Source organism: Vibrio sp. 2017_1457_13 (assembly GCF_030851525.1).
Taxonomy (GTDB): domain Bacteria; phylum Pseudomonadota; class Gammaproteobacteria; order Enterobacterales; family Vibrionaceae; genus Vibrio; species Vibrio metschnikovii.
Genome location: NZ_VHTA01000013.1, coordinates 1 through 57,671, shown reverse-complemented (window position 1 = coordinate 57,671; position 57,671 = coordinate 1). Strand labels below are relative to the sequence as shown.

Annotated in this window: 51 protein-coding genes and 10 tRNA genes (1 of these 61 running past the window's edge); 48 read left to right on the top strand and 13 right to left on the bottom strand. The window is 44.4% G+C overall.

Annotated elements, in window-relative coordinates:
• Both rpoB and rpoC read left to right on the top strand, forming a co-directional pair.
• Positions 1-939, top strand: partial view of a DNA-directed RNA polymerase subunit beta gene (rpoB, locus tag FKN88_RS16105; protein ID WP_115152679.1) — the final stretch only. The gene continues 3,090 nt to the left of window position 1, outside the view; the window shows 939 of its 4,029 coding nt (coding positions 3,091-4,029); the start codon falls outside the window, past its left edge; the stop codon is at positions 937-939.
• 100 nt (positions 940-1,039) lie between these two features.
• Entirely contained in the window at positions 1,040-5,242 is a 4,203-nt protein-coding gene (gene rpoC, locus FKN88_RS16100; RefSeq protein WP_158137721.1) for a DNA-directed RNA polymerase subunit beta', read from the top strand.
• A 121-nt stretch (positions 5,243-5,363) separates the two neighbouring features.
• Here the strand turns inward: rpoC and rsd are convergent, their stop codons facing one another.
• Positions 5,364-5,852 (bottom strand): sigma D regulator, encoded by a 489-nt coding sequence (gene rsd / locus FKN88_RS16095; protein WP_161438969.1) that lies wholly within the window; start codon positions 5,850-5,852, stop codon positions 5,364-5,366.
• 182 nt (positions 5,853-6,034) lie between these two features.
• Here rsd and nudC point away from each other — a divergent pair, with 182 nt between their 5' ends.
• The 4 genes from nudC to FKN88_RS16075 all read left to right on the top strand — a co-directional run bounded on the left by nudC (position 6,035) and on the right by FKN88_RS16075 (position 10,042).
• Positions 6,035-6,835 carry an NAD(+) diphosphatase gene (gene nudC, locus FKN88_RS16090; RefSeq protein ID WP_306687678.1) on the top strand — a complete coding sequence of 267 codons (801 nt, stop codon included), beginning with the start codon at positions 6,035-6,037 and terminating at the stop codon, positions 6,833-6,835.
• 262 nt (positions 6,836-7,097) lie between these two features.
• Positions 7,098-8,162 (top strand): uroporphyrinogen decarboxylase, encoded by a 1,065-nt coding sequence (gene hemE / locus FKN88_RS16085; protein WP_154169359.1) that lies wholly within the window; start codon positions 7,098-7,100, stop codon positions 8,160-8,162.
• Between the two features lie 117 nt (positions 8,163-8,279).
• A complete protein-coding gene (locus tag FKN88_RS16080; RefSeq protein WP_158137725.1) occupies positions 8,280-8,930 on the top strand; it encodes a TetR/AcrR family transcriptional regulator in 651 nt (216 codons plus the stop codon).
• Positions 8,931-9,082: 152 nt separating this feature from the next.
• On the top strand, positions 9,083-10,042 hold the full coding sequence (locus FKN88_RS16075) for a DHH family phosphoesterase (RefSeq protein ID WP_158144352.1): 960 nt from the start codon (positions 9,083-9,085) through the stop codon (positions 10,040-10,042).
• Positions 10,043-10,067: 25 nt separating this feature from the next.
• Here the strand turns inward: FKN88_RS16075 and FKN88_RS16070 are convergent, their stop codons facing one another.
• From FKN88_RS16070 to rsgA, 6 genes are all read right to left on the bottom strand, one after another.
• Positions 10,068-11,192, bottom strand: a complete 1,125-nt coding sequence (locus FKN88_RS16070; protein WP_154169355.1) for a murein hydrolase activator EnvC — start codon at positions 11,190-11,192, stop codon at positions 10,068-10,070.
• A gap of 131 nt (positions 11,193-11,323) precedes the next feature.
• The gene (locus FKN88_RS16065; protein ID WP_306687677.1) at positions 11,324-12,550 is read right to left on the bottom strand and encodes a DEAD/DEAH box helicase; all 1,227 of its coding nucleotides are present in this window, start codon (positions 12,548-12,550) and stop codon (positions 11,324-11,326) included.
• Between the two features lie 182 nt (positions 12,551-12,732).
• Positions 12,733-14,265, bottom strand: a complete 1,533-nt coding sequence (gpmM, locus tag FKN88_RS16060; RefSeq protein ID WP_306687676.1) for a 2,3-bisphosphoglycerate-independent phosphoglycerate mutase — start codon at positions 14,263-14,265, stop codon at positions 12,733-12,735.
• A 186-nt stretch (positions 14,266-14,451) separates the two neighbouring features.
• On the bottom strand, positions 14,452-15,867 hold the full coding sequence (locus tag FKN88_RS16055) for a DASS family sodium-coupled anion symporter (protein WP_158137733.1): 1,416 nt from the start codon (positions 15,865-15,867) through the stop codon (positions 14,452-14,454).
• Between the two features lie 204 nt (positions 15,868-16,071).
• Positions 16,072-16,929, bottom strand: a complete 858-nt coding sequence (asd, locus tag FKN88_RS16050) for an archaetidylserine decarboxylase (protein WP_187985437.1) — start codon at positions 16,927-16,929, stop codon at positions 16,072-16,074.
• A 94-nt stretch (positions 16,930-17,023) separates the two neighbouring features.
• Positions 17,024-18,088 carry a small ribosomal subunit biogenesis GTPase RsgA gene (rsgA, locus tag FKN88_RS16045; protein ID WP_306687675.1) on the bottom strand — a complete coding sequence of 355 codons (1,065 nt, stop codon included), beginning with the start codon at positions 18,086-18,088 and terminating at the stop codon, positions 17,024-17,026.
• 140 nt (positions 18,089-18,228) lie between these two features.
• Here rsgA and orn point away from each other — a divergent pair, with 140 nt between their 5' ends.
• From orn to FKN88_RS15990, 11 genes are all read left to right on the top strand, one after another.
• Positions 18,229-18,774 (top strand): oligoribonuclease, encoded by a 546-nt coding sequence (orn, locus tag FKN88_RS16040; protein ID WP_154169347.1) that lies wholly within the window; start codon positions 18,229-18,231, stop codon positions 18,772-18,774.
• Positions 18,775-18,988: 214 nt separating this feature from the next.
• Positions 18,989-19,064, top strand: a tRNA-Gly gene (locus FKN88_RS16035).
• Positions 19,065-19,142: 78 nt separating this feature from the next.
• Positions 19,143-19,219 (top strand) — tRNA-Met (locus tag FKN88_RS16030).
• 34 nt (positions 19,220-19,253) lie between these two features.
• Positions 19,254-19,329, top strand: a tRNA-Gly gene (locus tag FKN88_RS16025).
• A 33-nt stretch (positions 19,330-19,362) separates the two neighbouring features.
• Positions 19,363-19,453: transfer RNA gene (locus FKN88_RS16020), tRNA-Ser, on the top strand.
• 41 nt (positions 19,454-19,494) lie between these two features.
• Positions 19,495-19,571, top strand: a tRNA-Met gene (locus tag FKN88_RS16015).
• Between the two features lie 34 nt (positions 19,572-19,605).
• Positions 19,606-19,681, top strand: a tRNA-Gly gene (locus FKN88_RS16010).
• Positions 19,682-19,714: 33 nt separating this feature from the next.
• Positions 19,715-19,805: transfer RNA gene (locus FKN88_RS16005), tRNA-Ser, on the top strand.
• A 41-nt stretch (positions 19,806-19,846) separates the two neighbouring features.
• Positions 19,847-19,923 (top strand) — tRNA-Met (locus tag FKN88_RS16000).
• Positions 19,924-19,957: 34 nt separating this feature from the next.
• Positions 19,958-20,033 (top strand) — tRNA-Gly (locus FKN88_RS15995).
• A gap of 164 nt (positions 20,034-20,197) precedes the next feature.
• Positions 20,198-20,274 (top strand) — tRNA-Met (locus FKN88_RS15990).
• A 563-nt stretch (positions 20,275-20,837) separates the two neighbouring features.
• On the opposite strand, the gene queG is transcribed toward FKN88_RS15990, so the two are convergent.
• A complete protein-coding gene (gene queG, locus FKN88_RS15985) occupies positions 20,838-21,950 on the bottom strand; it encodes a tRNA epoxyqueuosine(34) reductase QueG (RefSeq protein WP_154169345.1) in 1,113 nt (370 codons plus the stop codon).
• 218 nt (positions 21,951-22,168) lie between these two features.
• Here queG and tsaE point away from each other — a divergent pair, with 218 nt between their 5' ends.
• From tsaE to FKN88_RS15940, 9 genes are all read left to right on the top strand, one after another.
• Positions 22,169-22,633 carry a tRNA (adenosine(37)-N6)-threonylcarbamoyltransferase complex ATPase subunit type 1 TsaE gene (tsaE, locus tag FKN88_RS15980; protein ID WP_154169342.1) on the top strand — a complete coding sequence of 155 codons (465 nt, stop codon included), beginning with the start codon at positions 22,169-22,171 and terminating at the stop codon, positions 22,631-22,633.
• Entirely contained in the window at positions 22,627-24,354 is a 1,728-nt protein-coding gene (locus tag FKN88_RS15975) for a LysM peptidoglycan-binding domain-containing protein (protein WP_186461197.1), read from the top strand. Before tsaE ends, FKN88_RS15975 begins: the two co-directional genes overlap by 7 nt.
• Positions 24,355-24,366: 12 nt before the next feature.
• Positions 24,367-26,280 carry a DNA mismatch repair endonuclease MutL gene (gene mutL, locus FKN88_RS15970; RefSeq protein WP_306687674.1) on the top strand — a complete coding sequence of 638 codons (1,914 nt, stop codon included), beginning with the start codon at positions 24,367-24,369 and terminating at the stop codon, positions 26,278-26,280.
• Complete coding sequence (gene miaA / locus FKN88_RS15965) at positions 26,280-27,212, top strand: tRNA (adenosine(37)-N6)-dimethylallyltransferase MiaA (RefSeq protein WP_306687673.1); 933 nt, start codon at positions 26,280-26,282, stop codon at positions 27,210-27,212. Before mutL ends, miaA begins: the two co-directional genes overlap by 1 nt.
• A 192-nt stretch (positions 27,213-27,404) precedes the next feature.
• Positions 27,405-27,668, top strand: coding sequence for an RNA chaperone Hfq (hfq, locus tag FKN88_RS15960; protein WP_154169334.1), 264 nt, complete (start codon positions 27,405-27,407; stop codon positions 27,666-27,668).
• A gap of 41 nt (positions 27,669-27,709) precedes the next feature.
• Positions 27,710-28,999 (top strand): ribosome rescue GTPase HflX, encoded by a 1,290-nt coding sequence (gene hflX, locus FKN88_RS15955; RefSeq protein WP_158137738.1) that lies wholly within the window; start codon positions 27,710-27,712, stop codon positions 28,997-28,999.
• A 45-nt stretch (positions 29,000-29,044) separates the two neighbouring features.
• Complete coding sequence (gene hflK, locus FKN88_RS15950) at positions 29,045-30,229, top strand: FtsH protease activity modulator HflK (protein ID WP_154169332.1); 1,185 nt, start codon at positions 29,045-29,047, stop codon at positions 30,227-30,229.
• A gap of 2 nt (positions 30,230-30,231) precedes the next feature.
• Complete coding sequence (gene hflC / locus FKN88_RS15945) at positions 30,232-31,212, top strand: protease modulator HflC (protein ID WP_158137742.1); 981 nt, start codon at positions 30,232-30,234, stop codon at positions 31,210-31,212.
• A 91-nt stretch (positions 31,213-31,303) separates the two neighbouring features.
• The gene (locus FKN88_RS15940; protein ID WP_158137743.1) at positions 31,304-31,492 is read left to right on the top strand and encodes a DUF2065 domain-containing protein; all 189 of its coding nucleotides are present in this window, start codon (positions 31,304-31,306) and stop codon (positions 31,490-31,492) included.
• 28 nt (positions 31,493-31,520) lie between these two features.
• Here FKN88_RS15940 and FKN88_RS15935 read toward each other — a convergent pair whose 3' ends face one another.
• Positions 31,521-31,754, bottom strand: a complete 234-nt coding sequence (locus tag FKN88_RS15935; RefSeq protein WP_161426322.1) for a SlyX family protein — start codon at positions 31,752-31,754, stop codon at positions 31,521-31,523.
• A complete protein-coding gene (locus FKN88_RS15930) occupies positions 31,751-32,731 on the bottom strand; it encodes a WD40 repeat domain-containing protein (protein WP_158139003.1) in 981 nt (326 codons plus the stop codon). The genes FKN88_RS15935 and FKN88_RS15930 overlap by 4 nt, the downstream gene beginning before the upstream one ends.
• Before the next feature lie 140 nt (positions 32,732-32,871).
• Between FKN88_RS15930 and fkpA the strand changes: the two genes are divergently transcribed.
• The 12 genes from fkpA (at position 32,872) to rplI (ending at position 41,935) form a co-directional block, all read left to right on the top strand.
• Positions 32,872-33,636: an FKBP-type peptidyl-prolyl cis-trans isomerase gene (gene fkpA / locus FKN88_RS15925; protein ID WP_154169330.1), complete on the top strand. Its 765-nt coding sequence runs from the start codon at positions 32,872-32,874 to the stop codon at positions 33,634-33,636.
• 261 nt (positions 33,637-33,897) lie between these two features.
• Positions 33,898-34,614 carry a transcriptional regulator gene (locus tag FKN88_RS15920; RefSeq protein WP_040905838.1) on the top strand — a complete coding sequence of 239 codons (717 nt, stop codon included), beginning with the start codon at positions 33,898-33,900 and terminating at the stop codon, positions 34,612-34,614.
• 2 nt (positions 34,615-34,616) lie between these two features.
• Positions 34,617-35,024, top strand: a complete 408-nt coding sequence (tusD, locus tag FKN88_RS15915) for a sulfurtransferase complex subunit TusD (RefSeq protein WP_217516075.1) — start codon at positions 34,617-34,619, stop codon at positions 35,022-35,024.
• Entirely contained in the window at positions 35,021-35,377 is a 357-nt protein-coding gene (gene tusC, locus FKN88_RS15910; RefSeq protein ID WP_161438028.1) for a sulfurtransferase complex subunit TusC, read from the top strand. Before tusD ends, tusC begins: the two co-directional genes overlap by 4 nt.
• 17 nt (positions 35,378-35,394) lie before the next feature.
• Positions 35,395-35,673 (top strand): sulfurtransferase complex subunit TusB, encoded by a 279-nt coding sequence (gene tusB / locus FKN88_RS15905; protein ID WP_004397618.1) that lies wholly within the window; start codon positions 35,395-35,397, stop codon positions 35,671-35,673.
• Positions 35,674-35,852: 179 nt separating this feature from the next.
• Positions 35,853-36,227: a 30S ribosomal protein S12 gene (gene rpsL / locus FKN88_RS15900; protein WP_004397617.1), complete on the top strand. Its 375-nt coding sequence runs from the start codon at positions 35,853-35,855 to the stop codon at positions 36,225-36,227.
• 100 nt (positions 36,228-36,327) lie between these two features.
• Complete coding sequence (gene rpsG / locus FKN88_RS15895; protein WP_004397616.1) at positions 36,328-36,798, top strand: 30S ribosomal protein S7; 471 nt, start codon at positions 36,328-36,330, stop codon at positions 36,796-36,798.
• Between the two features lie 75 nt (positions 36,799-36,873).
• The gene (gene fusA, locus FKN88_RS15890) at positions 36,874-38,970 is read left to right on the top strand and encodes an elongation factor G (RefSeq protein WP_004397615.1); all 2,097 of its coding nucleotides are present in this window, start codon (positions 36,874-36,876) and stop codon (positions 38,968-38,970) included.
• A gap of 122 nt (positions 38,971-39,092) precedes the next feature.
• Positions 39,093-40,277 carry an elongation factor Tu gene (tuf, locus tag FKN88_RS15885; RefSeq protein WP_004397651.1) on the top strand — a complete coding sequence of 395 codons (1,185 nt, stop codon included), beginning with the start codon at positions 39,093-39,095 and terminating at the stop codon, positions 40,275-40,277.
• Between the two features lie 289 nt (positions 40,278-40,566).
• Entirely contained in the window at positions 40,567-40,935 is a 369-nt protein-coding gene (gene rpsF / locus FKN88_RS15880; RefSeq protein WP_004396135.1) for a 30S ribosomal protein S6, read from the top strand.
• A gap of 289 nt (positions 40,936-41,224) precedes the next feature.
• On the top strand, positions 41,225-41,452 hold the full coding sequence (gene rpsR, locus FKN88_RS15875; protein WP_000090472.1) for a 30S ribosomal protein S18: 228 nt from the start codon (positions 41,225-41,227) through the stop codon (positions 41,450-41,452).
• A 33-nt stretch (positions 41,453-41,485) separates the two neighbouring features.
• Positions 41,486-41,935, top strand: a complete 450-nt coding sequence (rplI, locus tag FKN88_RS15870; protein WP_004396134.1) for a 50S ribosomal protein L9 — start codon at positions 41,486-41,488, stop codon at positions 41,933-41,935.
• A gap of 118 nt (positions 41,936-42,053) precedes the next feature.
• Here the strand turns inward: rplI and FKN88_RS15865 are convergent, their stop codons facing one another.
• Positions 42,054-42,818 carry a YdiY family protein gene (locus FKN88_RS15865; protein ID WP_154169322.1) on the bottom strand — a complete coding sequence of 255 codons (765 nt, stop codon included), beginning with the start codon at positions 42,816-42,818 and terminating at the stop codon, positions 42,054-42,056.
• A 173-nt stretch (positions 42,819-42,991) separates the two neighbouring features.
• Here FKN88_RS15865 and FKN88_RS15860 point away from each other — a divergent pair, with 173 nt between their 5' ends.
• The 3 genes from FKN88_RS15860 to pgi all read left to right on the top strand — a co-directional run bounded on the left by FKN88_RS15860 (position 42,992) and on the right by pgi (position 47,370).
• A complete protein-coding gene (locus FKN88_RS15860) occupies positions 42,992-44,398 on the top strand; it encodes a replicative DNA helicase (protein ID WP_158137745.1) in 1,407 nt (468 codons plus the stop codon).
• Between the two features lie 4 nt (positions 44,399-44,402).
• Complete coding sequence (alr, locus tag FKN88_RS15855; RefSeq protein WP_306687672.1) at positions 44,403-45,500, top strand: alanine racemase; 1,098 nt, start codon at positions 44,403-44,405, stop codon at positions 45,498-45,500.
• 217 nt (positions 45,501-45,717) lie between these two features.
• A complete protein-coding gene (gene pgi, locus FKN88_RS15850) occupies positions 45,718-47,370 on the top strand; it encodes a glucose-6-phosphate isomerase (protein WP_158137748.1) in 1,653 nt (550 codons plus the stop codon).
• 142 nt (positions 47,371-47,512) lie between these two features.
• On the opposite strand, the gene FKN88_RS15845 is transcribed toward pgi, so the two are convergent.
• On the bottom strand, positions 47,513-47,974 hold the full coding sequence (locus FKN88_RS15845) for a chemotaxis protein CheX (protein ID WP_004396129.1): 462 nt from the start codon (positions 47,972-47,974) through the stop codon (positions 47,513-47,515).
• 16 nt (positions 47,975-47,990) lie between these two features.
• Positions 47,991-48,449, bottom strand: coding sequence for a zinc uptake transcriptional repressor Zur (gene zur / locus FKN88_RS15840; RefSeq protein ID WP_040904941.1), 459 nt, complete (start codon positions 48,447-48,449; stop codon positions 47,991-47,993).
• 509 nt (positions 48,450-48,958) lie between these two features.
• Between zur and FKN88_RS15835 the strand changes: the two genes are divergently transcribed.
• The 7 genes from FKN88_RS15835 to FKN88_RS15805 all read left to right on the top strand — a co-directional run bounded on the left by FKN88_RS15835 (position 48,959) and on the right by FKN88_RS15805 (position 57,251).
• Positions 48,959-50,470 (top strand): AbgT family transporter, encoded by a 1,512-nt coding sequence (locus FKN88_RS15835; RefSeq protein ID WP_203342030.1) that lies wholly within the window; start codon positions 48,959-48,961, stop codon positions 50,468-50,470.
• A gap of 241 nt (positions 50,471-50,711) precedes the next feature.
• A complete protein-coding gene (gene dusA / locus FKN88_RS15830) occupies positions 50,712-51,719 on the top strand; it encodes a tRNA dihydrouridine(20/20a) synthase DusA (protein ID WP_154169310.1) in 1,008 nt (335 codons plus the stop codon).
• 75 nt (positions 51,720-51,794) lie between these two features.
• Positions 51,795-52,457, top strand: a complete 663-nt coding sequence (locus FKN88_RS15825) for a TIGR04219 family outer membrane beta-barrel protein (RefSeq protein ID WP_154169308.1) — start codon at positions 51,795-51,797, stop codon at positions 52,455-52,457.
• 111 nt (positions 52,458-52,568) lie between these two features.
• Complete coding sequence (locus FKN88_RS15820; RefSeq protein ID WP_040904939.1) at positions 52,569-52,805, top strand: hypothetical protein; 237 nt, start codon at positions 52,569-52,571, stop codon at positions 52,803-52,805.
• Between the two features lie 90 nt (positions 52,806-52,895).
• Complete coding sequence (locus FKN88_RS15815; protein WP_306687671.1) at positions 52,896-54,746, top strand: assimilatory sulfite reductase (NADPH) flavoprotein subunit; 1,851 nt, start codon at positions 52,896-52,898, stop codon at positions 54,744-54,746.
• The gene (gene cysI / locus FKN88_RS15810; protein WP_154169306.1) at positions 54,746-56,482 is read left to right on the top strand and encodes an assimilatory sulfite reductase (NADPH) hemoprotein subunit; all 1,737 of its coding nucleotides are present in this window, start codon (positions 54,746-54,748) and stop codon (positions 56,480-56,482) included. Before FKN88_RS15815 ends, cysI begins: the two co-directional genes overlap by 1 nt.
• Positions 56,475-57,251 carry a phosphoadenylyl-sulfate reductase gene (locus tag FKN88_RS15805; protein WP_154169304.1) on the top strand — a complete coding sequence of 259 codons (777 nt, stop codon included), beginning with the start codon at positions 56,475-56,477 and terminating at the stop codon, positions 57,249-57,251. The genes cysI and FKN88_RS15805 overlap by 8 nt, the downstream gene beginning before the upstream one ends.
• Positions 57,252-57,671: the final 420 nt, after the last annotated feature.

Sequence of the window (57,671 nt, the reverse complement as noted above, 5' to 3'; positions counted from 1 at the left end):
ACTAAACGTCGCAAGATCACTCAAGGTGATGACTTAGCACCTGGCGTTCTTAAGATCGTAAAAGTTTACTTAGCGGTTAAGCGTCGCATCCAGCCGGGTGATAAGATGGCGGGTCGTCATGGTAACAAAGGTGTTATCTCGAAGATCAACCCTGTGGAAGACATGCCGTATGATGAGAATGGTCAGCCAGTCGATATCGTACTGAACCCACTAGGTGTACCATCGCGGATGAACATCGGTCAGATCTTAGAAGTTCACTTAGGTCTCGCGGCCAAAGGTATCGGCGATAAGATCAACCAGATGATCAAGGAACAACAAGAGCTAGCGAAGCTGCGTGAGTTCCTACAAAAGGTTTACGACCTCGGCGAGACTCGTCAGTCGGTTGACATCGCGGCTTTATCTGATGATGAAGTGCGTACTTTAGCCAATAACCTACGCAATGGCTTAACGGTTGCGACTCCAGTCTTTGATGGTGCGAATGAAGCGTCTATTAAAGAGATGTTGCAATTGGCCGACCTGCCGACTTCTGGACAGTTAACTCTGTTTGATGGTCGTACGGGAGATGCCTTTGAGCGTCCGGTTACGGTTGGTTATATGTACATGCTGAAATTGAACCACTTAGTGGATGATAAGATGCATGCCCGTTCAACGGGTTCTTATAGCTTGGTTACTCAGCAACCTCTGGGTGGTAAAGCACAGTTCGGTGGTCAGCGTTTTGGTGAGATGGAAGTGTGGGCACTAGAAGCCTATGGTGCCGCTTACACGTTACAAGAAATGCTTACCGTTAAGTCTGATGACGTTAACGGCCGTACGAAGATGTATAAGAACATTGTAGACGGTAACCACGCGATGGAACCTGGTATGCCTGAATCGTTCAACGTATTGTTGAAAGAGATTCGCTCGCTAGGTATCAACATCGAGCTAGAAGACGAAGAGTAAACCTTAAGGTTCCCCTTTGGGGGACCTAACTGGTTTTCTGGTAGGAAGGCGCTCGCTACATTAAGCAGCGGGCCCTTTTAACTCCTTACAGGAGCTGATTGTGAAAGACTTATTAAACTTTCTAAAAGCACAGCATAAGACCGAAGAATTTGATGCAATCAAAATCGGTCTATCTTCTCCAGATATGATCCGTTCATGGTCATTTGGTGAAGTGAAAAAACCTGAGACCATCAACTATCGTACGTTCAAACCTGAGCGTGATGGTCTTTTCTGTGCGCGTATTTTTGGTCCGGTAAAAGACTACGAGTGTCTTTGTGGCAAATATAAGCGTCTGAAACACCGTGGTGTGATTTGTGAGAAGTGTGGCGTTGAAGTAACCCAGACTAAAGTTCGTCGTGACCGTATGGGCCACATCGAGCTGGCTTCACCTGTCGCACACATTTGGTTCTTAAAATCACTACCGTCTCGTATCGGTTTGCTGATGGATATGCCATTACGTGATATCGAACGTGTTCTTTACTTCGAAATGTACGTGGTGACTGAGCCAGGCATGACTGATCTTGAAAGAGGACAAATGCTCACAGAAGAAGAGTATTTGGATCGTCTTGAAGAGTGGGGTGATGAATTTACCGCTAAGATGGGCGCAGAGGCAATTAAAGATCTTTTGTCTTCAATGGATCTACAGGTTGAAACTGAGCAAATGCGTGAAGAGTTAGAAACGACTAACTCTGAAACCAAGCGTAAGAAATTGACCAAACGTTTGAAATTGGTTGAAGCGTTCCTCTCTTCAGGTAACAAGCCTGAATGGATGATCCTGACAGTCTTGCCAGTACTGCCGCCAGATCTTCGCCCTCTCGTTCCACTAGATGGCGGACGTTTTGCTACGTCGGATCTGAATGATCTGTATCGTCGCGTGATCAACCGTAACAACCGTTTGAAGCGTCTACTTGAGCTTGCTGCACCAGATATCATCGTACGTAACGAAAAACGTATGTTACAAGAGTCGGTGGATGCACTATTAGATAACGGTCGTCGTGGTCGTGCTATTACTGGTTCTAACAAGCGTCCTCTGAAATCTCTTGCTGATATGATCAAGGGTAAACAAGGTCGTTTCCGTCAGAACCTACTGGGTAAACGTGTAGACTACTCTGGCCGTTCGGTTATTACCGTTGGTCCATACTTACGTCTACATCAGTGTGGTCTTCCTAAGAAGATGGCACTTGAACTATTTAAGCCATTTATCTATAGCAAACTTGAAACTCGTGGCCTAGCAACGACGATTAAAGCGGCTAAAAAGATGGTTGAGCGTGAAGAAGCCGTCGTTTGGGATATCTTGGATGAAGTGATCCGTGAACACCCAGTGCTACTCAACCGTGCACCAACACTGCACCGTTTGGGTATTCAAGCGTTTGAGCCAGTTCTTATTGAAGGTAAAGCGATTCAGTTGCATCCACTCGTGTGTGCGGCGTATAACGCGGACTTCGATGGTGACCAAATGGCGGTACACGTGCCTCTAACTCTAGAAGCACAGCTTGAAGCGCGTACACTGATGATGTCGACGAACAACATTCTGTCGCCAGCATCGGGCGATCCGATCATCGTTCCTTCTCAGGACGTTGTATTGGGTCTGTATTACATGACTCGTGAAAAGATCAATGCGAAAGGTGAAGGTATGTACCTTGCTGGCCCTGAAGAGGCTGAAAAGGCATATCGCACTAAGAACGCGGAACTCCATGCGCGAGTTAAAGTACGTATTACCGAAACGGTGGTTGATGAAGATGGTCACAGCACTACTAACACCCAATTGGTCGATACAACGATTGGTCGTGCCATGTTGTGGCAGATCGTACCGACAGGCTTGCCTTATAGCATCGTCAACCAAAAGTTAGGTAAAAAGCAAATTTCTAACTTGCTCAACGAGGCGTATCGTAAGCTTGGTCTGAAAGACACGGTTATTTTTGCTGACCAAATCATGTACACCGGTTTTGCTTATGCGGCATTGTCTGGCGTATCGGTAGGTATCGATGACATGGTTGTTCCTGCGGCTAAATACACGGAAATTGCTGATGCAGAAGAAGAAGTGCGCGAAATTCAAGAGCAGTTCCAATCTGGTCTAGTGACAGCCGGTGAGCGCTATAACAAAGTGATCGATATTTGGGCATCAACCAATGATCGCGTTGCGAAAGCAATGATGGAAAACCTCTCTTCTGAGTTAGTCATTAACCGTGATGGTGTGGAAGAGCGTCAAGAGTCTTTCAACAGCATTTACATGATGGCCGACTCAGGCGCACGTGGTTCTGCGGCTCAGATTCGTCAGTTAGCGGGTATGCGTGGTCTGATGGCTCGTCCAGATGGTTCGATCATTGAAACGCCAATCACCGCAAACTTTAAAGAAGGTCTGAACGTACTTCAGTACTTTATCTCAACCCACGGTGCGCGTAAGGGTCTAGCCGATACCGCATTGAAAACGGCAAACTCAGGTTATCTGACTCGTCGTTTGGTTGACGTAGCACAGGACGTAGTGGTTACTGAACACGACTGTGGCACCCATGAAGGCGTTGATATGATGCCTCATATCGAGGGTGGTGACGTTAAAGTTGCTCTGACTGAGTTAGCGCTTGGACGTGTTGTTGCAGAAGATATTATTAAGCCTGGTACTGAAGAAGTCTTGATTCCACGTAATACCTTACTGGATGAAAAATGGTGTCAGATCATTAATGATAACTCGGTTGACCGTATCCGCGTTCGTTCTGTCGTAACCTGTGATGCTGACTTTGGTTGTTGTGCATTGTGTTATGGCCGTGACTTGGCTCGTGGTCACTTGGTTAACCAAGGTGAAGCCGTCGGCGTTATTGCGGCTCAATCTATCGGTGAGCCAGGTACACAGTTAACGATGCGTACTTTCCACATCGGTGGTGCTGCATCAACAGCCGCTGCAGAGAACAGTATTCAAGCGAAGAATAAAGGTTCTGTGAAGCTGCATAACGCTAAATTCGTAATCAACAAAGATCGTAAACTGGTGATCACTTCGCGTGCATCAGAGATGACGATTATTGATGAATTTGGTCGTACCAAAGAGAAGCACAAACTGCCTTACGGTTCGTTATTAAGCAAAGCCGATGGCGATGCTGTTGACGCCGGTGAAGTTATTGCTAACTGGGAAGCGCACACACTACCTATCATCACTGAAGTGGCTGGTCGTATCCAGTTCGTGGATATGATTGATGGTGTAACCGTTTCTCGTCAAACTGATGATCTAACGGGTCTGTCTTCAAGTGAAGTTACCGATGCCGCCGCTCGTCCAGCCGCAGGTAAAGATATGCGTCCTGCGATTAAACTGGTTGATGCGAAAGGTAAAGATGTATTGATTCCTGGTACTGATATGCCAGCGCAATATTTCTTACCTGGTAAGGCGATTGTGAACATCGAAGATGGCGCAGAAGTGAACATCGGTGACACGTTAGCACGTATTCCACAAAAATCTGGCGGTAACCGAGATATCACCGGTGGTCTACCACGCGTAGCTGACTTGTTTGAAGCGCGTAAGCCGAAAGAGCCTGCGATTCTTGCTGAGCATACGGGTACTGTTTCATTCGGTAAAGAGACTAAAGGTAAGCGTCGTCTACTGATCACTCGCGATAGCGGTGATGTGTATGAAGAGATGATTCCTAAGCATCGTCAGCTCAACGTGTTTGAAGGTGAGCGCATTGAACGTGGTGATGTCATTGCTGATGGCCCAGAGTCACCGCATGATATTCTGCGTCTACGTGGTATCCACGCCGTGACTTCATACATTGCTAACGAAGTTCAGGAAGTTTACCGTCTGCAAGGCGTTAAGATAAACGATAAGCATATTGAAACGATTGTTCGTCAGATGCTACGTAAGTGTACCATCACCCATTCAGGTGATTCGGAATTCTTACCTGGTGAGCAAATTGAGTACGCTCAAGTTAAGATTGCTAACCGTTTATTGGAAGCTGATGGTAAAGAACCTGCTCGTTTCGAACGCGAACTATTAGGTATTACCAAAGCCTCTCTGGCAACCGAATCGTTTATTTCAGCAGCGTCGTTCCAAGAAACAACGCGCGTACTGACTGAAGCAGCGGTATCGGGTAAACGTGATGATTTACGTGGTCTGAAAGAGAACGTAATCGTTGGTCGTTTGATCCCTGCCGGTACCGGTTTTGCGTATCACCAAGATCGCCAAGCGAAGCGTCTAGCTCAAAAAGAAGGTACGTCAGCGGAACAAGCGACGGACAATCTTGCTGCGCTATTGAATGCTGGCTTTTCATCGGACGAGTAATCGTATCGCATGATCAAAAAAGGCACCTTCGGGTGCCTTTTTTTAACTCATTTTTCAGGTCAATTATGTTGCGCTGCTTTCACTCAATTTACTTAGATGAAAAGCGAAAGCTCACGCTTGCTTATGCGCCTGGTGGGATAGCAAGGCTGTCTGCTATTAATTGAATCAGGTAATCTTCAGACGCAAACCGCGACTCAAGCACTTCACCAACCACCGATAAATCATTATCGAGATTATCTAAATCATCGTCATCAGCCACAGTGGCATAGTTATCCGCAAAATCCAATAAGGCATCATTGGTTTGGACGATTTTTCCATAGGTTTGGTTGATTTCATCTGTTGCTTTAAAACCAGTCGCTTGCCATTTTTGCATGACCATATCATAAATTTTAAAATGGCCTTCGGAGATATAATCAACCAGCTCTTGGCTAAAGCGGTGCAACGCTTTAGGCGCTGGTAACTCATTCAGTGAGGATTCGGGAGTTAAAGGCTGTAGTGCTGCAAGCTTGCAGTACTCAACGATCAGGTGTTGACGGTTATCCAACCAGTGATCGATAACTTCACTGGATCCGCCCCACTGCTCTTGTGTTTTCTTTAATTTATTTAGCATGACCATGCCCTCATGATCTCATCATCTTATTGATGATTTTCCTTGCACACCCATTGTAGTGTTGTACTACAACCTGTTGTCCTAACGAGAATTTATAGGTTTGAAAATCAAATGACTACAAACTCTGGTATGAATTTAGATTGCCAGTAAAATGGTTGAACTGCAAGCAATCAGGAGTGAGTATGTTAGAAAACAGTGACGCAAAAGCCGCTTATTGGTGTGTTGTTTCAGGAAGTGAGATCTGGACCATTGATGGGAGCATCCCTTTTGGTTGTGCGCAGCAATGGCGATTACCGATTGAGTATGCGGTATTGATTGGTGAGCATAACCAAGCCCCTGTTTATTGGATAAATGCTCAAGAGATCGCTGATGAGTTACCAATGGTGAATTTGCGGACGTTATTATCGATGGATTCAGCGCTATTTTTGCTCGCCAGCAAAGCGGTTCAATATGGGCATATGAGTCAAACTCAGCGTTTTTGTTCACAATGTGGTGGGCGTAATCGTCTCAATCATCATCAGTTAGCGATGCAATGTCAGGAATGTCGCACTTTACATTATCCGCGTATTTTTCCGTGCATTATTGTCGCGGTTCGCAAAGATGAGCAGATTTTACTTGCTCAGCACCCTCGTCATCGCGGTGGGATGTATACGGTGATTGCCGGTTTTTTAGAGGTGGGAGAAACCCTTGAGCAATGCGTCGCGCGTGAAGTACAAGAAGAAACGGGGATTATTATCGACAATATTCGCTATGTGGCCAGTCAACCTTGGGCGTTTCCTTCCAGTATGATGATGGGTTTTTTAGCCGATTATGCGGGAGGTGAGTTAAACCCCGATTATTCAGAACTGACCGATGCGCAGTGGTTTAGTGAACCTCATTTACCTGATCTTGCTCCACACGGAACGATAGCTCGAGCTTTAATTGAACAGACCTTGACCGACATCCGAGTCAAGAATGATAAGATCGACAGTCATTCTTTTTAAAGGAAACAGGCATAAAAAAACCCTCCGCAAGGGAGGGGGTAAGTAAGATGTCGTTATGAGATGCTAGACATTCAATGCCTAGCTATTATTATCGTTTTCGCTAGCGAATAAATTTGTAACAGTTAATGCTTTTGCACGCAATTTAAGCATTGATTTAAAAGTTAATAACTTGATCTCGGTTGCAAAGCACTCTGCGATGCTTGGTCAATCAATGTTAGAATGAGCGATTGATTACCGCTTGATAGAAAAATGGGAATAAGCCATGACTGAATTAAAAAATGACCGCTATTTGCGTGCATTACTCAAGCAACCTGTCGATTGCACGCCAGTATGGATGATGCGTCAAGCGGGGCGCTATCTACCAGAATACCGAGCGACACGTGCACAAGCGGGCGATTTTATGTCGTTATGCAAAAATGCCGAGCTGGCTTCTGAAGTCACCTTACAGCCGCTGCGCCGTTTTTCACTCGATGCTGCCATTTTGTTTTCCGATATCTTAACCATTCCTGATGCCATGGGTTTAGGCTTGTATTTTGAAGCCGGTGAAGGGCCAAAGTTCGAGCGCCCCATCACTTGTAAAGCGGATGTGGATAAAATTGGTTTACCTGATCCAGAAGGCGAGCTGCAATATGTGATGAATGCTGTACGCCAAATTCGTAAAGATCTGCAAGGCGAAGTACCTTTGATTGGTTTTTCTGGCAGCCCTTGGACGTTGGCAACCTATATGGTCGAAGGCGGAAGTTCAAAAGCGTTCACCAAAATCAAAAAGATGATGTATGCCGAACCTGCTTTATTGCATCGGTTACTCGATAAATTGGCAAATAGTGTCATTGAGTATTTGAATGCACAGATTAAAGCTGGAGCGCAATCAGTGATGGTCTTCGATACTTGGGGAGGCGTATTAACGCCAAGAGATTATCAGTCGTTTTCGCTGCATTACATGCATAAAATTGTTGATGGATTGATCCGTGAGCACGAAGGAAGACGAGTCCCTGTTACATTATTTACCAAAAATGGTGGTATGTGGCTTGAGTCGATTGCGGCGACGGGATGTGATGCGATTGGACTCGATTGGACCATCAATATTGCTGATGCTAAAGCACGAGTGGGTGATAAAGTTGCGCTGCAAGGCAATATGGATCCTTCCATGCTTTATGCTAGCCCTCAGCGAATTCGTCAAGAGGTAGCAAGTATTCTTGAGGGTTTTGGTACCGGTAGTGGTCATGTGTTTAACTTAGGCCATGGTATCCATTTAGACGTTCCACCAGAGAATGCTGGAGTGTTTGTCGATGCGGTTCATCAACTTTCGACCCCTTATCACCGATAAAAAGGTTCAGTATTGAGCCCGCTTTCCTTTGAATAGCGAAGAGGTGGGCCTATCTGCCTCTTTATCTTGTTTGGTATATACTGAGATAAATTCACCACTAAAGATTATGGTTCGACAATGAAAACCCGAGAGCGAATAATTCATGCCGCATTAGCCTTGTTTAATGAACATGGTGAAAGACCGATCACCACCAACCATATTGCGGCTCATATCGACATTAGCCCCGGTAATCTCTATTATCATTTTCGTAATAAACAAGAGATCGTGCGTGAAATTTTTGCTTGGTACTCGGCTGAACTTATCGAGCGTTTTAGCCCTTGGCAGGGCCAATATGAGAGTTTAACGCTGCTGAAACATTATTTGGATTCTATTTTTAATTTGATGTGGAAATATCGATTTTTCTACGCCAATTTACCGGAGATTTTGCAACGCGATCCTGAGCTTCATCAATCGTATATTCAAGTTCAAGATAAGCTCCAAGTGAACTTGATTAATATTATGCAAGTGTTTATCGATATGCAGCTGCTGGTGATTGATGATCAAGAGATGAAAAAGCTAGTGACAACGCTGCATTTGATCGCTTCAAGCTGGTTGGCGTATCAGTCTGCGATGTCGGCTAACGCGTCCATTACCGAGCGTGTTATTCATCAGGGGATGCTACAAATCATCTCAGTGATGAAACCTAATGCTACCCCCCAAGGTTTAGAACAATTACAATTATTAGAAGAAGGTGTCAGAGCCATGCACGCCAGCACCATCAATGGTTAGAGTGCGTTGACTTTTCAATGGTTACCATATGGTTGCGGCTGTTATAGCGATGCTGAGTAATAAGTTTGGAGATATAACGTTTTTATCTTACTCATCATAGGCCGATTTAGATAAAGTGTGCTTATGTCCGCTAAATACCCCTGTGAATAACCATGCACTATGATGTTTTTAATGGTGATGCTGATGGCATCATCGCGCTATTACAACTGCGCTTAGCCGAGCCTATCGAAAGTCAGCTAGTGACTGGCGTGAAGCGTGACATACAGTTACTGAAAAAACTAACGGTTAATCCTGGTGATTCTCTGACTGTACTGGATATTTCGATGGCGAAAAATGCCTTTGATTTACAGCGCCTGCTCTCCGAGGGAGCAAGCGTTTTTTATGCTGATCATCATCAATCCGGTGATATCCCTACCCATCCCCATTTAACCGCGAACATTGATTTAAGTGCCAATACTTGTACAGGATTGATTATTGATCGATTACTGGCGGGCCGTTTTCATCATTGGGCGATTGCCGCTGCTTATGGCGATAATTTGATCGCAACCGCCAATCAACTGGCATTACAAGCTGGATTAACGACATTTCAAGCCGAGCAGTTGCAGTCAATCGGCACTTTGCTCAATTACAACGGCTATGGGCAACAATTGGAAGATTTGCACTTTCATCCCGCAGAATTGCTGCGAAGTTTATTGAACTATCCTTGTCCTTTTATGCTTATCGATGATCATCATTCCCCTTATCATCGTCTCAAGCAGGCTTATCAGCAAGACATGGCGCAAGTACAAAGCCTAGAAGCATATTACCAAAGTCGAGAATTACGCGTGTTTGTGTTACCCAATCAATCGGCCTCACATCGAGTCAGTGGTGTCTTTGGTAATCTGCTAGCCAATCAACAACCGAGCCAAGCTCATTTGATCGTGACTGAAGCGGACAGTGAGAGTTATACCGTGTCATTACGGGCTCCTTTAGCGAATAAACAAGGTGCAGGAGCCATTTGTGCTCAGTTTGTTAGCGGTGGTGGGCGAGAAGCGGCGGGAGGGGTAAATCGTCTAGCCAAATCACAATTGAGCCAACTGATAGAGAGGGTCGAAACTTATTATCGATATTAATCGTCGTCGATAGCGCTGGTGAGACTTATCGTCTCAGCCATTGGCGTGGGTTTTCAGCTCGGCTATTACGACGAATTTCAAAGTACAACGCGGGACGAGATTGCCCACCAGTATCACCGGCTAAGGCGAGCGTATCTCCTGCGACGACCTTATCGCCCTCTTTTTTCATGAGTGATTGGTTATAACCGTATAAGGTCATATCACCTTTGCCGTGGTCAAGTAAAATCACTAATCCATAGCCACGTAAATACTCCGCAAATACGACCGTTCCCGGATAGACAGCTTTGACGGCTTGCCCATAATTGGCGCTGATCACCATGCCTTTCCAATCGACTTGACCAGTTTGTTTCTCTCCAAACTGGTGCAACACGTTACCTTGCAGTGGCCAGGGTAGCTTACCTCTTTGCTGAGCGAGTCCATCCATCGGTACTGCATTACGCTTCGCTGCTTTGGCGATTTCAGCTTTTAAGCGAGTTTCATTGCGTTGCAGTTCGGCAAGATAAACTTGATCGCCCGAGATACTTTGTTGAATGGTATTGACGGTTTTACGCCGCTCCGCTTGAGTGCTGGCGAGCTTATCGCGCTTATCGGTTTGTTGTTGCAATAGGGCGGTGATTTGATCACGCTCACGCTGCAGTTGCTTTTCACTTTCGTTGAGCGCTTGATGGGTTGTTTGTAAACTGCGTAAGGTTTCCGTACGCGCTTTGGCCAAATGTTGATAATACTGACTAATTCTATCTTGCTCGACGCCACTTTTGAGGAGATCGCCGCTGGCCAGTGCTCGCTGAGTTACATAGTACGTCTGTAACAGTTGAGTGAGTTTTTCGGTCTGTTGCTGGCGCTGCTGTTCTAACTCAAGTCGGTTTTTTTGAATATTGGCGAGATTGTCATTAGCGGTCACGACATCACGTTGGGTATTTTTAATTTGATTTTCTAGCTGAGAGATAGACAACTCTTGTTGTCTAAGTGAACGCTGTAATTGATCCAGTTCTTTTTGTCGTTGGCTCAGTGACTGCTGTTGACGAGAGATTTCGTTTTTGACGCCAGAAAGCTCTTGTTGCGAAGCGGCATAAGCAGCACCTGATGAGGTGGTAATCGCTAAGCAGACCGCCAATAATCGCACAGTAAGTTTTAGAATAGACAACGTCATGTTTAGGCAATCATCACCATTAAAATTGTTGAATGCCCAGTATACTCAAAGTCACGTATCAGGCGAGCAGCATAATGTAAACTTTGTGCGGTTTTTTGTCATACTGCTCATTTGTCGTTAAGGATCGGCGTTTAGCGAGATGATTTCGGTTGAAACTGTTTCACACTGCGCTTTTGGGCACTCCGTCGATTGGCTTGTTTATCTCGTGGTTGACGTTTTGGCACCGTGGTGGCGGGTTGATCTGTAACGGGAAAATCGGCCAACGTCTGCAACACAAGAGGGCGTTGAGTCAGTTGACGAATGGCATCGAGGATCGCGTTTTCATTATGACAAACTAAAGAGAGAGCGAGACCTGTTTGCCCAGCTCGTGCGGTTCGCCCAACGCGGTGAATATACACTGCCGGGCTTGGCGGTAAATCAAAATTGATGACCACAGGAAGCTGTTCAATATGAATGCCTCTTGCCAATAAATCGGTTGCGATTAGCACTTCAATTTTCTGCTGTTTAAATTGAGTCAAGATTTGCTCACGATCGGTTTGATCTTTATTACCATGGAGTGCGGCAACACGAATTCCAGCTTTAAGGAGTCTTTTGGCCAGTGCGTCTGCATTATCTCGAGCGCTAATAAAGACCAAGACTTGAGACCAATGATGTTGTTTGAGTAAATGAATCAAGACTTGTGCTTTGCTGCCTTTATTGACCAAGTACAGTTGTTCATCAATCTCTGGCACGGTTTGATTCGGCAGATTAGCGCTGATCTTAATGGGATCGTTTAACGGCTGGAGGGCTTTTTCTTCAAGCTCGGGGAGTAAGGTTGCAGAAAATAGCAGGGTTTGTTTTTTAGCGGGTAAATGGGTCATGATCCGCTGCACATCTGGCCAAAATCCCATCTCTAATAGCCGGTCAGCCTCATCCAGTACCAGATGTTGTAGCGATGATAAGTTTATGATCTGTTGCTCAATAAGATCCAATAATCGCCCTGGCGTAGCAACGATGAGCTGAGGGTTTTGCGCTAATTGATCCTGTTGCCATTGCTGGTCAACCCCTCCACAAAGTGGACACACATCGATGTTCATCGGTTTGGCGATTAAGCCCAGCGCTTGGCTAACTTGGGTTGCCAGTTCACGCGTCGGTACGATGATCAAGGTTTGAATGTGTGGTGTCATCGGGAGTATTTTTTGTAATAGCGGTAAACCATAAGCGAAGGTTTTACCGCTGCCCGTTTGAGCGAGAGCGAGCAGATCACGACCAGATAAAATCACAGGAATCGCCAACTGCTGGATTGTGGTCGGAGTATGTAACTCAGCGGGCAGTGCACTAAGTAGAGAAGAAGCTAAATTAAGCTCAGAAAAGGTCATAAATACATCATGGATGAGGAAAGCGGTGGTCTGAGTCTAAAGCTATTCATCGTTGGCGACAACTAACGATGATAGCGATGCCAAGTAAGCAACCGTTAAGTAAAATCCATCGATAAAAAATCCCCTTAAATAGCGAATTTAAGGGGATCAATGCTTCAAAAATCGTACGCTAATAACAAGCGTTATGAATAAAGCACTTTACCTGACATATCTGCGGGAATTTCCATGTCAGCCAGCGCTAACATGGTTGGTGCGAGATCCGACAGTTTACCGCCCTCTTGTAGAGTAATTGATTTATTACCGACATAAATCAGCGGTACTGGTAAACTGGTGTGAGCCGTATGTACGCCACCGGTTTCAGGGTTAATCATCATTTCAGCGTTACCGTGGTCTGCGGTGATGAGCAACTGACCATCGACTTCTTTAATTGCTTCAACCACTCGGCCAATACATTCATCGACCGCTTCACAAGCTTTAACCGCCGCTTCATAAACACCAGTATGGCCGACCATATCACCATTTGGATAATTACAAACGATCGCATCGTATTGACCGGATTTAATCGCCGCAACCAGTTTATCGGTGAGTTCTTTGGAGCTCATTTCTGGTTGAAGATCGTAAGTCGCGACTTTTGGAGAGGCCACTAGCTGGCGCTCTTCACCAGGAAACTCGTTTTCTGCGCCACCGTTAAAGAAGAAGGTCACGTGGGCGTACTTCTCTGTTTCTGAAATACGCAGCTGAGTTTTGCCCGCTTTAGAAAGCCATTCACCATAAGTGTTTTCTAGCGATGCTGGTGGGAAAGCGGTCGCTAGTGGAATATCGGCAGCATACTGAGTTAGCATCACGAAATTGACATTAGGGAACACTTGACGAGTGAAACCATCAAAATCGGCGACAAACGTGCGGGTGATTTCACGAGCACGGTCAGCACGATAGTTTAAAAATAGTACCGCATCACCATCTTGCATGGCTGCTGATTCTTGATCTGCGCTACGAATTTCTGTGGCTTTGACGAACTCATCGTTTTCTTCACGCGCATAAGCGGCATTAAGGCCAGCAACGGCAGAGTCATAGGTGAACTCTGCTTTAGCTTGAGTTAATAAGTCATAAGCTTGCTGAACGCGATCCCAGTTATTATCACGGTCCATGGCATAATAACGACCGATAAGAGAAGCGATGCGTCCTTTACCGAGTTTGCTAAATAGGTCTTGGAAACGTGCCAATGAACCCTCAGCACTGCGTGGTGGGGTATCACGTCCGTCAAGGAAGCAGTGTAGGTAAATTTTCTCTGCGCCACGAGCGGCGGCTAGCTCTACTGCCGCATAGATATGGTCTTCGTGAGAGTGCACACCACCTGGCGACATCAATCCCATCAGGTGAACCGCTTTGCCTTCGGCTACCGCTTTATCAATCGCCTTCACAATCGCTTCATTATGCTGGAATTCACCATCTGCGATTGATTTAGTAATGCGGGTCAAATCTTGATAAACAATCCGTCCTGCACCGATGTTAGTATGGCCAACTTCAGAGTTTCCCATTTGACCGTCAGGTAGACCCACATCCATGCCAGAAGCAGAAATAAGAGTATGAGGATGATTTTCCATCAACGCATCAAGTACGGGTGTGTGCGCATTGTTGATCGCGTTGCTGGTGTTATCTTCACGGTAGCCCCAACCGTCAAGAATCACTAGAGCCATAGGCTTCTTAGCAGACATAATTATAACCTCGTCAAATTCATGGTAATGAGAAATAAAAAACTAGCGTAATTTTACTACACTTTCTCCGCTTTGCAGTAGGTTAAGATCAATGATTCTACCTATCAATCCGAAGAATGTTGTCTATGGATCAACATACGTTGTTTTTGCTTCCCTCAACGGCAATCGATTGATGTTACGCTCTCATTAAGTTAACGCCCAAGTGGCCAAATACACAATACATAATCCTACGAGTCCAAGAATTAAACCGGTTTTAGCCATATCTTTACTTTCAATTAAGCCTGTGGAGTAAGCTAATGAGTTAGGCGGTGTTGATACCGGAAGGATCATGCCTAAAGAAGCGGAGAACGCGACCACGACCAATAACCCTTGTAGGCCACCAATCTCCGTTAAACTGGACATCGAGACACCAATAGCGGCAGCAATTGGCATTAATAAGTTTGCTGTTGCCGTATTAGACATGAAGTTCGCCATTAGCCAGCAGACCATCGATAGCGAAATGACGATGAACATCGGTGATAAGCTTTCATAGTCAATGGCATGGGCTAAGGCAACGGCAAGTCCGGTATGTTCTAACCCAATACCGATCGCAATCCCCCCTGCCACTAGCCATAATACGTCCCAGTTAATTTGCTTGAGTTCTTCTTTACCCATAATGCCTGTTAACGTAAATACAGCTAGTGGAATGATCGAGACCACATAAGTATTCATGCCATGCAGAGCGGTACTCATCCACAATAAAATCGTCGTTGCAAAAGTGATGTAGACGACGATTGCTCGCCAAGAGCGTTGAAATGTGCCCTGTAATTTTAGCGTCATTTGTTGTTGTGATGAGGGAAATAAATACTGCAATAAAAACCAAGCAATGGTTAATTGAACAATCACAAAGGGTAGACCCATCATCATCCAAGATAGAAAGTCTATGCTGTTCTCTCCCGTTAAATACTGTAAAGCAATCGCATTCGGTGGTGTACCAATCGGCGTCGCGATGCCTCCTGTATTCGCAGCAATCGGAATGGATAGCACCAAAGCTTTAATGCCTAGCTCCCCTTTCGGCGCAGAGGCGACGATGGGGCCAAGTAGAGCCAACATCATTACTGTCGTAGCCGTATTTGACATGAACATCGAGAATACGGAGGTGATGAGCATCAATCCAAGCATAATAAATTTAGGTTGATGACCAAACGGGCGCAGTAATACCCGTGCTAAGTTGTTATCCAGTTGATATTTTGACGCCGCGATCGCTAAGGCGAATCCACCCATAAACAGAATAATGATCGGTGAAGAGAAGGCACCAAGAATGTCAGTGTAAGGGATTAAATGCCCGACCTCATGTTGTTCAATTGGGGAGCGGAACCAATGTAACCCCTTGTCTGAAATCATAATTAATAATAAAGCGATGATCAGAATAGAAGTGGCAAAAACGGGTACCGGTTCTAAGACCCAGAGTAGAGCCGCGAGTAAAAAAATAGCCAGCAAGCGATGCTGAACGAGTGTCAATTCATCAATAGGAATGATGTCGATGGGCAGTAAGAGTACACCGACAGGAATCAAAAAACAGATTGCTAGCCGAGTCAGTAACCCGGTCGATAACGTTGACATAAGAGCGTCCTTTGCAAAAATATCCGAATGTCATCTAGGGTAAAGCATTGCTATGAAAAGATCGTAATAGGGAGTGGAAAATTGTTAGCTTAGACACAGTTCATCAGTGGAAAGATCGGCTCAGAACAAACATAGGCACCACTTTTAGTGATAAAAATGGCGCCTATATTGCATTTAACGCGTTGGAAATAAGGAGGAACTTGATTAGGCTTTGTGGGCGTAAGCAGAACCGAGCAGGGTTGGCGTATTTAACTGCATGCTACTATCGAAACGAATCTGTTGTTTCGCAAATAGATTGATAACGGTTGACCCCAACTTAAATCGACCCATCTCTTGGCCTTTTTTCAACTGGATAGCATTAACACCTTCTGCTGGATAATCCCAACGATACACGGTATTACCGCGCGGTGGAGTCATGGTTCCTGCCCATATCATCTCGATACTGCCAACAATCGTTGCACCGACCAGTACTTGAGCCAGTGGGCCAAATTCGGTATCAAAAATACAAACAACCCGTTCGTTACGGGCAAACAAATTGGGCACATTCTCTGCGGTCAGCGGGTTAACAGAAAATAGATCGCCCGGCACATAGATCATTTGTCGTAATGTACCATCACATGGCATATGCACTCGGTGATAATCTCGTGGTGATAGGTAGAGAGTGGCAAACTCACCATCACGAAACTCTTCAGCCAGTTTTGCATCCCCCCCAAGCAGTGCTTGAGCAGAATACTGATGGCCTTTTGCTTGAATCAGTTGGCCGTCAGTTATTGGGCCGAATTGACTGACGCAAGCGTCGGCTGGATGAACGAGTGTCGCTTCGTCATCGACAACGGGGCGTAGGCCAGGCTTTAACTCACGGACAAAAAATTCGTTAAATGTCGCAAAGTGTTTTGGATCGGAATGTAACGCTTCACTCATGTTGACATTGTATTGTTTAATAAACCAGCGAATGATGGCGGTGGTTAGACTACCTGCCTTCGCTGACGCGAGTTTACCGACTAAACGGGTTAAAGCATGTTGTGGCAGCCAATATTGCAGCCTAACTTTAAATTTATCCATCGTATGTTATTTCCAATCTATCATCTTTATTTTGGCGCGAAATGGTACTGAAAAATAATCCGCGTGTCATCAGACTCTGTCCGTCTGTGAGTATTTATTGTTGGTCTGATTTTTTATTGCGAGAATATTGTCGATTGGCTTTATTTTCCGACATGCTCTCAATAATACGGTGATAGTTATCAAAGCGTTGTGCGCTGATTTTACCGTTTTCTACGGCTTCTCTCAGTAAGCAACCCGGGTCATCACCATGTTTACAGTCACGAAATTTACATCCACCTAAATAGGGACGAAATTCTACATAAGCTTTGGTCACTTCCTCTGCGGCTAAGTGCCATAAACCAAACTCACGAATGCCCGGAGAGTCAATCAAATCGCCACCCGATGGGATGTGATATAAGCGAGCTGCGGTCGTGGTATGCTGTCCAAGCCCTGAGTTCTCAGAGATTTTACCCTCTTCAGCAATGATGCCGAGTTGAGGCATCAAAGCATTGACTAAGCTTGATTTTCCTACACCGGATTGACCGACAAAGATATTAATCTTATGACTTAACTTACTCTCTAATAACGCGATATTTTCGCCACTTTCTTTACTGACAAAAATGACGTCATAGCCAATTTCTTGGTAAGCGACCAATTGCTGTTGATAATTTGTCCGCTGCGCTTCACTGAGTAAATCGACTTTATTAAGAACGATGATAGGAGCGATAGATAGTGTTTCTGCAGCAATTAAGTAACGATCGATGATATTCAGCGATAATTCAGGTAAGACAGAAGAGACAATGATCATTTGCTCAACATTAGCCGCGACGGGTTTTAAACCATCGTAATAATCCGGACGAGTCAGAACTGAGCTGCGAGGCTCTACCGCTTCGACCACGCCTGAAATTCCAGCAAGAGTTTCCACGCCAGGGCGCCAAATGACTTGATCGCCACACACCAAACTTTCGATTCCGCGACGTAAATTACATCGATGAACGATCTTTGTGTCGGGGTCTTCAATATCTGCATGTTGACCAAATCGCGTGATCACTAGACCGGATTTGGCATTTTCCAGCATCGATTCGTCCCACTGTACGGAGTCTTCTTGTTTTAACTTACGGTGCTGGTTATTTCTAACTCGGCGCACTTGGCCTTTAGTGAGTTTTTTCTTCTTTGTCACGTTTTTTCACTTTAAGTTTTTTAACTTAGAACGATGCCTAACTCAATTTATCACTGTGCGCTGCACAGCGGTATCGTGGTTAGGGAGATTTAGGTTATAGTACCTTTTTTATTGGCAAACCCCTATAGGCACTTAATTATATGTCTTTTAGCGATCAAAACTTGATTTGGATTGATCTGGAGATGACCGGGTTAGACCCTGATGTCCATAAGATCATTGAAATAGCAACCATTGTTACCGATAGTCAACTGAATGTATTGGCAGAAGGACCGGTGTTAGCTATTCATCAATCCGAAACCGAGTTACAAAAAATGGATGAGTGGTGTACTCGTACCCATACCCATAGTGGGCTAGTGGACCGAGTGCGCCGCAGTTCGATCAATGAAGTTCAAGCGATAGAACAGACGATTGATTTTTTACAACACTGGGTTCCTGCTGGTGCTTCACCGATTTGTGGAAATAGCGTTGGTCAAGATCGACGTTTTCTTTACCGACATATGCCAGAGCTAGAAGTGTATTTTCATTATCGTTGTATTGATGTGAGCACTATCAAGGAACTGACTCGTCGTTGGCAGCCTGAGATTGCTGCGGGATTCAGTAAACAAGGAACTCATCTTGCCTTAGATGATATTCGAGAATCTATCGCCGAGCTTAAATTTTATCGTTCTCACGTTTTCAAAATTTAATAATCCTAACTATCGAGCGGTGAAGGGCGGTATGGTTGACCGCTTTTCTTTAATTGAATGGTTGTAATTTCGTCTGGATCTGTGTGTTTTTTGTTTAAGTGGTTTTTTTTATCGTCATACGAAAAGAAAAATGATTTTTTTTGCTTTAACTACTTGCATCACAAAAAAATGCACTTATAATTCGCAGCCCTGAACAGCACAAAACGTTGTTGATGCGACACTAGCTCAGTTGGTAGAGCGCAACCTTGCCAAGGTTGAGGTCACGAGTTCGAACCTCGTGTGTCGCTCCAGATTTGCTTTTATTGCTGATGGCGATAAAACAATAAAGTTACAAAGCTGACATCGTGCTTAACGGTGAGTAATACGGACGCGGGGTGGAGCAGCCTGGTAGCTCGTCGGGCTCATAACCCGAAGGTCGTCGGTTCAAATCCGGCCCCCGCAACCAAATAGATAGCCTTTATCGTGCTTAACGGTGAAATGCGACACTAGCTCAGTTGGTAGAGCGCAACCTTGCCAAGGTTGAGGTCACGAGTTCGAACCTCGTGTGTCGCTCCAGATTCAAGCTTTCATTGCGCTTAGTAATGAGATGCGACACTCGCTCAGTTGATAGAGCGCAACCTTGCTAAGGTTGAGGTCACGCCTTTTTGTTTAAAGAAAGTGAACCTCGTGTGTCGCTCCAGTTTCAAAGCTTACATCGTGCTTAACGATGAGCAATACGGACGCGGGGTGGAGCAGCCTGGTAGCTCGTCGGGCTCATAACCCGAAGGTCGTCGGTTCAAATCCGGCCCCCGCAACCAAACAGATAGCTTTTATCGTGCTTAACGGTGAAATGCGACACTAGCTCAGTTGGTAGAGCGCAACCTTGCCAAGGTTGAGGTCACGAGTTCGAACCTCGTGTGTCGCTCCAGATTCAAGCTTTCATTGCGCTTAGTAATGAGATGCGACACTCGCTCAGTTGATAGAGCGCAACCTTGCTAAGGTTGAGGTCACGCCTTTTTGTTTAAAGAAAGTGAACCTCGTGTGTCGCTCCAGTTTCAAAGCTTACATCGTGCTTAACGATGAGCAATACGGACGCGGGGTGGAGCAGCCTGGTAGCTCGTCGGGCTCATAACCCGAAGGTCGTCGGTTCAAATCCGGCCCCCGCAACCAAATAGATAGCCTTTATCGTGCTTAACGGTGAAATGCGACACTAGCTCAGTTGGTAGAGCGCAACCTTGCCAAGGTTGAGGTCACGAGTTCGAACCTCGTGTGTCGCTCCAGATTTAAGTTTTCATTGCACTTAGCAATGAGATACGACATTCGCTCAGTTAATAGAGCGCAACCTTTCCAAGGTTGAGGTCACGCCTTTTTGTTTAAAGAAAGTGAACCTCGTGTGTCGCTCCAGTTTCAAGCCTACATCGTGCTTAACGATGAGCAATACGGACGCGGGGTGGAGCAGCCTGGTAGCTCGTCGGGCTCATAACCCGAAGGTCGTCGGTTCAAATCCGGCCCCCGCAACCAATTTAAAAACAAAAGACTACGCTGTTGCGTGGTTTTTTCTGTCTATTCTGAAAAATTGACACCATGTCAATGCTCTTTATCATGCTGTGAAGCATAACCCCATCAAAAAAAACATCTTATTTTCTGCCAAGAAAGTTTGGCCAGAAATCGTATTAGATACATGACTAAAAACGGAGTCTACCGCTGATGTAGTCAGGCTTTGTTTTATCCATGCACAGAGTTATCCACATTTTGAATTTGTGGATAACTTGGTGCATAACGTGTTTTTAGCTTGAAGATAGAGGCTTGTTCAGACGATCTTTTTGCCGATGGGGAATAATATCAGAGTGATAATTTTTTTATTAAGTTAATGATTTTAAATGGTATTTTGGTTTGTTCTCTGTGGTGTAAGAGCCGCATGAACGATCATTAACTGTATTTTCTTTGATCCTTATCATTTCCTGCTAATGTGATTAACTTTTTTGAAGTTTAGCAAACGCTGTCTCATTTAATATTTTTCCACACCTAAGAATTTGCGAAGTGAATCAAAGAATGTACATCAATGATGTTGGGTTATTTCATGCTCACGCATCTCTCGGCAAGCCTTTTTCAATAATTCTAATTAGTCTTTGCTGTTTATTCGTAATACTAGCCAACTGCTCTCTCTGCTGTGTTAATGCCCATTCAATATGCTCATCTAATAGTTCACTTTCTCCTGTTTTTTGCTCTAAGGCATCGATGATTCTTTGTGAATAGGGCGCATTACCCATTGCAATAATCAAATTGCGTTGCCATTGTTGATGACCAATACGGCGTATGGCAGAACCTTGCATATGGTGTAAAAAGGTTTTCTCATCCCATGAAAATAAAGCAACAAGATCGGCATTATTCAACACCTCTCGTCGATGGAAGTCGTCTTCTTGGGTAAGATCAGCAAAACGGTTCCAAGGGCAGACGAGTTGGCAGTCATCACAACCATAGATACGATTACCGATTGCCGTTCGAAATTCTTCTGGGATCACCCCTGAATACTCAATCGTTAAATAAGAGATACAGCGCCGTGCATCGACAACCCCTTCTTCGACAATCGCACCAGTCGGGCATGAGGTCATACATGCTCGACACTGTCCACATTGATTCTCTGACGGTGTATCGACTGGCAGAGGAATATCAACGAGCAGTTCGCCTAAAAAGAACCATGATCCTGCCTCTTTATCGAGAATTAAAGAATGTTTTCCCGTCCAGCCAAGCCCAGCTTTTTGTGCCAGAGGCCTTTCTAAAATAGGTGCGGAATCAACAAAAGGACGATAGCCCAACTGACCGACTTCTTGTTCGATTTTATCAGCTAATTTTTTGAGTTGATTACGAACCAATTTATGGTAATCGCGTCCAAGTGCATAGCGACTAATATAACCTTGGGTTGGATCTGATAAATTCGCGGCAAATTGCGCTTGTGGTGGAAGGTAGTTGATGCGGACACTGATCACTCGAAGTGTACCGGGTAACAGTTCTGCTGGGCGAGCACGTAACATACCATGGCGAGCCATCCACTCCATCTCACCGTGATACCCTGCATCTAACCATGCTTGTAAAGCTGCTTCATGTTGACTTAAATCGACGTCGCAGATCCCTGCTTTGTCAAAGCCGAGTTCTTTTGCCCATTGTTTGATTTGTTCGGCTAGTGAATGAAGGTCCATTATCAGTATTGGTCATGGTCATTGGGCGGCGGATCTTAACGGATCTCACTCGATTGATCCAGCCAGTGAGTGGCTAGTTGTATCGATATTAGATTTGATATGAAGATTTTTCTGTTTACTTACAGAACAGAGCTTGTCTCTTAAAACTAACCCAGTTTACTATTCGTTCTCTTTTTATTTTTATATAGTGCTAGCTAGACGCTTTAGAGATCCGATTCATGACCATAAAAACTTTTACTTTAAAAGATGAACAACAGACGGTAATGCTAGGAATGCGCTTAGCTCAATTATGTTCCCAGCAGACGACACTTTATCTTTACGGTGATTTAGGCGCAGGGAAAACCACCTTAAGTCGCGGTTTCATTAGAGCGTTAGGCCATGAAGGAAATGTGAAAAGCCCAACTTATACTTTAGTTGAGCCATACCAGTTAGCGGATTGGCAGGTTTATCATTTTGATCTTTACCGATTGGCGGATCCTGAAGAACTCGAGTTTATGGGAATTCGTGATTATTTTACCGATGATGCTATTTGCTTGGTGGAGTGGCCTGAAAAAGGTCAAGGTTTATTGCCAACACCAGATTTAACGATATCGCTTCGCTATGAGGGTGAGCAACGTCAGGCGAGTGTGAGCGCAAATAGCGAGTATGGATGCACCTTATTGAGTCAGTTGGAGTTATGTTGAGCATTAATTACGGTCGTTTTTTGCGTTATTGGTGGCTATTGGTCACATTATTATCTGCTATCAGTAGCGTTCAGGCTAATGTATTAGAAGGGGTTAGAGTTTGGCCTTCCCCTGATGCCACTCGCGTAGTGATCGATTTAAAGTCAGAAGCGGACTTTAGTTATTTCACGCTAAGCAGCCCAGAACGCTTGGTGGTCGATCTAAAACAGACTTCATTAGCTGCCGTTTTGCCAGTAACGGTCTCTGATAGTGCGATATTGAAACGGATTCGCGCGAGTACACCACCAGAAAAAACAACTTTTCGTTTAGTACTTGAATTAGCCAATAAGTCGACGCCCAATATTTTTAAATTACCTCCCACACCAGGTGGGCAATATGGTCATCGTTTGGTGATTGATTTACCTCATTCACCCGCTCCTGCAGCGGCGACGTCGAGTACGCCCGCTCGTTCGCCCAATGTAGTGAGCCGCGATGCGTCTCAGTTAGTCGGTACTGCAGATATTATTATTGCTATCGATGCGGGACATGGTGGTGAAGATCCCGGTTCTATTGGCCCAACTCGTAAATTTGAAAAAGATGCCACATTAAGCGTTTCTAAAAAATTGGCGGATCAAATTAATGCGGTTCCGGGTATGAAAGCCGTATTAACACGAACCGGTGACTATTACGTAAGCTTGAATAATCGGACTGAAATTGCTCGTCGTAATCGTGCTCATCTATTGGTTTCAGTTCATGCTGACGCTTTTCATACTCCACAGCCAAGAGGGGCTTCAGTTTTTGTGCTTAATACTCGGCGGGCCAACACTGAAATTGCGCGTTGGGTTGAAAATCATGAGCAGCAATCGGAGTTACTCGGAGGGGCCGGTGAAGTTTTGGCGCGGACGAATAACGACCGTAATGTCAGTCAAACATTATTAGATTTACAGTTTAGCCATTCGCAAAAAGAAGGCCATAAAGTGGCGACCAATCTTTTACAAGAGCTAGGCAAAGTCGCTCACTTACATAAAGCGGAGCCTGTGAATGCCAGTCTGGCGGTATTGAAGTCGCCCGATATTCCATCAGTATTAGTAGAGATTGGTTTTATCTCTAACCCTATCGAAGAGCGATTGATTTTTCAACGTAGCCATCAAGATAAGCTCGCACGAGCGATGGGCAAAGCGTTAGTGCAATACTTTGAGGAAAATCCTCCAGAAGGAACCTTGTTTGCTAACCGAGGTAAAACTCAGCAACATCAAGTACAACGAGGTGAGTCGTTATCTGTGATTGCCCAAAAATATGGAGCGACCGTTTCTGGGATCATGCAAGCGAATAAATTAAAAGATTCTCGCTTAACGGTGGGTCAGCGATTAACTATTCCCGGAGGAGAACGTGGTCCTATTCCGGTACCGGTGGTCAATAATCCAGTGGAAACCGAAACCATTACCCATGTGGTTAAATCGGGAGAGTTTTTAGGCCGTTTAGCGGCGAATTATAAAGTCTCTATCGATGCGATACGCCGAGAAAATAACCTTAAGTCTGACACGTTATTTGTTGGTCAAAAGCTTAATATTACGGTGAGCTTAAAAGATAAACCTTTGCGTAAACACACGGTACAGAGTGGTGAGTTTCTTGGTCGGATCGCCAATCAGTACAATGTAACGGTACAGAGTATTCGTGAGGCTAATCAATTGCGCTCAGATCAATTGGCGGTAGGCCAAGTACTGATCATTCCCAACCGATAAGATAGGCAGGTTATGACGATTCGTATTCTACCCGCCCGTTTAGCAAACCAAATTGCCGCGGGTGAGGTGGTGGAAAGGCCGGCTTCGGTAGTAAAAGAGCTGGTAGAAAACAGCTTGGATTCAGGGGCCACACGGATTGAAATTGATATTGAGAAAGGTGGCGCTAAGTTAATTCGAGTTCGCGATAACGGCTCTGGGATCAATAAGGATGAGCTTGGCTTAGCCTTAAGTCGACATGCGACATCGAAAATACAAACACTGGACGATCTCGAAGCGATCATTAGCCTAGGATTTCGTGGGGAAGCGTTAGCCAGTATTAGCTCGGTTTCTCGCTTAACCATCACTTCTCGTCCGGCGACTCAAGAAGAAGCATGGTCGGCGTACAGTGAAGGGCGCGATATGGCTGTCAAGCTGCAGCCTAGTGCCCATCCAGTAGGGACCACAGTTGAAGTTTTGGATCTGTTTTTCAATACACCGGCAAGACGCAAATTTTTACGTACAGAAAAAACAGAGTTTACCCATATTGATGAACTCTTAAAGCGTATTGCTTTGAGCCGTTTTGATGTCAGTTTGACGCTGCGCCATAATGGAAAAATTATCCGTCAGTACCGTGCCGCGAGCAGTGAACGGCAAGAAGAAAATCGTTTGGCTGCGGTATGTGGTACGTCTTTTGTTAAGCATATGCTGAAAATAGAGCTAGCTCATCAAGGGTTAAGATTGCATGGCTGGATAACGACGCCACAAGGCGCTCGTCAGCAAAGTGATCTGCAATATTGTTATGTAAACGGACGTATGATGCGTGACAAGCTGATCAATCATGCGATTCGACAAAGTTATGAGAGCAGTTTAAGGCCAGATCAATGTGCAACCTATGTACTGTTCATTGAACTTGATCCTCATTTGGTTGATGTCAATGTACATCCTGCGAAACATGAGGTTCGTTTTCATCAAGCTCGCTTAGTGCATGATTTTATTTATCAAGCACTAAGCGGTGCTCTTGCTGATAGTCAACATATTGAAACTCCCGAGCTTAACCAAGCCGCTTTCTCTGCTCCTGTTCCGACATATATGTCGAATGAGCGGTCAACGGAGCCTGATCAGCCAGCTCGAAATCTGAGTGATAAAGACGGTTATTCTCGTCAGTATTTAACGACAGAACGTCCATCGCAAGCGGTCATTCAAGAAGCAAAAGCCTCTCACTCATGGAATCGTCCGACGACGGCTAAGCCACGATCGTCTGCGCCAGTTATGGCTGAGCAAAGTCAAGCTTATCAGCAGTTAATGAAAGTGAGCGAAGCGCCAGTTTCAATAGAAAATCGTTTATCAACCACTGAAAAATCGTCAACGCTTTCACGGATAGTGACTAAATTAGGTAAAGCCATCGCTGTCGTTGATGGACAATATCTGCTGATGACTACGGATCAAGGATGTGTCTTACTGGCGCTAACGAAAGCAGTTGAGTGGAGAGTTCGTGGTCAATTAAATAGTCAAGAAGAGCCATTAAAGAGTCAGCCGTTATTGGTCCCTTTGAGTGTAAAAGTGTCTAACGAGGAGATCCGTGGTTTCGAATTATACCGTGAGTTGCTCGAACGTTTAGGGATTCATCTGGTGACTCGTTCTCATCAGACGGTGATGGTGATGGGGGTTCCTCAGCCATTAAGACAGCAAAATCTACAGCTTTTGATTCCGGATCTGTTATCTTACCTTGCTTTACATGGTGCTTCAGGAGTGTTGACTTTGAATGTCGACAATATCGTCACGTGGCTTAGCCAGCGTGTCTTGATAGAAAAAAACGACTACACTTTATCAGAAGCCATTCAATTAATTGCCGAGCTTGAGCAATTATGGCCAGGTAAACTGCCATTGCATGATGGCCATTTTATTCAACCTGTCGATTTTTCGGCAACCATTGCAGCATTAAATTAATGACCAAACCACTACCATTAGCTTTATTTTTAATGGGCCCAACCGCCTCCGGTAAAACCGATTTAGCCATTCGTTTACGTCAGAAATATCCTGTCGAAATCATCAGTGTTGATTCAGCATTGATCTATAAAGGAATGGATGTTGGCACAGCAAAGCCTGATGCCAGAGAGTTGGCTTTGGCTCCCCATCGATTGATTGATATCTTAGATCCGAGTGAAGCTTACTCCGTTGCGAATTTTCGACAAGATGCGCTACGAGAAATGCAAGTCATTGTTAATGAAGGAAAAATCCCGTTACTGGTTGGTGGGACCATGCTTTATTATAAAGCCTTGTTAGATGGTTTATCGCCTTTACCTGCGGCCAATCCAGCGGTTCGTCAGCAAATCGAGTCACAAGCTCAAGAGCAAGGTTGGGCGGCTCTGCATGCCCAACTGCAACAAATTGATCCAATTTCAGCGGCAAGAATTCATCCAAATGATCCACAAAGATTGTCGAGAGCATTGGAAGTTTATAAAATTTCAGGTAAAACTCTTACTGAACTGACACAAACGAAAGGAGAATCAATCCCTTTTCGAGTTAAGCAGTTTGCCATCGCGCCCATGGATAGGGCTGAGCTCCACCGTCGAATTGAACTCCGCTTCGAGAAGATGGTCAAATCAGGTTTTGAAGAAGAAGTCAAAGCGCTCTATGATCGTAATGATCTTCATCCTGATCTACCCTCAATACGTTGTGTTGGTTATCGACAGATGTGGGATTACTTTGACGGAAATAGCACGCTTGATGAGGCTATTTATCGTGGTATTTGTGCCACCCGTCAGTTAGCCAAGCGCCAGCTCACCTGGTTACGCAGCTGGGATGAGTTAACTTGGTTGGATAGTGAGAACATTGAACGCGCGGTAGAAACTCTTGCAAATGCCATAGCATCTGATTGAGTAAGCTGTGTATAATGTGATCGCTTTTGCGTGATGTACCCTGTAAAGGAACCGTCACTTGTTGATCAATATTGTATTGATAGATCAGTGGTATAGGGTGTTTTTATCGTTTAGCTCAGATGTAAAGGCCGCACCAACTTATGTGCACCACTAGCTAAATAACTACAACAAAATACAAATAAGGAAAATAAAATGGCTAAGGGGCAATCTCTACAAGACCCATTCTTAAATGCACTACGCCGCGAGCGTATTCCTGTTTCTATCTATTTAGTAAACGGCATTAAGTTACAAGGTCAAATTGAATCGTTTGATCAATTCGTGATCTTGTTAAAAAACACCGTAAATCAGATGGTTTATAAGCATGCTATCTCTACCGTTGTACCTGCACGCCCGGTTAGCCATCACACTGGTGAGCGACCTGCAGGTGAGCGTGGCACAGAGAAATCCGACGATTAATTATTTGACGTCATATTATCATTCATTAAGGAGTTGAACGCTTGTTTGACCGTTATGAAGCCGGTGAGCGAGCGGTACTTGTTCATATCAACTTTACGCAAAAGGGTGAGTGGGAAAATCTCAAAGAGTGCGAAATGCTGGTCTCTTCTGCTGGAGTATCAACTCTGCAGGTAGTGACTGGTAGCCGTCAATCTCCTCACCCTAAATATTTCGTTGGAGAGGGCAAAGCTCAAGAGATTGCTCAAGCTGTGCAATCAACTGAAGCCGACGTGGTGATTTTTAATCATTCCCTTTCTCCTGCTCAAGAGCGAAATTTAGAACAACTTTGCCAATGTCGAGTGATTGATAGAACCGGTCTTATTCTGGATATCTTTGCTCAGCGAGCTCGTACTCACGAAGGGAAGTTGCAAGTTGAATTAGCTCAGTTGCGTCATATTTCGACCCGTTTAGTTCGAGGTTGGACCCACTTAGAAAGACAAAAAGGTGGGATTGGCTTACGTGGGCCAGGAGAAACTCAGTTAGAAACTGACCGACGTTTATTGCGTGAGCGAATTAAAGCGATCCTACGCCGTTTAGAGAAAGTGGCAAAACAGCGTGAACAAGGACGCCGAGCGAGAAACCGTGCAGAAATTCCAACGATTTCACTGGTTGGTTATACCAATGCAGGTAAATCGACTCTGTTTAACCAAATTACCTCCGCTGGAGTGTACGCTGCGGATCAACTGTTCGCTACGTTAGACCCGACGCTACGAAAGATCGAACTACTGGATGTAGGGCCAGCTATTTTGGCCGATACGGTAGGGTTCATTCGTCATTTACCCCACGATTTAGTGGCGGCATTCAAAGCAACGTTACAAGAAACTCAGCAAGCTGACATTTTGTTACATGTTGTGGATGCCAGTGACGACCGCTTTCGTGAGAATATCCAAGCGGTTGATGATGTTCTACTAGAGATTGACGCACATGAAGTGCCAAGTTTACTGGTTATGAACAAAATCGATAATCTAGAAGGCCAATATCCTCGTATAGAAAGAGATGATGAAGGTGTTCCTAGAGCTGTTTGGGTATCGGCGATGGATGGGTTGGGGATGGATCAGTTGTTTACTGCGCTGACCGAACGTCTGGCCAGTAATATCGTCCAATATTGTTTACGCGTTCCTCCTGAACATCAAGGTCGAATTCGGAGCACTTTCTTCCAAATGAACTGCATTGAAAAGGAAGAGTATGATCCAGAGGGCAATCTGCTAATATCAGTTCGTATGCAACAAGTGGATTGGTCTAGACTAGAGAAAAGAGAAGAGGCAGTTTTACGTGACTTTATCGTCACTTAAAGGACTGCTAGAGTATAACGTCATATCAAATGATGGAGCTTTCTAATGGCGTGGAATGAGCCCGGAAATAACAACGGCAACAACGGCCGCGATAATGACCCTTGGGGAAATAATAATCGCGGTAACAAAGGTGGTCGTGAGCAAGGTCCGCCAGATTTAGACGAAGTGTTTAATAAACTGAGTCAGAAGCTGGGCGGAAAGTTTGGTAAAGGGGGCAATGGGCCTTCGTTTGCTGGTGGTGGAGCAATGGGTTTTGGCGTTATCGCCGTGCTTGCTGTTGCCATTTGGTTTTTCTCAGGCTTCTATACAATTGGAGAAGCCGAACGAGGCGTTGTCTTAAGACTAGGTCAATACGATCGTGTAGTTAATCCTGGTTTGAATTGGCGCCCTCGTTTTATTGATGAAGTAACGCCTGTCAATATTCAAGCGATTCGTTCGTTGAGCGCTTCTGGTATCATGTTGACCAAAGATGAAAACGTCGTCAACGTGGCGATGGATGTTCAATATCGTATCGTTGACCCATACAAGTATTTGTATCGAGTTGTTAATCCCGATGATAGTTTGCATCAAGCCACCGATTCAGCGCTACGTGCGGTGATTGGTGACTCACTGATGGATAGTATCTTAACGGTAGGTCGTCAACAAATTCGTCAAAGTACTCAACAAACACTCAACCAAATCATCGATGATTATGATATGGGTCTATTAGTGGTTGGCGTTAACTTCCAGTCATCACGTCCACCAGAGCAGGTTAAAGATGCTTTTGATGACGCGATTGCTGCTCGAGAAGATGAAGAGCGTTTCATTCGTGAAGCTGAGGCGTACATGAATGAGATTTTACCTCAAGCCACAGGTCGTGCTGAACGTGTTAAACGAGAAGCATTAGGTTACAGCGAGCGAATCATTAATGAAGCATTTGGTCAGGTTGCTCAATTTGAGAAACTGTTACCTGAGTATCAAGCCGCTCCAGAAGTAACGCGCAATCGTATGTATCTCGATACAATGGAACAAGTGTATACCAACAGTTCGAAGATTTTGATTGACTCAGAATCGAGTGGTAACTTGCTCTACTTGCCGATTGATAAACTCGCAGGTCAAGAAGGGGCTAGCCAGTCTCGTCAGACTCGCTCATTATCATTGCAAGATGAAGCTGGACTGCAGTCACAACGTAATGACCCAAGCAGTAGTACGCCTCCTCGCTCAACTAATACTCGTCAAGGGAGAAACTAAACATGCGTAAGTTAATGATCCCGGTCATTGTCGTCTTTTTAGCATTGCTCTTGATGTCGATGTTTGTGGTTCCAGAAGGTGAGCGAGGCATTGTCATTCGTTTTGGACGAGTAATTCAAGACGACAATGAAATGTCTAAAATCTATGAACCAGGCTTGCATTTTAAAATGCCGATTTTTGATCGAGTACACACACTGAATGCTCGTATTCAAACCATGGATGGACGTTCAGACCGTTTTGTAACCTCTGAGCAAAAAGACGTTATTATCGATACCTACGTTAAGTGGCGAATTGAAGATTTTGGCCAATTCTACTTAGCGACGGGGGGAGGTAATATTTTTACCGCACAAGCTCTCCTTGAACGTCGGGTTACGGACGTATTAAGGGCAGAGATCGGTTCTCGAGACATCAAACAAATTGTTTCTGGTCCGCGCAATGAAGCGGTACTTCCTGATAGTCCTGATGATGAGATTGTCACCACTGAAGCCGCGAGACAAGCTTTAGAAGTCGATGGCCAACGCGATCAGATCATGGCGAATGTTCTGAAAGATACTCGAGTCAATGCAAGCAAAGATTTGGGTGTTTATGTGGTTGATTTCAGAATGAAGAAGATTAACCTTCCAGATGAAATCAGTGAGTCGATTTATCGTCGTATGCGTGCTGAGCGTGAAGCGGTTGCTCGTCGTCATCGTTCACAAGGCCGTGAAAGAGCAGAAGTTATTCGTGCTCAGGCGGATCTTGAAGTGGCAACTATTTTAGCTGAAGCAGACAGAACTGCGCGAATTACTCGTGGTCAAGCCGATGCAACATCAGCCAAAGTGTATGCTGACGCTTATAGCAAAGATCCTGAGTTCTTTAGCTTCTTGCGTTCTTTGCAAGCGTATGAAAACTCATTTAGCCAGAAAAGTGATATCTTAGTTTTGGATCCAAAGAGTGACTTCTTCCAATACATGAATAGCGCTAAAGGTTCATCAGTAAAATAATGGCTAGACACTTATTCTAAGTGGTTTAATACCATTGTAATATTATTCAGAAAGGCTCCTAAGGAGCCTTTCTTTTTTAGTAAGGTAGACAATGACTACATCATTATGGATTGCGATAGGATTATTGCTTATCGCTGAAGGTTTAGGGCCGCTGATTGCTCCTCAAGGGTGGCGGACTATGATGCAGCAACTCGCACAGCAAGAAGATAATCAATTGCGGCGAATAGGGGGGTGTTTAGTTGTAATAGGGATGGTGATCGTTTATGTCTTCATGCTTTGAGTGACGTTTTTTGAGTTATTCAAAGTCATTAATAGTGTGGTGGTGGCGTTTCATTGGCTGGATCCGCTAAGTTTGACGTATCCATATTTTTCATTTTCCCGACCACATATTTCATCTGATCTTGCATTTTATTAATTAATAGCTGCTGTTGGGTTAGAGCAGCATTGAGTTCGTCAATGGTTTGTTCTTGAAAAGCGAGTTTACACTCTAAATCATCAATTCGTTGTTGTAGTTGTTGTTCGGTTGCGTTTTGCATGATCATGGATTGAACTCCCATTCTTGAGCGATTCCCGCAGAGGTGCCAGAAATAACGCTGGATTGTGGATTAAAAACCGCATCATACACCACCGCTCTTGGCGGGCGCGCATCTTTTTGTGGTTGAGCTTCGAAGCGAGCTAATTTTTTGCCGTGATCAGTAGACCATACTTCGATGCGACTAGATGGCGTTCCAGTGAGTAGATAACGCCCATCATCTGAAAATCGTGCGCTAGAGAAAATAAGCTGTCTAGAAAGACTACGTAGTTTGGCTTGCTTTTCACCCGTTTGTAAATTCCAAATAATCGATTGATTACCGCCATCAGAAGTAAAAGCTAACTGACCATCACGCTGTAAAGCAACCCGGTTAACCCGCTGTTGATGTTCAAAGCTGTAGATAATCTGTCCACTCTGAGTATCCCATAGATAAGCGGTATAATCATTTCCGCCAGTTAAGGCATAACGCCCGTTGGGGGATAAAGCGACAGAATTTACTTTTTCTTGGTGAGCAAGGAACTCAAGTCGTCGTCCAGTGACTAAATCAACGTAAATGGCTTTACCGTTGGATACACCCAGCAACACTTGTTGCCCATCGTTACTCAGAGCGACATCCATGATTAAACCATCAGAAATGGACCATAACCCTTGAGCTTGGGTCCAGCTTAAGTCCCATACGGCAAAATTGATTTGTGTGGCAGTAATCGCATAACGGCCATTATCAGTAATACGAATGTACGAGACAGGGTTGGCTTCTGGGTCTTGTGCGCCTAGCTCTGCTAGAATTTGCCGTTGTGCTAAATCCCATAAGACCAGTTGGTGCTCTTGGGAATAAATTAATGCAAAGCGTCCGTCGCGGCTTAAGCCAAATCCGGTCGAACCATTGGGTTCTAAAACCCAGCGGTCAGTCTCTTGATTAAAGAAGAAACAGCCATTTAACAGAAAAATGACAACCGTCGGTACTATGAAATGAGAAATTATCCGCAGCACAATTAATTATCCGTTGAGTAGTAAAGACAATTACGAAACATACCGTTATATTGGTACAACATACTATTGTGCACCAGTTTAATTCGTCGGTTTGTGCTCAATAACAGAAAGGTTTACCTACAAAGTTGGAGAATTGAATGAAATCGTTTTTTAAAGTGTCATTGCTTGCCGCTACGGTTGCGCTAGCTGCTGGTTGTCAGAAAGAAGAGACAACGGCTACCCCAAATGCCTCTGTTGCCGTTCAAAGTGTCACTTTTAAGTCAGAGGATGATAAAGCGGCTTACGCGATAGGTGTTTCTTTTGCTAATTATTTAACCAGTAGTATCGAAAAGCCTAATGAAATTGGTATTGATCTTAATAAAGACATGGTGCTGAGAGGTATCGAGCATGTTTTTGCTGGTGCACCGCAAATGGATGAACAGCAGACTCGTGAAGCATTAGAAGCGTTGGATAAGCGTGTTGCTGCGTCAATGCAAGCACAAGCGGCTGAAAAAGCCGCCACCAATAAGCAAGCTGGAGATGCGTTCCGCGCTGAGTTTGAGAAGCAAGAAGGCGTCAAAAAAACTGATTCAGGATTGCTTTATCAAGTCTTAACTGAAGCGCAAGGTGAGTCGCCAAAAGAGACCGATACGGTACAAGTGCATTACAAAGGCACATTGACCGATGGTACTCAGTTTGATAGCTCTTACGATCGTGGTGAGCCCGCTACCTTCCCTCTTAATCGTGTGATCCCTGGTTGGACAGAAGGCGTGCAACTGATGCAAGTAGGTTCTAAATATAAGTTCGTCATTCCGCCAGAATTAGCCTATGGCGAGCAAGATACGCCAACCATTCCTGCAAACTCTACTCTAGTTTTTGAAGTGGAGCTGTTGAAAGTAGAAAATGGCGATGCAGCGCAATAAATAAGGGATAGCCATTCATTCTTTATTAAAAGTATCAAAGGCCTGAAGATTCAGGCCTTTTTTATAAGTAAAACTCACTTGTTTAACCAATTTTTTTATCATCCCTTGTCAAATGGTAAAAGTACGGATGCTTTGCTAGGGAGATATTCATCGTATAATTTGTTCTAAGTCACTGCATCGTAAGATAGCCTAGTCTAGGTTTAAAATTTTCTGATAAACTTACATCAATTTGTTGATTTTACGTTCTAAGGTCTAGGTACAGTGACAACGACAGAAAGCATTAACGCCGATATGCTCATGGATATGGAATTTGTGCATGTAAAGCCATTTACTGAGCACGATAAAGTGATTTTACGTTCCTATGAAGCGATGGTGGATGGTTTAGCGAGTTTAATTGGCCCCTTTTGTGAAATTGTTTTGCACTCGTTAGAAGATCTGAATACTTCGGCGATAAAAATTGCTAATGGCGAGAATACAGGTCGCCAAGTGGGCTCGCCGATCACCGATTTAGCGTTAAAAATGCTGCGTGATATTGAAGGCTCCGAACGCAATTTTTCTCGCTCGTATTTCACCAGAGCGAAAGGTGGGGTATTGATGAAATCTATTACGGTTGCCATTCGTAATGGAGAGCATCGAGTGATTGGTTTGTTATGCATTAACGTCAATCTTGATGCGCCTTTTTCACAGGTGTTGCACTCTTTTATGCCGACACCAGAAGCTCAAGAGGCTGCTGCTCCGGTTAACTTTGCCAGTGATGTGGTCGAGTTGGTTGATCAAACTGTTGAGCGGACTATTGAAGAGATTAATGCCGATAAATCAGTATCAAACAATACTAAAAATCGTCAGATTGTCATGGCGTTGTATGATAAAGGTATTTTTGATATTAAAGATGCGATTAATCGTGTTGCTGAACGATTAAATATCTCCAAACATACGGTTTATTTGTATATCCGCCAACGTAAAACCGAGGATGAGTGATTGTGAGTCAGTCAAGCACACCATTGACCTATGCTCTATTGGTAACGGGTCCAGCTTATGGAACTCAGTCTGCTCGTAATGCTTATCTTTTTGCTCAATCGGTGCTCGAGAAAGGCCATAGTATTAAGCGTATTTTCTTCTATCAAGAAGGTGTGCTGAATGGGTCGGGTTTAACCGTGCCTGCTAACGATGAATTTGATCTTGTGAAAGCATGGCAAACCATGGCGACGAAGCATCAAATTCGCTTAGAAACCTGCGTTGCTGCAGCGTTACGACGTGGTATTGTTAGCCAAAGCGAAGCCGAACAGCATCAATTATCAACATCGAGTTTGGCGATGGGAGTGACACAAGCGGGGCTAGGAGCGCTGGCAGAAGCGCTATTAACTGAGGATAGAGTGGTACAATTTTGAAGAAAATCGCCTTTGTTTTTCATTCTCCTCCTCACGCCACCAGTGCTGGACGAGAAGGACTCGATGCCGTGCTCGCGGCATCGGCTTACAGTGATGATTTAGCGGTCTTTTTTGTCGGTGAAGGAGTTTTGCAATTGGTCTCTGGGCAAGATCCTAAGGTGATTTTAAGTCGAGACTACATTAGCACATTCAAACTGCTCGATTTGTATGAGATTGAGTCGTGTTATGTCTGTGAACAAAGCCTTGCCGAATGGGGCTTAACCAGCGAAGCATTACTTATTGATGTCTCGCCACTTTCTCCTCAAGCTATTGGGGCAATGTGGCAATCTTTTGATCACATTGTGACTTTTTAATACCACAGGATAGACGTGTGCTGCATATTATTAAACATCCTCAACAGCTAAAATTAGTTCGTCGTTATTTTCAAGCTCATGATAGCCTATTGCTGGTCGAAAATGCCGTTTATCTTACTAACCCAAACAGCCCTTATTTCACCGATTTACAGACCATTAAGTCGGTCTATGCACTGCGTGAGGATCTTTCTGCTCGTGGTTGGTTAGAAATGTGTTCAGGTTCTATTGAGCAAGTCACGATGAATGATTTTGTTGAAATGACAGTAAATGAAGATAAATCAATAAGTTGGTCTTAATTTTTATCGAGTGTCCGTAAAAGTATCCACCATACTGATGTTGGTGGATAAAAAAGATCTGTATATTTCTTGACACACCTCCCACTGCTGCATAGAATTTTGCGTCCCTATTTGTGCAAATCACAATCAGGGCTAGATTTTTCATAAAGCTTACGTTAAGTAAATTCAGGAGCTAGCTAATGGCAACTATTAACCAGTTGGTACGCAAGCCACGTGTGAAGCAAGTTGCAAAAAACAACGTGCCTGCACTCGAAGCGTGCCCACAAAAACGTGGTGTATGTACTCGCGTATATACTACTACACCAAAGAAACCTAACTCAGCACTACGTAAAGTATGTCGTGTTCGTCTAACCAATGGTTACGAAGTGACTTCATACATCGGCGGTGAAGGTCACAACCTACAAGAGCACAGCGTTGTTCTTATCCGTGGCGGTCGTGTAAAAGACCTTCCGGGTGTTCGTTACCACACTGTTCGTGGTGCGCTTGACTGTTCAGGCGTTAACGACCGTAAACAAGGTCGTTCTAAGTACGGTGTGAAGCGTCCTAAGTCTTAATGGATTCCGTTAAGTAAGGCCAAACACTAAATTAATTTGTTATTTTGAAAAAACTGTATAGTTTTGGAAAAAACCTGAAGAAGACAACGGAGAATATTCCATGCCACGTCGTCGCGTTATTGGTCAGCGTAAGATCCTTCCAGATCCAAAGTTCAAATCTGAACTGCTGGCAAAATTCGTTAACATCCTTATGGTTGACGGTAAAAAATCTACTGCAGAGAAAATTGTTTACACTGCACTAGACACTATGGCTGAGAAATCTGGTAAAGATCACTTGGCTGTTTTTGAACAAGCTCTTGAAAACGTACGTCCAGCGGTAGAAGTTAAATCTCGCCGTGTGGGTGGTTCAACTTACCAAGTGCCAGTAGAAGTACGTCCGGTTCGCCGTAACGCACTTGCTATGCGTTGGTTGGTTGAAGCTGCGCGTAAGCGTGGTGAAAAATCTATGGCTGGTCGCTTAGCTGCAGAAATGCTAGATGCGTCAGAAAACAAAGGTACTGCTGTTAAGAAACGTGAAGACGTTCACCGTATGGCAGAAGCGAACAAAGCCTTCGCTCATTACCGCTGGTAATACCTTCTGTGCTGCGAGGTCCTCTCGCAGCACATTTCTATTTTCTAAGGTTTCCCTTAGTAAGAGGATACAATCGTGGCTCGTAAAACTCCTATTGAGCGCTACCGTAATATCGGTATCTGTGCTCACGTAGATGCAGGAAAAACAACCACTACTGAGCGTATTCTGTTCTATACCGGCCTTTCTCACAAACTTGGCGAAGTTCACGATGGTGCTGCCACCATGGACTGGATGGAGCAGGAGCAGGAACGTGGTATTACTATTACCTCTGCTGCAACAACTGCCTTCTGGCGTGGTATGGATGCACAATTCCAAGATCATCGCATTAACATCATTGATACCCCTGGACACGTTGACTTCACCATCGAAGTAGAGCGTTCGCTGCGTGTACTTGATGGAGCTGTGGTTGTCTTTTGTGGTTCATCTGGTGTTGAACCTCAGTCTGAAACAGTGTGGCGTCAAGCAGATAAATACCATGTTCCTCGCATTGTGTTTGTTAATAAGATGGACCGTACTGGCGCAGACTTCCTACGCGTAGTAGATCAAATTAAACATCGTCTTGGTGCAACTCCCGTTCCTATCCAATTAAATATTGGTGCAGAAGAGGATTTTAGAGGTGTCATCGACCTTATCAAGATGAAAGCCATCAACTGGAATGAAGCCGATCAAGGCATGAGCTTTACTTATGAAGCGATTCCGGATGATATGCTAGAGCTGGCTGAAGAGTGGCACAACAACTTAGTTGAAGTCGCTGCGGAAGCGAGCGAAGAATTGATGGATAAATACCTTGAAGACGGCGTACTTACTGAAGCTGAAATCAAACAAGCGCTCCGTCAGCGCACGCTGAATAACGAAATCGTTCTTGCCACTTGTGGCAGTGCGTTTAAAAATAAAGGTGTGCAAGCGGTTTTGGATGCGGTTGTCGAATTTTTGCCATCGCCAGTAGAAGTTCCGGCGATCAAAGGTATTGATGAAAACGAGAATGAAGTAGAACGTCACGCTGACGATAACGAACCATTTTCTGCTTTGGCATTTAAAATTGCCACCGACCCATTTGTTGGAACTTTGACGTTTATTCGTGTCTATTCTGGAGTGGTTAACTCGGGTGATGCGGTCTATAACTCAGTCAAACAAAAGAAAGAGCGTTTTGGGCGCATTGTACAAATGCATGCTAATAAACGTGAAGAAATTAAAGAAGTTCGTGCTGGCGATATCGCCGCCGCTATTGGCTTGAAAGATGTCACTACGGGTGACACGCTCTGTCATCAAGATCATAAAGTGATTCTTGAACGCATGGAGTTTCCTGAGCCTGTTATCCAAATCGCCGTTGAGCCTCGCTCAAAAGCGGATCAGGAACGAATGGGGATTGCGCTAGGTAAATTAGCGGCTGAAGACCCGTCATTCCGAGTCGAAACGGATAAGGAAACAGGACAAACGCTAATTTCTGGTATGGGCGAGCTTCACTTAGACATCATCGTTGACCGTATGAAACGTGAGTTCAGCGTTGATTGCAACGTGGGTAAACCTCAGGTTGCGTATCGTGAAACCATTCGTGGTCAAGCGGAAGTTGAAGGCAAGTTTGTTCGCCAGTCTGGTGGCCGTGGTCAATACGGTCATGTATGGTTGAAAGTTGAACCTGCAGAGTTAGGACAAGGCTTTGTCTTTGTTGACGCCATCGTGGGCGGTGCAATTCCTAAAGAGTTCATCAACCCGGTAGCGAAAGGGATCGAGGAGCAAATGAACAACGGTGTGTTAGCGGGATATCCTATTTTGGATGTTAAAGCGACACTCTTCGACGGTTCATTCCACGATGTCGACTCAAGTGAAATGGCGTTTAAAATCGCCGGCTCAATGGCATTCAAGAAGGGCGCGCTAGAAGCAAACCCAGTCATTCTTGAACCGCTAATGAAAGTTGAAATAACCACACCTGAAGATTGGATGGGTGATGTAGTCGGCGATTTAAATCGTCGTCGTGGCATCATTGAAGGCATGGATGATGGCAATGCTGGCCTCAAAATTATCCGTGCTCGAGTTCCACTCTCAGAGATGTTTGGTTACGCAACAGATCTACGTTCTGCGACCCAAGGCCGTGCTTCTTACTCAATGGAGTTTGCTGAGTACGCCGAGGTTCCGAAAAATGTTGCCGATGCAATCATTGCTGAACGTGGGTAGTTGTTATTTGATTAATAACGAATCTATTGCGCTAACGAGCGTTGGCGCATAAAATAGCAATTTCTGGCGCGCTTTGAGTGCACTTGACTTAAGGCGAATCATAACTAGGAAGGAACACGATCGTGTCTAAAGCAAAATTTGAACGTACGAAACCGCACGTAAACGTTGGTACTATCGGCCACGTTGACCACGGTAAAACCACTCTAACAGCAGCTATCTGTACTGTACTTGCAAAAGTATACGGCGGTGAAGCGAAAGACTTCGCGTCAATCGATAACGCTCCAGAAGAGCGTGAGCGCGGTATTACTATTTCTACATCACACGTAGAATACCAAACTCCATCACGTCACTACGCACACGTAGACTGCCCAGGACACGCTGACTATGTTAAAAACATGATCACTGGTGCTGCGCAAATGGACGGTGGTATCCTAGTTGTAGCTGCGACAGATGGCCCAATGCCACAAACTCGTGAGCACATCCTACTAGGCCGTCAGGTTGGTATTCCTTACATCGTTGTATTCATGAACAAATGTGACATGGTAGACGATGAAGAGTTGCTAGAGCTTGTAGAGATGGAAGTTCGTGAACTTCTTTCTGAGTACGATTTCCCAGGCGACGACCTACCAGTAATTCAAGGTTCAGCACTAGGTGCATTGAACGGTGAAGAGCAGTGGGAAGCGAAGATTGTAGAACTAGCAGAAGCGCTAGATTCATACATTCCAGAGCCTGAGCGTGCAGTAGACCAAGCATTCCTAATGCCAATCGAAGACGTATTCTCAATTCAAGGTCGTGGTACCGTAGTAACAGGTCGTATCGAGCGTGGTATTCTACGTGTAGGTGACGAAGTTGCTATCGTTGGTATCAAAGATACAACAACGACTACTTGTACAGGTGTAGAGATGTTCCGTAAGCTGCTTGACGAAGGTCGTGCAGGTGAGAACGTAGGTGCACTACTACGTGGTACTAAGCGTGATGACGTAGAACGTGGTCAAGTACTAGCGAAGCCTGGTTCAATCACTCCACACACGAAGTTTGAATCAGAAGTATACGTACTGTCAAAAGATGAAGGTGGCCGTCATACACCATTCTTCAAAGGCTACCGTCCACAGTTCTACTTCCGTACAACGGACGTAACTGGTGACATTTCTCTACCAGAAGGCGTAGAGATGGTAATGCCAGGCGACAACATCAAGATGGTTGTAGAGCTAATTGCACCAATCGCGATGGACGAAGGTCTACGTTTTGCTATCCGTGAAGGTGGCCGTACAGTAGGCGCTGGTGTTGTAGCTAAAGTTATCGCTTAATTTCGATAATCTTTTGTTATCACTATTAAAAGGGAAGCATTGCTTCCCTTTTTTATCGCCTGTAAATCCGGTCTTTTCTCAGTCTTTTTCTTTTCACATTCTCTTCATCTTTCCCTTTAGACGGCCTGTCTATCTTTAGTCTGCGACAAGTATATTTCACTTGCTAAACGACTAGCCATTCTGTACTATTCTCGCTCCTTAATTCTCGGTCAATTTTCATTCGTTCCTTGCTTCCTTTGGATGACCGGGCCAAATCTGGAAGCTGAATAATCCGTAAGGAGCAAAATCAATGCGTCATTACGAAATCGTATTCATGGTGCACCCTGATCAAAGCGAGCAAGTTGCTGGCATGATCGAGCGTTACACTGGTTCAATCACTGAAGCTGGCGGTACAGTTCACCGTCTAGAAGATTGGGGCCGCCGTCAAATGGCTTACCCAATTAACAAGCTTCATAAAGCTCACTACGTTCTAATGAACGTTGAAGCTGATCAAGCTGTGATTGATGAGTTAGAAACTGCATTCCGTTTTAACGATGCTGTTCTACGTAACATGATCATGCGTACTAAAGCTGCTATCACTGAACCTTCAATCATGCTTAAAGCTCGTGACGAGCGTTCTAAGCGTGAAGAAGTGAAATTTGAAGCAGACGCTGAGTAATTTCAGATGACCGTCTGAGTCAACGTTCTTGATCATTAAAGAAGGTTGAATCAAGCTAACTCTTATTATTAATCGTGGTCTTCCTCTTTTAGTGATAAGTCATGTTGGGTTAAGCGAATTTCGGTTCCTTAACGTAGGATGTAGGCAACGGTCAAACGCATTCACTCATCATTTAGTATTAGGCGGTATTGCTATAGAGAATGATTCATTCTCCAGTCGAAACAAAGTGTTCGTTATAGCCATACTTAACGTCTACAACATTTTTCAAATTTAGATCAGGAGATAGCCCATGGCTCGTTTCTTCCGCCGTCGTAAATTCTGCCGTTTTACAGCAGAAGGCGTTCAAGAGATTGATTACAAAGATGTAGCGACTCTTAAGAATTACATCACTGAAGCTGGTAAAATTGTACCTAGCCGCATCACTGGCACAAGTGCTAAGTATCAGCGTCAGCTAGCTCGTGCAATCAAACGCTCTCGCTACCTAGCTCTACTGCCATATACTGACAAGCATCAGTAATCGGCACCGTTTATTAAGAAAGAGGATTAAGTAATGCAAGTTATTCTACTTGATAAAATCGGTAACCTAGGCAGCCTTGGCGATGCAGTTAATGTTAAATCTGGTTACGCTCGTAACTTCCTTATCCCACAAGGTAAGGCTGTAATGGCAACCAAATCTAACGTTGAGATGTTTGAAACTCGTCGCGCTGAACTTGAAGCAAAAGTTGCTGAGCAACTTACTGCTGCACAAGCTCGTGCTGACCAAGTTAACGCACTAGAAGCGGTTGTTATTGCTTCTAAAGCTGGTGATGAAGGCAAACTGTTCGGTTCTATCGGGACTCGTGACATCGCTGATGCAGTAACTGCAGCCGGTGTTAAGCTTGAGAAAAGCGAAGTTCGTCTACCTGAAGGTGCTCTACGTACTACAGGTGAATTCGAAGTTAGCGTTCAACTTCATTCAGAAGTTTTCGCTACAGTGAAATTACAAGTTGTTGCTGAATAATTTCAGTTTCTAAACTCGTTTAAACACCAGCTCAGGCTGGTGTTTTTTTATGTCCAATTTATGTCGTTTAGCGATGAAGGTAATAAGTTTGGCGAGGTGGGATATTGAGTGTTGATGGTTAGAATAAGAAAATCAAACTTACTGATATCACGCTATCAGCTTTACTTAAACCTGTAGGGACTCGGTTATGGTATTGACGTGATTGACTTACTTTAAGAGCAATGTCATCGGTAATATTGTTGATAATGCTGATATCACTGTCAAAGCGAGTGTTACTTTCTCCGCCAACCAAGGTTAGATCGGTGAGTAATTTAAAATTGCTCAGTGCTTGCCATTCAACTTTAAGGTTGCCGCGATAAATCGGCTCTTTGACTAAGTGTGGGAAGACGACGTCGCCACTGCTAATTTTATCCAAATTCGGCTCTTGATAGCGGTAGCCCGGTCCGACTTCGAGTTCAATCAGTAAATCGTCGGTATGAGTAAACTGATAGCCAAGACCACCAGACCAAGTGTAATCTGAAAAGTAGGCGCTATAGCGTGAATCAGACCCTTTAAAACTGCCATATAAGTAGGTTTTAGGACCTAGCTTATAGTCGCTTTGTAAGCTGTAGCTGGATTGCCGTTTATTCTCTTTGCCATTTTTATCTAATTTATAAAAACGCCACTCGCCATTGGTTCGATGACGACCACGGGTGTATTCCCCTTTAACACGCGTATTAAGGGCTTCTGAGTCTGTGTTACCAGAGTGCGCTTGATAGCCAAATTCGATTTGACTTTGCCAAGGTGAGGGTGCGTTAATGTCCTTACTGCGATTTGTCTGTTTGTTGGCGTGGACATGGAAACTTGTCAACAGAGCCAGACTTAGAAGCCAAGTTTTGGACACATGAAACCTCTCTCAAAGAATAGAATCGCTGAATAATAAGCATCAGTTTTTGAAATTGGGTCATATTAAGGTTAATTCTATCTAAGTCATAGACAAACTTTTCGATGCCTAATTACAAATGTTCTATTCTCGCTATAATGAGCGGTTATTAAAAAGAGTGACTGAGTGAAGTGATGGCTGATCCCCGAATAGATAACCGAAATCGTAAACCTGCCGATGCACAAGTTGAAGCAATGAAAACTCCTCCTCATTCATTAGAGGCTGAGCAATCCGTTATTGGCGGTTTATTGCTAGATAATCAACGTTGGGACACAGTCTCTGAACGTGTGATTGCTCAAGACTTTTATAGTCGACCTCATCGGTTAATCTTTGAAGCAGTGAAAAGCCTACTTGAATCTGGGCAACCGCTGGACTTAATTACCCTTTCCGAATACCTCGAGTTGCGCGAACAGTTAGAAGATGTTGGCGGCTTTGCCTATTTGGCTGACCTGGTTAAAAATACGCCAAGTGCTGCTAATATTAATGCTTACGCTGACATTGTTGCTGAGCGTGCTTTGGTGCGTAACTTGATTGGTGTTGCGAACGAAATCGCTGACGCAGGTTATGATCCTCAAGGGCGCAGTTCGGAAGATTTACTCGATTTAGCCGAAAGCAAGGTATTTGCGATTGCAGAGGCGCGTAGTAGTGAAAACGAAGGGCCACAAAACGTTGATACGATTTTAGAAAAAACCTTAGAGCGTATCGAATTATTGTATAAGACTCCACAAGATGGCGTCACTGGCGTCAACACTGGATTCACTGATCTCAATAAAAAAACGGCGGGATTACAAGGTTCAGATTTAATTATTGTTGCCGCTCGTCCTTCGATGGGAAAAACGACCTTTGCCATGAACCTGTGTGAAAACGCAGCGATGCAGCAAGATAAACCAGTATTGATATTCTCACTCGAGATGCCAGCAGAACAAATCATGATGCGTATGCTGGCGTCGCTCTCGCGGGTAGATCAAACCAAGATCCGAACCGGTCAACTCGATGATGAAGATTGGGCGCGTATTTCTTCGACCATGGGAATGCTGATGGAGAAGAAAAACATGTTTATCGACGACAGCTCGGCGTTGACTCCCACAGAGGTGCGTTCACGTGCGCGTCGTATTGCTCGTGAGCATGGTGGGCTATCTTTAATCATGGTCGACTATTTGCAGCTGATGCGGGTTCCTTCTCAATCCGATAATCGTACTTTAGAAATTGCCGAAATTTCTCGTTCATTAAAAGCCTTAGCCAAAGAGCTTAATGTACCTGTGGTAGCGCTTTCACAGTTAAACCGCTCGTTGGAGCAACGTGCGGATAAGCGGCCAGTCAACTCCGATTTGCGTGAATCTGGCTCGATTGAACAAGATGCCGATTTGATCATGTTTATTTACCGTGATGAAGTCTATCACCCGGATAGTCCAATGAAAGGGATTGCGGAAATCATTATTGGTAAGCAGCGGAATGGCCCAATAGGCTCGGTACGGTTGACTTTCCAAGGTCAATATTCTCGTTTTGACAACTACGCAGGCCCAGCGTTTGATGATGAATAATAGTATGAACTACATGAAAGCCGCTAAAGCGAGTATTGATCTGCAAGCGTTGCAGTATAACTTACAAAGAATCAAGCAGCAGGCTCCGAGTAGTAAAGTCATGGCGGTTGTTAAGGCTAATGGTTATGGTCATGGCTCTCGTGAGGTTGCTCGCTACGCTCAAGATGCCGATGCATTTGGTGTTGCTCGAATTCAAGAAGCCCTGCAACTCAGAGCGAATGGCGTTGTTAAGCCAATACTCCTCTTAGAAGGTTTTTATTCTGCTGGCGATCTTCCGGTTTTAATGACCAACAATATCCAAACAGTCGTGCACTGTGAAGAGCAGCTACAGGCTTTAGAACGCGCACAATTAGACACGCCAGTATCGGTATGGTTAAAAATCGACAGTGGGATGCATCGTCTTGGTGTGCGTCCTGAGCAGCACGCTGAGTTTGTTGAGCGTTTACATCGCTGCCCAAATGTGGCTAAACCTCTACGTTATATGAGTCATTTTGGCTGTGCTGATGAACTCGATAGCCCGATCACGCGCCAACAAATTGAGCTGTTTTTATCGTTGACCGATGGCTGTAAAGGCGAGCGCTCATTGGCTGCATCGGCTGGATTATTGGCATGGCCGGAAAGTCAGCTAGACTGGGTAAGACCAGGAATCATTCTTTATGGTGTTTCTCCTTTTGCCCATCAGGACGCTCAGGCGATGGGATACCGTCCAGTCATGACTTTAACGGCACCTCTGATTGCTGTTCGAGAGGTGAAGGCCGGAGAGAGTATCGGTTATGGTGCCTTATGGACCGCTCAACGAGAGACTAAAATCGGTGTGATTGCGATTGGTTATGGTGATGGCTATCCACGTACGGCACCTAATGGTACGCCAGTGTTAGTCAATGGTCGTATTGTGCCAATGGCAGGGCGAGTTTCTATGGATATGCTGACGGTTGATTTAGGCCCAGAGGCTCAGGATAGCGTCGGTGATGAAGCCATTTTGTGGGGGCAAGACCTTCCAGTTGAGAGAGTGGCTGAACATATTGGTACCGTGGGTTATGAGTTAGTGACCAAACTGACCTCTCGAGTAGAGATGCATTATCTCACCGAAAAAATAGGCTAAACAAGTCAGTGATTAAACAAGTTGAGCCTCCGATGTGGGTTTCACTGACTTATCTCAAAGTCGCGCGACGATGGCTCAGCGATAATGAGTTTATTGAGCAGTAACTCTGCTTTATCGAACCATGATGAGTTTCTTTTTTGCATTAACAGGGATTCCAACCTAGCCAATAGGCAAGGTAATAAGGAATAAAACCTACCGTAACATTGGGATAGAGAATATGTTGAAAAACATTAATCCAACGCAAACCAACGCTTGGAAAGCACTAACCGCGCATTTTGAATCAGCGCAAGACATGGATTTAAGCACTCTGTTCGCTGAGGATAACCAGCGTTTTAACCATTTCTCAGCGCGTTTTGGTCAAGATATTCTGGTTGATTATTCGAAGAATTTAATCAATCAAGAGACGATGCAACACCTGTTTGCTTTAGCCAAAGAGACGCATCTCGAAGATGCCATTCAAGCGATGTGTCAAGGTGAGGCAATTAACCAAACTGAAGGTCGCGCCGTCTTACATACTGCACTACGTAATCGCAGTAATACCCCAGTAATGGTCGATGGCCAAGATGTGATGCCAGCCGTTAATGCCGTATTAGAAAAGATGCGTGTATTTTCAGAGCGCGTGATCAAGGGTGAATGGAAAGGTTTCACCGGTAAAGCGATTACCGATGTAGTGAATATTGGTATTGGTGGTTCAGACTTAGGTCCCTATATGGTGACTGAAGCGCTCGCGCCGTATAAAAATCATCTGACCATGCACTTTGTATCCAACGTCGATGGTACTCATATTGCTGAGACATTGAAGAAAGTGGATCCGGAAACCACGCTGTTCTTAGTGGCGTCGAAAACGTTCACCACGCAAGAAACCATGACTAACGCTCACTCTGCGCGTGATTGGTTCTTAAACGTCGCGGGCGATCAAGCGCATGTGGCGAAGCACTTTGCTGCGCTGTCGACCAATGGTCAGGCGGTGACTGAGTTTGGTATTGATACCGAAAATATGTTTGAATTCTGGGATTGGGTTGGTGGCCGTTATTCTCTGTGGTCAGCCATCGGTTTGTCGATCATTCTATCAATTGGCTACGATAACTTTATTGAGTTGTTAGCTGGGGCTCACGAGATGGATCAGCATTTTGTTGATACACCGTTTGAGCGTAATATTCCGGTGATCCTTGCTCTGATTGGTATTTGGTATAACAACTTCCATGGCGCTGAATCAGAAGCGATTTTACCTTACGATCAATACATGCATCGTTTTGCGGCTTATTTCCAACAAGGGAATATGGAATCGAACGGTAAATACGTTGATCGTAATGGTCAGGCTGTGACTTATCAAACAGGACCGATCATTTGGGGTGAGCCAGGTACCAATGGTCAGCATGCGTTTTATCAGTTGATCCACCAAGGCACCAAGCTGATCCCTTGTGATTTTATTGCGCCAGCATTGACTCATAATGCCGTCAGCGATCATCATCAAAAATTGATGTCGAACTTTTTTGCGCAAACTGAAGCGCTTGCATTTGGTAAATCTGCCGATGTAGTGAAAGCGGAATTACTGAAAGCGGGTAAATCTGCGGCGGAAATTGAAGCGTTAGTCCCCTTTAAAGTTTTTGAAGGTAACCGTCCAACTAACTCGATTTTAGTTAAACAGATCACGCCACGAACTTTAGGCAATTTGATTGCAATGTATGAGCATAAGATTTTTGTGCAAGGTGTGATTTGGAATATTTTCTCGTTTGATCAATGGGGCGTAGAGTTAGGTAAGCAATTAGCGAATCAGATTCTTCCTGAGTTGGCGGATGGTCAAGACGTTATCTCTCATGACAGCTCAACCAATGGTTTGATCAATGCGTTTAAAGCCTTTCGGGGCTAATACCACGCTAAGTAGGCTGGCTCTTCGCCGATCTTGAACAAGATTTGCCGTCGATAAGTCTGCTATTACCAATATACAAAAGGGTCGACGTGAAATGTCGACCCTTTTCTTTTCTGGGCAAGTCAAAGCGACTTGCTCTGGTTTACTCGAAACAGATCTCAATAAAGGCATTTCCCCATTGAGATGAGAACGGCATGATGATGATCGAACCTTCGCATTTGTGTCGTATTGTATGACCTTTGCCCGATACCACCACTGGGGTCGCTAAATCAAAATCAAAGCCACTTTCGGCTAAGATGCGTTTTGCTCCACCCGTTACCATGTTGGTAATTTCCCCGACCATATCCGTGACTTCTTCATTTAAGCCATTCGGTCGTTCGCCCAACATGTTTTCCATAATTTGTAAGGCTAAAGCCTCATCAAAGGTAATCGACATGGAACCGCGTGTTTGAGGCCCGATCATACCGATAAGACCAGACACATCGCCACGAGCAATTTCATCTTTTTTGAGGCGAGGCTTTTGGGGCTTCAGTTCTAATGAAGCCATCGTTTTTAGTACATTTAGCAAAGACGCTAAGAACGGATTGACAAATTCAGCGCGCATAACTCTCTTCTATAGTCTAATTCTTTGTTTCTGAAGAACAGGATTGGCAAATACCATGAGATTCAATGACATGGTTAGTAATTGTAAATCCGTGTTGCTCCGCGTTGTTCGCCAGCATTGTTATCAGATTATCATTTTGTAACTCCACAACGTTACCGCATTGGTCACAAATTAACAGCTGAGAAAAGTGCTTATGGGCATTACAAGAGCAGCAAGAGATAAAGCTATTCGTTGACTCTACACGATGAATAAAGCCTTGTTCTAACAGAAAATCTAAGGCTCGATACACCGTCGGTGGTTTTGCTTGTGGCTCACTGACTTTTAAATCTTCAAGCAAATCGTAGGCGCTGGATGCTTTTTGACTGGCGCAGATAAGTTCAAAAACGCGCTTACGTTGTGAAGTTAGACGAACGCCCCTTGCTGCACATATTTCTTCAATTTGTTGGCTAAGCTTCTTGTCCAAATCTATCACCATCATTGCTGGACTCTAGTAATCATATACTATTTCAAGATAAATATCGTTTTGAACATCAATAAATCATTAGTGATTGATTGACTATGAACGCTATTGTCATAAATAGTGCCTAACTTACCTCATCTTGCGATAAAACGATACAGTGAAGAAAATCGGCGATTCACTTTCCTACTTAACGTGGTGATTATGCTCGTAGCCCCCCTTTAATTCCCTTACCCAGTTATCTTTATCGTCGTCCCTAGAGCTGCCCATGATTTTCAGTAAGTCGCGTTATTGTTGTGAATAACACTACTATAAATCACAACTTGAATTATAATGGTTATCATTTTAACTCATTGATTGTATTGGTTAATTTGATGTTTTATTTTCGTGTGTTTATTGAGTTGATTTACTTGTCAGTGGGATGTTTTTCAATGGTGAGATTCTTGGTGTGAATCAAAATCAATGTGTGATGATGATGGTCAGCAAAACCTTAACCGTGGTGACGACTTTTTATACGGGGAAATTATATGCGTTTTAGTTTATCGATGCCTAAGTCACGGGCCAACCGTTCCCTATTCGATTGGATTGAAAAGTGGGGTAATCGGCTACCTCATCCCATCGTATTATTCATTCTATTGACGGTAGTGGTTTTAGTTATTTCTAAATTTGGTTCATTACTCGGATGGCATTATCAATTACCAGGACAGCCCGTTGCTTCGGTCGAGGATTTACTCTCTGAATTTGGATTACGAGCATGGCTTGGTGGGGCTTTACAAGCCTTCGCAGCCTTTCCCCCTCTAAGCATCATTATTGTTGCGATGATTGGTATCGGTATTGCGGATGCTTCAGGTCTGATTGGTTATGCGGTGCAACGTGCCGTGAGACATGCTGGTACATGGCAATTGACCGCAACTATCATGTTATTGGGCTTACTATCAAATGTGGCGGGAGCGGTTGGATATATTGTTTTGATTCCCCTAGCATGCCGAGCTTATCTCGCGGCAAAACGTTCAGCCCTCGCTGGATTAGCGGCCGCGTTTGCTGGTGTTGCTGGTGGTTCACATGCTTCAGTGTTTTTAACCACTTATGATGTGGTCCTTTCGGGGATCAGTACTTCGGCGGCGCAATTGGTTGATCCTATGGTGACGGTGAGTCCATTAGCCAATTATTACTTTCTTACTGCCAGTGTTGGTATGTTGGTGCTGGTAGGTACGTGGATTTCTATCCGAGTGGTTGAGCCACGCTTAGCGCGTTACTCTTGCAAAGGCTTTCCCATTGAGGTGATCCCAGATACTCGTCATGACAAAGCGATGTTTAGCGCATTAGGCGCAGCAATGTTATTGGTATTGATAATGGTTATCGCCACGCTTCATCCTTCGGGATGGCTAACGCCGAGCGATCCTACGATGTTTGCTCGTAGTGAAGTGATTAAAGGTTTGCCGATTATTGTCTCGTTAACGTTTGCCTTAAGTGGGTTGGTGTTTGGGTTTATGTCCGGCTCGTTTAAGGGGGAGAGTGATGTTATCAAAGGCTGTCAAAAAAGCATGGAGAGGCTGGGTTTGTTTCTGGTCATCATCTTTTTCGCTTCGCAGTTGATCTTTATTTTTCAACTTAGCCAATTATCGGGGTTGTTGGCTGTTACCTTAAGTGAGTTACTGGCTTGGCTTAACGTTAAAGGGCCTATGCTGGTTGTGGGGTTGATCACTTTTAGTGCATTTTTGAACTTATTTATGGGATCGCCGATGGTGCTGTGGAGTTTAATGGCTCCGGTTTTTGTCCCCTCGCTGATGTTGGCTGGGTTGTCTGTCGATCTCATTCAAGTCGCTTTTCGAATCGGTGATTCAGTGACGAATATTATTACTCCTCTCTTTGGTTATTTAGGCTTAATTCTTGCCACTGCCCAGCAATATGAACCGAAAGCGAAACTAGGGACATTGATGTCGATGATGTTGCCCTACAGTATTGCATTTTTTGTTATGTGGTCAGGATTACTACTGTTATGGGTGTACGTTTTTCATCTGCCCCTCGGTGTGGTGTAATCTTGTCCACATCGAGAAAGTTCATCGTCCAGCTCTTTGATGAGTTTTTGCTACATGAGCTCGACACTTGTGTATAATCTGCAAATTATTTTTCATAACAGCCTGTCTGGTTAAATTCGTATTATCGTTTTAGCTAAGCTGCGCTTATTGCGGAATACTGGCTAACTTTTGTTACTCTTATCGTATAAAAGTTAGCCTAAGCTGTTGGCTTACATGACCGCCTATTAACCAAACGTAAACTATGACTACTTCTACTGACACTGATAAATTTAAAGCTCATCGTCTTTCGGTGGCCCCTATGCTTGATTGGACGGACAGACATTGTCGTTATTTTCATCGTCTCCTCACCTCGCAAACCTTGTTGTATACCGAAATGGTGACCACTGGAGCTATCATTCACGGTAAGGGCGATTTTCTTACTTATAACCAAGAAGAGCACCCAGTCTCGTTGCAGCTCGGTGGCTCGAATCCTATGGATTTAGCTCATTGTGCCAAGTTAGCTCAAGAGCGTGGTTATGATGAGATTAATTTAAACGTCGGCTGCCCTTCTGATCGGGTACAAAATGGTAAGTTTGGTGCTTGTTTAATGGCTGAGCCGCAATTGGTTGCCGATTGCGTTGCTGCGATGCGTGAGGTGGTGGATATTCCAGTAACCGTCAAAACCCGTATTGGGATTGATGAACAAGACTCTTATGAGTTCTTAACTCGCTTTGTGCAGTTAGTCTCCGAACAAGGTGGATGTGAGCAATTCACTATTCATGCGCGTAAGGCTTGGTTAAGTGGCTTAAGCCCGAAAGAAAACCGTGAAATACCGCCTCTCGATTATCCACGTGCTTATCAGCTTAAGCGGGACTTTCCTCACTTAACTATTGCGATTAATGGTGGAGTCAAATCGTTAACCGAAGTGTTAGATCATTTACAACATCTTGATGGGGTAATGGTTGGACGTGAAGCTTATCAAAATCCTTATTTACTCGCGGAAGCGGATCAACAGATTTTTGGTCTTGATAAGCCTATTAAAAAACGCTCTCAAGTGGTTCAAGAGATGTACCCTTATATTGAACAGCAACTCACTCAAGGTGCTTATCTTGGGCATATTACTCGACATATGTTAGGGCTTTTCCAGAGTATGCCAGGAGCGCGCCAGTGGCGACGTTATATTAGTGAAAATGCCCATAAGCCGGGATCGGGTGTTGAGGTTGTTGAAACCGCGTTGGCGAAAATTCCTTATCAAGAATTAAATGTGTAATCGGTTGGCGTAGTTGACGAACGCATAAATGCCATCGTCGCCATTCAATGCAAGCAATCAGGAGAAGAGATCATCATGAATCGAATCAAAACCATCTTGTGTGGCGTAGCAGTGTGCGTTTCAAGTTCGGCGTTAGCGGAAGAGGCAGCGTATGGTGTGAAAGTGGGCGCTGAAATGTGGTGGGGGAAAACGAAGATTGATAACGTTCGCTATGAGACGGCGCAAGTACCTGTGATCTCTTTAGCTTTCGAGCATTCACTCGATTATTGGCCGAACATGAGTTTTCGTTATAGCCATGTTGATGCACAGACGGTGGCGTTTGATAAGTACGATTACACCTTGTATTACCGGTTGCTTGATAGGCAAGCGTTGCGTTTTAATGCAGGGGTGATGCTCAGTCAATATCGCTCCACGGACTACCGAGCGCCAGATAATCAGCACTATGCCTTTAATGATTTGACCTTCAATTGGTTTGGATATGCAGAGTTAAGTATCCCGAATTCAAATTTTGATATCATTGGTCAGATTGATTTTGGTGAGAGTAAAGGCATTAAAAGTGCGGATATGACGGCTGGTATTCAGTATGTCATTGATAACCCAACTTACCCATTGATATTAAAAGCGGGCTATCGTGTGATTGATTTGGAGTTTACTAATTTAGCAACCCAGTCACCACAAACTAGCGAATCATTGGTCTTTGTCGATGGCTGGTTTATTGGTGCTGAAATGCATTTTTGATGGTTGACCACTTCGTGATGGATTAGCTGAAAATTTGCGCTGCTTACTCGCAATTTGCTCGAAATAAACCATGCTTAATCTAATGGATGAGCGATGGAAGCGAGATTAGCCATGACAATCACGGAACTAAGAAATCTGTATCGGGAGCAAATGCTGATTGAAGCCATTATTGAACCCTCATCGGCGGAAGGAACATGGATTGTTGAATTTCGTCACCAACGAGGTGGTTTTGTGCCGCTCACCGATGCTAGCGGTGAAGAGTGCCATTATACCGATTTAGACAGTGCCTCAAAATCTGCTATGGCGGTTGGTTTTAAGCAAGTCAGAATAGAAAGTCGCTTTGATTGAAGGGTGACTTTCTTACTTCCAAAAAGTTATAAAACATTCTCTTCTATTCTTTCTTGTTATTAAAGAGAGTGGTTAATCTATCGTCACGCAATGAATAAGGACGTCGTGACAATGTCTTCAGGAAATACCTTACCACAAGAATTGGCATCGTTAGCCAGCCCAATCAACGACTCTCAGCTTTTACAACTCCAGCAAACTGCAACGGAACTATCGCCGCATCAATTGGCTTGGTTGAGTGGTTATTTCTGGGGGTTAAGTCAAGCGCCGGCTAATCGTGTTGGTGCTGCGGTGTCTCAAGCTTTATCAGTAACTTCAACGCCACAGGGTCAATTAACCATTATTTTTGCTTCGCAAACCGGTAATGCCAAAGGGGTTGCGCAGCAGCTTCAACGCGAAGCACAAGCGTTAGGTATTAAGGTGCAGTTATTTGATGCTAGTGATTACAAAGGCAAAGATCTGGCGAAAGAAACGCATGTGATCATCGTTGCTTCAACCAATGGTGAAGGTGAAGCGCCTGATAACGCCCTTGTCTTGCATGAGTTTTTGCAATCTAAAAAAGCGCCTAAATTACCGCACTTAAAATATGGCGTGATTGGCTTAGGAGACTCGAGCTACGAGTTTTTCTGTCAAACGGGTAAAGACTTTGATTTGTTTTTGGAAAAATTAGGTGCGCAGCGTTTTATTGATCGCATTGATTGTGATGTCGATTACGCGCAACCAGTCGCTGAATGGCAGGCGAAAGCGTTGCAAGAGGTACAACAAGCTCTATCTTCTGAGCAAGGGCAGGTTGTACAGCTTCCGCTTAGTCAAATTGATGCCAAGCAAGCGAGCTATTCAAAACAGAATCCTTATCTAGCCACGTTATTAACTAGCCAAAAAATTACCGGTCGCGATTCCGGAAAAGACGTGCGACATATCGAGATTGATTTAACCGATTCAGGGTTAACTTATCGGCCAGGTGATGCGCTTGGTGTCTGGTATGAGAACAACCCTCAATTAGTGCAACAGATCTTAACGCTGGTGGGTTTAACTGGTGATGAGCAGGTTGCAGTCGACGGCTCGCCATGCACTGTCTATGATGCGTTAGTTAACCATTATGAGATCACCGCATCTAACCCTCAGTTTATTAGTCAATATGCCGAATTGTCAGCCAGTAAAAAGTTGCAAAAACTGGTCGAAAATAAAGACAAGCTTCGTGAGTATTCAGCGCAGACGCAAATTATTGATGTATTAAAAGAGAAAAAATGTGCCTTGTCGGCTGATCAGTTGATCGGTTTACTGCGCCGATTAACCCCTCGATTATATTCAATCGCTTCTAGCCAACGAGAAGTTGATGAAGAAGTACATCTTACTGTTGCCGTGGTTGAATATCCGGTTAACGACGAGCGGCGTCAAGGTGGTGCATCGAGCTTTATTGCTCATCAATTGGCTGAAGGCGAGCAGGTAAAAATCTTTGTAGAAGCCAATAACCATTTCAAACTCCCAGAAGATGATAATACGCCAATTATTATGATTGGCCCCGGAACCGGGATTGCGCCTTTCCGCAGTTTTATTCAAGAGCGAGATAATCGGGCTGCGCCGGGGAAAAACTGGTTATTTTTTGGCGATCGCACCTTTACCCAAGATTTTCTCTATCAGCTTGAGTGGCAGAAATATTTGAAGTCTGGCCTATTAACCCGTTTGGATGTGGCATTCAGCCGAGATCAGCATGAAAAAGTTTATGTGCAGCATCGTTTGTTAGAACAAGCTGAGCAAGTTTGGCAATGGATTGAACAAGGAGCTTACCTTTATGTGTGTGGCGACGCTCAGTATATGGCGAAAGATGTTCATCAAGCTCTGATTACGATTGCCATCCAGCAAGGTGGTTTGGACAAAGATCAAGCAGAACAATTTATTAATGATTTACGTAAAGCGAAGCGTTACCAAAGGGATGTTTACTAATGAGCACTAAACCACAATCGCCACAGCAAGAAGTATTAGGCCAAGTATTGGGGCCATTCTCGGATAACGAGCGTTTAAAGCGAGAAAGTAATTTTTTACGGGGTACGATCGAGCAGGATCTGCAAGATCGTATTACCGGTGGATTTAGCGCGGATAATTTTCAGTTGATCCGTTTTCACGGTATGTATCAGCAAGATGATCGCGATATTCGTAACGAACGAACCAAGCAAAAATTAGAGCCTCTACATAATGTGATGTTACGAGCTCGTATGCCGGGAGGGATTATTACTCCTCAGCAGTGGTTGGCGATAGATAAGTTTGCTAGTGAGCATTCTCTTTATGGCAGCATTCGTTTAACTACGCGGCAGACGTTTCAGTTTCATGGCGTGTTAAAGCCTAATATTAAGTTGATGCACCAAACGCTGAATAGCATTGGTATTGATTCGATTGCTACGGCTGGTGATGTGAACCGCAATGTGTTGTGTACTTCAAACCCTGTTGAATCTGAATTGCACCAAGAAGCTTATCAGTGGGCGAAAAAAATCAGTGAACATCTATTACCGAAAACTCGCGCTTACGCCGAAATTTGGTTGGACGGTGAAAAAGTAGAAACGACAGAAGATGATGAGCCTATTTTAGGTCAGCACTATCTACCACGTAAGTTTAAAACGACAGTGGTGATCCCGCCGCAAAATGATGTCGACGTTCATGCCAACGATCTGAATTTCGTCGCGATTGCTGAGCATGGCAAATTAGTTGGTTTCAATGTGCTGGTGGGCGGCGGTTTGGCGATGACGCATGGCGATACGTCAACCTATCCGCGCCGCGCGGATGATTTTGGCTTTATTCCTTTAGAGAAAACCTTAGATGTTGCAGCAGCAGTGGTCACAACTCAGCGTGACTGGGGTAACCGCTCTAATCGTAAAAACGCCAAAACCAAATACACTTTAGATAGAGTGGGTGTTGAGGTCTTTAAAGCTGAAGTTGAAAAACGTGCAGGTATTCAATTTGCGCCAAGTCGTCCCTATCAATTTACCGAACGTGGCGATCGCATCGGTTGGATAGAAGGTATTGACGGTAAGCATCACCTAACGCTGTTTATTGAAAATGGCCGTTTATTGGACTTCCCAGGTAAACCATTGAAAACCGGTGTCGCTGAAATCGCTAAGATCCATCAGGGTGATTTTCGCATGACAGCCAATCAAAATCTGATTGTCGCTGGCGTGGCATCGGAAGATAAAGCAGAGATTGAACAGATCGCTCGGCTACATGGTTTAATCAATGATCAGGTCAGCGAGCAGCGTAAGAATTCGATGGCCTGCGTGTCGTTCCCTACCTGTCCTTTAGCAATGGCGGAAGCTGAGCGTTTTCTGCCTCAGTTTGTCACGGATGTTGAGAACCTTCTGAACAAACATGGCTTACCAAAAGAAGACAATATTATCTTGCGTGTTACAGGGTGTCCTAATGGATGTGGGCGGGCGATGCTTGCCGAAGTCGGCTTAGTTGGCAAAGCGCCGGGGCGTTACAATCTTCATTTAGGGGGCAATCGAGCGGGAACGCGCATCCCTAAAATGTATAAAGAGAACATCACTGACCAACAGATTTTACAAGAGCTTGATGTATTGATTGATCGCTGGGCACATGAGCGAAATGCTGATGAAGGATTTGGTGATTTCACCATTCGTGTTGGGATAATAGAAGAGGTGGTTATCTCTAAGAGGGATTTTTATGCCTAAGCGTCCTATTTTAACCCTCGAGCTTGAACATCTATTAACATTGAGTAAGGTCGAGCAAACGCTCTACCTTGCCGAGTTAAATGGCTATCTTGAGACACTGACCGCTCAGCAGCGCGTTGCATGGGCTTTAGAGAATCTATCGGGTACTCATGTTTTATCATCGAGTTTTGGTATTCAGGCTGCTCTGATGTTGCACTTGGTATCGGATATTAAGCCTGGCATTCCAGTTATTTTGACCGATACCGGCTATTTGTTCCCAGAAACCTATCAATTCATAGACCAATTAATCGAAAGCCTAAACCTGAATTTGCATGTTACTCGTGCCGAGATCACTCCGGCTTGGCAAGAAGCTAAGTATGGCAAACTTTGGGAGCAGGGGATTGATGGCATCAGCCGTTATAACCAAATAAATAAAGTTGAGCCTATGCGTCGTGCTTTAAGCAACTTATCGGTCGGTACTTGGTTTTCTGGTTTACGTCGCGAGCAGTCTCAATCGAGAGCCAACTTGCCGATTCTGTCGATTCAAAATAATGTTTTTAAATTTTTACCAGTGATCGACTGGAGTAATAAAGATGTGCATTATTATTTAAAAGAAAATAACCTTCCTTACCATCCATTATGGGAGCAAGGCTATCTTTCGGTTGGTGACTGGCATACCACTCGCCAATGGAAACCAGGAATGAGTGAAGAAGAAACTCGATTTTTCGGTTTGAAAAGAGAGTGTGGCCTTCATGAAGAGGCAAAAGAAGTGAATGGTTCAGGCATATAATTAGGTTAATGTGCATAACTCTGTGGGTAACGTGTTTGTTTCGTCTTGATAAAGTGGGATAAATAAGGCTTTGGCTAAAAAAGTCCCCGTTAAGCATTATTTTGACTATTTTCGTTAAATAAAGCTTGCCAAGATTAAACGGATCTCTATAATGCGACCTCACTGACACGGCAGACGCCGCAAGGCTTCAGGCAGTGTTAGTTGAGGGAAAGCTTCTAAAAAAGAAAATTTGAAAAAGTGTTTGACTCTTCAAATTAACTCGTTAGAATTCACCTCCGCTTCGAAGCTCAACGAGAGATTCGCAAGCCAGCTCTTTAACAATTTAAACCAATCAATCTGTGTGGGCACTCGTTGATGATAATCAAAATGCTTAGCAATAAGCACTTCGGTTTCAATGAACTGAGTGACCAAATTGATAGG

Coding starts and splice junctions, on each gene's coding strand:
- FKN88_RS15860 (WP_158137745.1), top strand. CDS start 42,992: ATGGCTGATCCCCGAATAGATAACCGAAATCGTAAACCTGCCGATGCA.
- fkpA (WP_154169330.1), top strand. CDS start 32,872: ATGAAATCGTTTTTTAAAGTGTCATTGCTTGCCGCTACGGTTGCGCTA.
- FKN88_RS15820 (WP_040904939.1), top strand. CDS start 52,569: ATGACAATCACGGAACTAAGAAATCTGTATCGGGAGCAAATGCTGATT.
- FKN88_RS16055 (WP_158137733.1), bottom strand. CDS start 15,867: ATGTCAACGTTATCGACCGGGTTACTGACTCGGCTAGCAATCTGTTTT.
- miaA (WP_306687673.1), top strand. CDS start 26,280: ATGACCAAACCACTACCATTAGCTTTATTTTTAATGGGCCCAACCGCC.
- mutL (WP_306687674.1), top strand. CDS start 24,367: ATGACGATTCGTATTCTACCCGCCCGTTTAGCAAACCAAATTGCCGCG.
- tsaE (WP_154169342.1), top strand. CDS start 22,169: ATGACCATAAAAACTTTTACTTTAAAAGATGAACAACAGACGGTAATG.
- FKN88_RS15845 (WP_004396129.1), bottom strand. CDS start 47,974: ATGCGCGCTGAATTTGTCAATCCGTTCTTAGCGTCTTTGCTAAATGTA.
- FKN88_RS16070 (WP_154169355.1), bottom strand. CDS start 11,192: ATGACGTTGTCTATTCTAAAACTTACTGTGCGATTATTGGCGGTCTGC.
- FKN88_RS15805 (WP_154169304.1), top strand. CDS start 56,475: ATGCCTAAGCGTCCTATTTTAACCCTCGAGCTTGAACATCTATTAACA.
- rpsR (WP_000090472.1), top strand. CDS start 41,225: ATGGCTCGTTTCTTCCGCCGTCGTAAATTCTGCCGTTTTACAGCAGAA.
- gpmM (WP_306687676.1), bottom strand. CDS start 14,265: ATGTCTGCTAAGAAGCCTATGGCTCTAGTGATTCTTGACGGTTGGGGC.
- FKN88_RS15815 (WP_306687671.1), top strand. CDS start 52,896: ATGAATAAGGACGTCGTGACAATGTCTTCAGGAAATACCTTACCACAA.
- FKN88_RS15935 (WP_161426322.1), bottom strand. CDS start 31,754: ATGATCATGCAAAACGCAACCGAACAACAACTACAACAACGAATTGAT.
- FKN88_RS15825 (WP_154169308.1), top strand. CDS start 51,795: ATGAATCGAATCAAAACCATCTTGTGTGGCGTAGCAGTGTGCGTTTCA.
- orn (WP_154169347.1), top strand. CDS start 18,229: ATGTCTTTTAGCGATCAAAACTTGATTTGGATTGATCTGGAGATGACC.
- FKN88_RS15835 (WP_203342030.1), top strand. CDS start 48,959: ATGCGTTTTAGTTTATCGATGCCTAAGTCACGGGCCAACCGTTCCCTA.
- hflC (WP_158137742.1), top strand. CDS start 30,232: ATGCGTAAGTTAATGATCCCGGTCATTGTCGTCTTTTTAGCATTGCTC.
- FKN88_RS15975 (WP_186461197.1), top strand. CDS start 22,627: ATGTTGAGCATTAATTACGGTCGTTTTTTGCGTTATTGGTGGCTATTG.
- FKN88_RS16080 (WP_158137725.1), top strand. CDS start 8,280: ATGAAAACCCGAGAGCGAATAATTCATGCCGCATTAGCCTTGTTTAAT.
- hflK (WP_154169332.1), top strand. CDS start 29,045: ATGGCGTGGAATGAGCCCGGAAATAACAACGGCAACAACGGCCGCGAT.
- asd (WP_187985437.1), bottom strand. CDS start 16,929: ATGGATAAATTTAAAGTTAGGCTGCAATATTGGCTGCCACAACATGCT.
- dusA (WP_154169310.1), top strand. CDS start 50,712: ATGACTACTTCTACTGACACTGATAAATTTAAAGCTCATCGTCTTTCG.
- rplI (WP_004396134.1), top strand. CDS start 41,486: ATGCAAGTTATTCTACTTGATAAAATCGGTAACCTAGGCAGCCTTGGC.
- rpsF (WP_004396135.1), top strand. CDS start 40,567: ATGCGTCATTACGAAATCGTATTCATGGTGCACCCTGATCAAAGCGAG.
- nudC (WP_306687678.1), top strand. CDS start 6,035: ATGTTAGAAAACAGTGACGCAAAAGCCGCTTATTGGTGTGTTGTTTCA.
- zur (WP_040904941.1), bottom strand. CDS start 48,449: ATGGTGATAGATTTGGACAAGAAGCTTAGCCAACAAATTGAAGAAATA.
- pgi (WP_158137748.1), top strand. CDS start 45,718: ATGTTGAAAAACATTAATCCAACGCAAACCAACGCTTGGAAAGCACTA.
- FKN88_RS15940 (WP_158137743.1), top strand. CDS start 31,304: ATGACTACATCATTATGGATTGCGATAGGATTATTGCTTATCGCTGAA.
- alr (WP_306687672.1), top strand. CDS start 44,403: ATGAACTACATGAAAGCCGCTAAAGCGAGTATTGATCTGCAAGCGTTG.
- rpsL (WP_004397617.1), top strand. CDS start 35,853: ATGGCAACTATTAACCAGTTGGTACGCAAGCCACGTGTGAAGCAAGTT.
- queG (WP_154169345.1), bottom strand. CDS start 21,950: ATGGACCTTCATTCACTAGCCGAACAAATCAAACAATGGGCAAAAGAA.
- FKN88_RS16075 (WP_158144352.1), top strand. CDS start 9,083: ATGCACTATGATGTTTTTAATGGTGATGCTGATGGCATCATCGCGCTA.
- rpsG (WP_004397616.1), top strand. CDS start 36,328: ATGCCACGTCGTCGCGTTATTGGTCAGCGTAAGATCCTTCCAGATCCA.
- FKN88_RS16065 (WP_306687677.1), bottom strand. CDS start 12,550: ATGACCTTTTCTGAGCTTAATTTAGCTTCTTCTCTACTTAGTGCACTG.
- hfq (WP_154169334.1), top strand. CDS start 27,405: ATGGCTAAGGGGCAATCTCTACAAGACCCATTCTTAAATGCACTACGC.
- rsd (WP_161438969.1), bottom strand. CDS start 5,852: ATGCTAAATAAATTAAAGAAAACACAAGAGCAGTGGGGCGGATCCAGT.
- hemE (WP_154169359.1), top strand. CDS start 7,098: ATGACTGAATTAAAAAATGACCGCTATTTGCGTGCATTACTCAAGCAA.
- cysI (WP_154169306.1), top strand. CDS start 54,746: ATGAGCACTAAACCACAATCGCCACAGCAAGAAGTATTAGGCCAAGTA.